This is a genomic window from Brevibacillus sp. M2.1A (assembly GCF_013284355.2).
Taxonomy (GTDB): Bacteria; Bacillota; Bacilli; order Brevibacillales; family Brevibacillaceae; genus Brevibacillus.
The window spans coordinates 5,600,687-5,657,804 of sequence record NZ_JABSUY020000001.1 but is presented as its reverse complement, the minus strand read 5'-3'; the positions used below and the strand labels follow the sequence as shown (position 1 = coordinate 5,657,804).

Here is a 57,118-nt window from a genome sequence, read left to right as displayed (position 1 = left end):
GGTTGGGATAGAATCTGCCTTGTTGGTAATGGTATCGGCAGGAAGCTTCTACAAAAATAGGGACCAAGGAAGCAAAAATAAAAACCCCCGCAATGGAGCGGAGGTTATGGTCGACGATCCCGGATGACATACGTTTTGGCGATCAGATCATGCCAGCCTTGCTTACGTGGGTGCCATGCAACCCATAGATAGCCCAGTCCGAATACGAGCGAAGCGAGGAATTTGCCGATGACTTCTCGTAATAATACTTGTCCGCCTGTCAGATTGCCTCGCGTCTGCTTGGCACTGATGACACGGATGCCTGTGATCAGCTTTCCCAAGGTTTGTCCGGTCCACCAGGTCAGCATGATCATATAGAGGAGATCAAACAAAATCTCCAACAAATCTATGAACGGAAAAGAGGCGTAAGGAACCGCAAAAACACGACGCAACGGATTGAAAATGAGGTAGCTAACCCCAATCAAGAACATCGAATCAAGGAGCGAGGCCACCACACGAATCCAGAAGCCAGCATACAAATGTTGTGGATGGGCTTCTGAATATGGCTCAAAGGAATCAGGCTCACGTGCTTTTTCTTCGTCGGGAAGCTGGTTCATGATAACCACTCCTTTCCGTAATAACAGGCTAAGGCATGAATTGATACAGGAGGCGAGGGGAGCTTTGGCGGTCCCATATTCGATTGAGACCAAGCGGATCAGGATTCGACCAGTACTGCTTCATACTGAATAACAGCTTGCTGATGGAGAGCTGGTCTGCATAGCGGATGACCATGGCTTCTTTTTCTCCAGACAAAGAAAGCGCGTAGCGTGTCGCTTCCTCCAAGTCACCGAATTCATCGATGAGTCCCAGGCGTTTTGCTTGCTCACCGGAATAAACGCGGCCGTCAGCGATTTCCAGTACGCGTTGACGGGAGAGGTTGCGGCCCTTGACGATGACGTCGACGAAATTGTTGTAGCTTTCGTTGACGAGTGTTTGGAAAATTTGCCGTTCTGGGTCCGTCAGCGGCCGGGATGGACTGCCGATGTCTTTGAAGCGTCCGCTTTTGATTGCGTATTGATGCACACCAAGCTTGTTCGCGGCTTCACTATAGTTAAACAGATTGAAAATCACGCCGAGACTGCCGGTCAGTGTGTTGGGATTGGCAAAAATCGCATCGCCTGTCGTGGCCAAGTAATAGCCGCCAGAGGCTGCCGTGGAACCCATGCTGACGACGATGGGAAGATTGCGGACCTGCTTGAGCCGCAACAAGCGTCTGTGTAATTCATCGGTAGCGACGACTTCTCCACCTGGACTATCAATGCGAAGGACCACGCCTTTCACCAGATCATCCTCTTCAATTCGGCGCAGCTGTTCAGTTAATAGCTCTGTCATCGAAGGTACCCCAGCACTATTCTGTTGCCCCGAAATAACGCCGTTCACAAACAGCTGCACAATTTTGCTGTTGCCATAGCCCGATACCACATTTTCTTCCCAAGCGAACCCCGGATGGTCGACGAGATCTGTATAAGTCCCGTAAATCCCTTCCACCAAAAGACCTAATAGAAAAACGGCCAGTACAATTACAAGAGCGATCCATTTTTTTCGATGCATGAAAACCACCTCACACTTAGAATGAGCCGCCGGGAGCATAGTTACGCATGCGACAAGCACTGGAAAAAATGGGATGGAGCTAATCGTACATAAGGCTGGCTTCCAACAACTGAACAGTAAATTCATGCAATTTTTAGACTATTGCGGTAAAATAGAGAGCAAGAATCACAATCAAGCTTGTTTTATCGCAATAGGGGGACAGACAAATGATTATACAGGTGTCGAATTTGACGAAGAACTACGGCGATCTGAAAGTATTAAAGGGCATTACGACTCAGGTAGCAGAAAAGGAAGTAGTCTGTGTCATTGGACCGTCAGGCTCGGGCAAAAGCACGTTTCTACGTTGCTTGAATCAGTTGGAGGACATGAGCAACGGAAAGATTGTCATCAACGGCCATGATTTGTCAGACCCCAAAACCGATATCAATAAAGTGAGAGAAGAGGTCGGGATGGTTTTTCAGCGCTTTAATCTCTTTCCGCATAAAACGGTGCTGGAAAACGTCATGCTGGCCCCTGTAAAAGTAAAGAAGATGTCTCAGGAAGAAGCCCGCAAGCAAGGGTTGGCTCTTTTGCAGAAGGTAGGGCTTCAGGACAAGGCCGATGTGTATCCCGAGCGGCTTTCTGGGGGGCAGATGCAACGAGTGGCAATCGCAAGGGCGCTCGCCATGAATCCAAAGGTGATGCTGTTTGATGAGCCGACATCCGCCCTGGACCCAGAACTGGTGGGAGAGGTGCTTGCCGTCATCAAAAATTTAGCCAAAGAAGGCATGACAATGGTGATTGTGACGCACGAAATGAATTTTGCCAAGGAAGTGGGCGACCGAATCATTTTTATGGATCAAGGTATCATCATGGCAGAAGGTCATCCCAGTGAGGTATTTGGCAATAACGTCAACGATCGCTTGCGTTCGTTCTTGGGCAAGGTATTGGCGTAAAAAAGAAGGGCACCAGTTGCTTCGTTTCGTATCATGAAAAACGAGGCACTGGTGCCGTATTATTTTGCAGCATCCAACAATTGACTAACCGTGACAAATCGATAGCCCTGCGAACGCAAATCCGTGATGAGCTCCCGGAGTGCAGCGACTGTTTGCCGTTGGTTTAAGCCCCCATCATGGAACAGGATGATATCGCCGGAGGAGACATTACTCTTGACGCTTTTGGCAATGACGTTAGCCGTGCGTGCCAAAGACCAATCACGAGGATCAATCGACCAGTGAATGATGTCGTAGCCACTGGATTGAACCGCATTCATGACGTCATGTGTCAGGATGCCGTAGGGAGGACGGTAGTATTGCGCCAAAATGCCGGTCGTCTTCAAAATGGAGCGTTCTGCATGCTTGATTTCTTCGTACACTTCATGCTCGGTCAGCTTGTTCAGATCAAAATGGTGGTAGCCGTGGTTGCCGATTTCATGCCCAGCCTTGTAAATCCACTGCATGACCTTTGGATGCTTGTCCACTTGGGAGCCAAGGACAAAAAACGTAGCGCGAACGTTGTACTGATGCAGCACCTCAAGAATTTTGGGCGTATAGATAGCATCTGGCCCATCATCAAAAGTGAGAGCGACGACCTTTTTCTCTGTGTCGATTCTGTGGATCGGCTCATATGAAGGCAGTGTTTGCTGGGCAAAAGCAGGTAGGGTGCCGTAGCCAAGAAGGCAGGCGAGTAGCAAGGCGTACCGTATGCATTTGCGCATGAACAATCGCCTCCTTCTTCTGGGATGTGATTAGGTTCACCTCCTGCCAGGGAAAACATGCTACCAAAAGAAAACAGCGGTCAGAGTAGGTGGCGATTATGTTAAAATGGAAGAACCGTACATAGGAGAGGAGAGAGTTTGGTGGAACTCCGCGGTATTTTGCAAGGACTAACACACGAGTACCATGGAGGGGACAAGCCGGTAGACTACTATTTGAATATCGGTGACGATCGCCTTCCGCTTAACGAATGGCTGGGCAGTGAATTGACGATTTCGTTTTTAGGCGAAAAAAACTGCATTGCCTGTGGCCGCAAAACAAACAAGACGTTTAACAGCGGGTATTGCTATCCCTGTTTTACCAAACTGCCGGAAAATGACCTGTGCATCGTCAAGCCGCATGAATGTCATTTTGACTTGGGGACTTGCCGGGACGAGAGCTTTGGCGAGAGATATTGCATGATTCCTCATTTTGTCTATCTGGCAGTGTCGAGTGATATAAAGGTAGGATTGACTCGCAAGCATAATGAATTGAGACGCTGGGTAGATCAAGGCGCAATTCGCGCGATTCCGATTGCGGAGGTTCCGACTCGTCGAATGGCTGGGGAGCTTGAATTTCACTTGAGTCAGTTTTTGCCGGACAAGACCAACTGGCGCAAAATGCTCAAGGGAGATGTGAAGGAAATCGACTTGCTCGCCATGCGGGACGAAGTGTACGGTCATTTTCCTGAACAGTTTAAAGCATTCCAATATCGCGAAGACGAATGGGTAGACATTGCTTATCCGATCTTGGAGTCACTGGATAAAATTAATTCCAAAACGCTCGATAAAGAAGAACAGCTCGGCGGACGATTGATCGGTGTGAAAGCACAGTATTTGATTTTTGAAAATGGAGTATTTCAGGTGAGAAAGCACGCTGGATACCAAGTCGAGATTAAAGCTAAAACGTCTGCATAATGACCTGCAAACTCCTCACACTAGGACAAGTGAAGGAGGATGGCAGATGGATGAGAACATTGAGTACACCATGCCTTTAACCGGGACACTGGCTGAGGCTGTGGAAGACCAGAATGCCAAGCAACTAGGGGTGCCCTTCTCGCCGCTTTCGCAAATGTGGCAGGTAAATCCGGATGCTCGGACGAATGAAGAAGAGACTGTGAAAAGCAGGCACAATGAAAGCAACTTGCCGCAATAGCAGCACGTATGAACGACAGCCAGAAGACAGTCATGGCTGTCTTTTTTGTTTAGCACGGTGAATACGTGAGGAGGCAGAGGTATGCAAGTCTGGTTGCATTCTTTTTGGGTAGCGATGGTGCTAATCGGTTGCATGTGGGGGATGTACGAAATCGGGGCAAAGCAGATTGGTAATATGAATACGAAAAAAGCAGCACTTGAAACGCCGGTTACTTCCACACAAGCGAGTCAGAAGTTGGTGGACCGTGACGCTGTTGTTGAAGCGTTTGATTGGACAGACGACAAGGGTGTAGGCCTCGAGTATAACGAAGCTGAGCTGTTACAAATGCAAAAAGATCCGGACAACCATAACTACAAAAAAATTCTCCGCCGTTTTGTGCAGAGTGAGTTGAAAACGGAAATCGAGAGCTTTCAAACGATAGGCAGTCAATTAAATCCCAGAAGAATTCTTGTAGCGACGACAGACGGCATGCTGTACGAGGTGACGATGAAAAAAAGGAGTAATCATCGGCAAATGTGGACGGTAGAAGGGTACAACATGACGGCTGGATATAGAACGGATGTGGAGCAAGAGCAAGACCTGCCGGAAGATATGTATCCAACCTATCGTGTGATGGAGCTAGCCGAAGCAGATTTGCAAATCCAAGCGTGGGCGAAGCAGCTTATTCAAAACAGTCAGGGTCATACATTTAACACCGCTCTAAACGGCAAAACCTATCTCTTGATCAAAACATCGCAGAGTGAAACAGATTCGGTGGAGATTGAGAGAATTAGAATCTGGGTGGAAGAAATGCTCGTCTATTATCAAACATATGAATTTGGAGAAGGGGCAGATCGTTCCATACTTAATAACTACTTGCTGATTGAAGTACCGGAAACTGCAGAATCTGGTGTGACGTTTTACAATACGGTAACCGTTGTCCGCTAGGTCTACTTCTTTTACAATGAAAGAAACGACGACATAAACCAAAAGTGAGGAAATACATATGACGATGAAAGCTTACCTATACAACAAGTGTGATACATGCCGCAAAGCAAAAAAATGGCTCACGGATCAAAATATTGGCTTCGAAGAAATTCCGATTGTCGATGCACCGCCGTCCAAAGAAGAGCTGCGCCAAATTTGGCAGACAAGTGGCCTCGATTTGCGCAAGTTTTTCAATGTGAGTGGTGTCCAATACCGCGAGCTGGGCTTGAAGGACAAGCTGCCTACGATGTCCGAGGATGAAATGCTTGAGTTGTTGGCTTCCAATGGCAAGCTGATCAAACGGCCTCTTATCGCAAGTGATCGTACCGTAACTCTTGGTTTTAAAGAAGAAGAACTGGAGAAGGCTTGGGGAGGGAAGGCATGATGCGCCAACCATCCAAGAGACTGAACCATCTTTCCGCCGATATTTTTTCAGAGATGGAGGCTCGCAAAAGGGAAGTTGCCAAAACAAAAACGGTATACGACTTGAGCATCGGCAGTCCTGATCAGCAGCCTGACGAGAAGCTTCTGCAAACGTTAATCCATGCCATCCAGCAACCAAGCGCTTTTCGCTACCCATTGAGCGATGGAACGGCGGCCTTCCGAGAAGAGGTCGCCCGCTGGTATCAATATCGTTTTGGAGTGGAGCTGGCGCCAGATGGGGAGGTTCATTCCTTGATGGGGTCACAGGATGGTTTGGCTCACTTTGCTTTGGCATGGACCGATCCTGGAGATATCGTACTTGTACCCGATCCTGGGTATCCGATCTACGAAGGCAGTGTTTATTTGGCGGGAGCGGTACCTTACCGGATGCCTCTGCGGGCAGAAAATGAATTTTTGCCAAAGCTGACAGACATTCCAGAGGAGATTGCGTCTCGTGCAACGTTTATGATTCTGAACTATCCGAATAATCCGGTTTCCGCGGTCGCTACCCTTGCCTTTTTTGAAGAGGTTGTGGCTTTTGCCAAGCGTTTTGACATTATCGTGGTTCATGATTTGGCCTATTCGGAAATGGTGTTTGACGGCTATCAAGCGCCGAGCTTTTTGCAAGTGCCAGGGGCGAAGGAAGTGGGAATTGAATTTAATTCGTTCTCCAAGAGCTTCAACATGGCAGGCTGCCGGATCGCTTACGTTGTAGGGAACGCAGACATCATTAAGCCGCTTGCGATTGTAAAATCGAATATCGATTACGGCGTCTTTTTGCCTGTGCAGCAAATGGCCATTGAGGCTTTGCGAAATGATCGGGAATCGGGTAGGACAAATACAGTCGCCTCCGTTTACCAGGAACGACGTGATGTGCTGCTGGGGGCATTGGCAAAGGCGGGATGGAGCATTCCATCTCCAAAGGCGACTATGTTCGTCTGGGCAGCTGTACCGGACGGCTGGACGTCACGAGAGTTTGCCTTCGCATTACTGGAGAAAGCCGGTGTCGTGGTCGTTCCGGGAAGTGCCTTCGGCGAAGAAGGAGAAGGGTATGTACGAATTGCTCTCGTCCAACCTCCTGATATTCTGTTAGAGGCGGTGGCTGCCATCGATCAATCTGGGATTCTCCGCATGAACACAAGTGTGTAACAGTTGAAGTCAAAAAAGAGGGGATGAGCTTTCATGCGTTTGCGCGAAGAAATGCCTGACTTTTCCGGGATTACGGAGTGGATCAACGGGCAAACAACCAAAGCTGATTTGGCTGGAAGTCCTGTTTTGGTGCATATCTGGTCCGTCAGTTGTTACATGTGCAAGGAATCGATGCCAAGCATAAATGAATGGCGAGACCAATACGCTGCTAACGGTTTGAAGGTCATAGGAATTCATACGCCTCATTCGGAAAAAGATACTGATATCGAGCTGATCAAAAAAGCGATTGCAGAACAACATTTGACACACCCTATTGCAATCGATAATGATAGAAAGACAGTCGATGCATTCCAGAATGAATACGTCCCCGCTTTTTATTTGTTTGACGAGGCTCTTCAGTTACGTCATTTTCAGGCAGGAGAGAAGGGTCTCCAACTGGTAAAAAAACGCTTGTTCAGAATTTTGGGGATCGAAGAGGAATCCTAGAATGTTCGTCTAATTATGTATGTGTAATGGATTGTACCCGATAGGAGGATATGTAAACGATGGAATTCCCGAAAAATCTACGTTACAGTGAAGAGCATGAGTGGGTGCGAGTAGAAGGAAACAAGGCGTACATCGGAATCACTTCTTTTGCTCAATCAGAGCTGGGTGACATCGTGTTTGTCGAATTGCCTGAAGTAGGCGCGACAATCCAACAGGATGAGCCGTTTGGCAGCGTGGAATCGGTAAAAACCGTTTCTGAACTGTACGCTCCTGTAACTGGTAAAGTAGTAGAAGTAAATGGCGAACTGGAAGATGCACCTGAACTGGTTAACTCTTCGCCATACGAGCAAGCATGGATGATCGTCGTCGAATTGTCTGATACAGCTGAGCTGGACAAGCTGATGGATGCAGACAAATACGAAGCGATGGTAAAAGAATAGGAAACAAAAAAGCCGGGGCTTTTGTGCTCCGGCTTTTCTTATTTTTATGGGCGGGCTACTCCAACTTGAATGTTCGTACTGCATCATTAAGCTCTTCTGCCATTTTCGCCAGCATCGTTGCAGCCGAAGAGATTTCCTCCATGGAAGCGGTTTGTTCTTCCGCTGCTGCTGCAACCGTTTGAGAGTTGCCAGCTGATTGCTCTGCGATTTGTGTAATATGTGTAATGGCGGATACAATCGTTTGCATTTGCTGACTGATCTTGCTCATTTCCGTTGTCACTTCATTCATGCGAACGAGCAACCCGGACGTGGAGTCGGTAATTTGTTCAAACGCATTGCCTGTTGAGCGAACGAGAGTCATGCCTTCTCCCAAAATCGAAGCGCCATGATTCATTGCCGCAATTGCTGAGCCTGTGTCCTGCTGAATCACTGTGACGATGTGACTGACCTGCTCGGCGGCGGAGCTGGACTGTTCAGCGAGCTTGCGCACCTCGTCAGCTACAACGGCAAAGCCTCGTCCTTGTTCTCCGGCGCGAGCTGCTTCGATAGCGGCGTTCAGAGCGAGCAGGTTGGTTTGATTGGCGATCGTCGTGATGAGTGAGATCATTTCTCCAATTTCTTGGGAGCGTTGGCCTAGCGTATTGACAATGGTAGAGGTCTTGGCCATTTGGCTATGGATCACATCCATGTGCTCGACCGTTTTGGCTGCCATCTGATTGCCATCTGTGGCTTGGCGGTTCGCTTCTTGTGTAGAGTGATTGACATCCTCAATGCCTTTTTCCATTGCTTCGATGTGTACGGCAATCTCGTTGATGACCTCATAGCCTTGAACAGTTGCATCCACTTGCTGCTCCGTACCGTAGGCAATTTCTTGAACGGATTGAGCGATCTGCTCTGTTGCTTTGCTTGTCTGTTCCGCACTGGCCATCAATTGCTCTGACGTAGCAGCAACCTGTTGAGCGTTGAAGCTGACTTGCCCAAGCGTTTCGCGCAAGGTTGCCGTCATGGAGTTGAAGCGATTTGCCATAACCCCCATCTCATCTGCTGTCTGAATATCCATGGAAGCGGTAAAATCGCCACTGGAGAGGGCATGCGCCAGCTGGTTCGCGCGATCGATTTGTTTGGTCAAGTATTTACTGAAGTAATAAATGACAGCAATCATGATCAACAGACCGATCAGACTCACCGTACAAAGCTCAAAGAACAAGTCATAGAGTGGATCAGCAATTTCTTTTTCTGGCATCACGAGAGCGATTGTCCAGTTTGTATCTCCGAGCTCTTGAAAATAAACACGATTGGCGCCATTTTCATCGGTAAACGTCTTCATCCCTGATTTCTCTTCCAGAAGAGAAGGACCGATTGCTGCCAAGGAAGCATTCTCGTCAGATTGAACGGAATGATTCATCAGTTTGTCCGCTTGAGGATGAGCGAGGTATCTCCCTTTTTGATCCACCAAAAAGGCCCAGCCTGTTTCGCCTACTTTTGTACTGGAGACGAGCTTTTCCACGTCAGTGAGTGTAATATCGTCTGTGGCCACACCCAGAAGCTTTTTATCCGGAGTGTAAAAAGGGGCGACTACCGTCACCATGGAGACCTTGGAAACCTCGTCAAAGTACGGCTCGGAATAATCGGTTTCCTTCTTGGTTGAAATACCGACCTTGTACCAGTCTTGATTGGGATAGTTGTAAGAATCGCTGCTGTATTCACCTGTAATGTTAACCTTGCCGTCGTTCTTAGCCCCGTAGGTAGCAACGAGTTTCTTGTTTGGGTCAAAAGCGTAAGGTTCCATGAAAATTCCCATTCCAACCGTCGTATCATTAATGAGAACGGTTTTGGACAGCAGGGAATCTAACTGCTCCAGCGAATTTGTAATAGGACCCATTTCAATAAAGCGAGCCATACTCAACGTTACTTTGCTATGGGCTTCCAGTTGCTTTTCCACATTACTGGCGACCATATCTAGTTGATAGTTCATTTTGTCTTCAATTTCCCGATTCAGTTGGTCGACAGAGAACCAGAAACCGATGCCCACGACGAGCAAAAGAGTCAAGATAATGACAGGCAGAGTAATGGTTAGTGTTCGAGCACGAAGACTTTTAAAACGAAGCATGAAACCGCTCTCCTTTTTGAATTTTTGCTAAAATGATTATTATTCCTTATTATCGGATAGATTCAGACTACCTTTTATGATGGATTTAGGCAAATGAGGTAAAGTATTCATACTAGTCAGAAAATGTTGCAGGAATCTAAACAAATCGAGTAAAATGGATAAACCAAATCTTACTTCGATTCCTTTATTGGTAGCATTTGCGGGTGGAGAGTTAGTGGGCATATACGCTACAATGCGGATACAGACAAAGTTTCGACCAAAAAACGGACATGGACGTTTCATTTGGCGAATAGGGAGGGAGACTATATGAGTTTTTGTTGTGGTGCTGGAATGGTAGGTTCCGTAGGCTCAGTCCGTCATTATAAAACGCTTGTACACAATGTCCCGATCATGTTTTGTCCTGTATGTGACAGAATTGAGGTTCATCCTGGTATTGAGGGAGAATACGAAATTTTAGTAGAATATGCTCAGGGAGATCAGGCTCCAGAAGTGGATTTTGCTGACTTTGTGAGTGTTGACAATACATCCGAGTTGTTTGAGAATTGTACCATGACGGATGAAGCAGCCAGCTTCGCCGAAGTGTTAAAGCAGCAGATTGATATATCACTTGATCTGCTCGGGATCGCCAAGGAGTTACAGGATGACGATTGGCGGGAAGCATTGATGATTCGTTTAAGACGGTTAAGCGAGCGATTGAAGCAGTACAATAAAAGAAAAGCTAATGTCGCACAAGAGCGCATGACCTGAGTTGACGTGGGAGGCAGTGTGAATGTTTCATTTGAAAGCCGTTCACCACATCGCATTGAATTGTAGTGATGTTGTGAAGGTAGCTCGTTTTTTTAAGGACATTTTGGAAGTCCCTATCCCGGAAGAGAATATGACGGAAGGAGCACCTGTCTACTTTCAAATTGGCACATACACACGGATCGGTCTTCATCCTCATGGCGGGGAAGCTGGGAAAGGCGGCGTAGGGCAAGTCGATCATCTCGCCTTCTCTGTGCAGAGCCGTGCTGAGCTGGACTATCTGGTTGATAAGCTGGAGGCAGAGAATATTTGCTATCGTGGCCCAATTACACAGCCTACCAGCTATAATTTGTATTTTGAGACACCTGATGGTCACCACCTTGAGGTGCGACTCGATAAAGACGAGTTCGATGAGTAGTGTTTCCGAAAAGCATCTGCGTAAAGCGGATGCTTTTTGTTTTTGCCATCTTACTGCTGTGGTGCGGGACGAACACACAAAACCTGATGAGAAGAAAAAGCACAGGGCTCGTAGACCTTGACAACGCCTACCCAGTCGGAACTTAAAAAAGGGAACCCGGTTGTCGAACACTTCTTCCCTGAGAAACGTCCGCCCGTAGGGTGGCTTTGGCTCGACGGTTCCCTTTTTTATGTGGAGACGAGCAGTCAATCCTCCTTGCGGGCGTGTCAGAGTCGAAGAGAACTGTGCTTTTTCTTCTCCTCCACTATGTTGGCTCAAACGGCCTTTCTAACGATGTCGAGAAAAAGATGCTCCCCCTGACAACAGCCGACAGTGACTCTCATTCCTCGCCAAAGGATTCGACTTCACAGGCCACGAACCCAATTGGGAAGAGAGGGGTGGCGTGCAGATGATCGGAATGGGCAGACTGCTTTTTGAACTGGGCGAGCGACTGCAAGGAAAAGCACACTTGCGATTCATAACGGCAGGATGGGAGCGCAGGATCGGAATTGTAGTGGATGATTCACCGTCACAGTGGCAATTGACGATAGCAAAAGGCGTTGCATCCTGGGATGTATGGACAGAAGAGCAGCCTGCCGATCTGATCATCAGAGGAGGGGAGAAACAAATGCACATGCTCTTTGGTGGCGATGAGCTCGTCTATGTTTTAGCCAAAGAAAAGGTGCAAATAGCAGGGACATTGCGCGATCAATTGAAGCTCGATGCCATTTTGCGACTAACCTGTCGGTGAACTGTCCAATGGGGCGGTGTGATATAATAGGAAGAAACGGTTTTGGAGGAGGCGCTTTGATGTCTACTGTTATGTCGTTGCAACAGACGGTTGCTGCACGTAAAGATGCTATTGCCGAAACATTCCGTCATCTGCATGAGAATCCGGAGATAAGCTGGAAGGAAGTAGAAACGACTCGTTATTTGGCGGAGCGCATGCGTGCCTTGGGACTGCGTGTTACGACTTTTGACGATTGTACAGGATTAGTGGCTGAATGGGGCGAAGGAAAGCCAGTTGTCGGCTTGCGCACAGATATCGATGCTCTCTGGCAAGAAGTGAACGGTGAGTGGCGCGCGAATCATTCCTGTGGTCATGACGCCCACATGACATTGATCGTGGAAACGGTAGAAGCATTGGTTGCCGCTGGATATCAACCGCCGGGAACGTTAAAAATTTTGTTCCAACCAGCAGAAGAAAAAGGAACGGGAGCATTGAAGCTAGTGGAGAAGGGTGTCGTCGATGACATCGATTATTTGTACGGTGTTCATTTAAGACCGATTCAGGAGATGGCAAATGGCACGGCAGGACCCGCCATCTACAACGGAGCAGCTATGTTCCTTTATGGAGAAATAACAGGAGTAGCGGCGCACGGTGCGAGACCACATCTCGGGATCAATGCGATTGAAGTAGCGGGAGCGATTATTTCGGGTCTCGGGCAAGTACATATCAACCCGATGGTGCCAGCCACTGTCAAAATGACTATGCTGCAGGCCGGGGGAGAGAGCTACAACATTATTCCGGACAAGGCGCGTTTTGCTCTTGATCTACGAGCGCAGACGAATGAGGCGATGGAGACCCTCGAGAATCGCGTTCGTCAAATGATTAACGGAGTCGCGGAGTCTTTCCAGGCACGCATAGAGGTAGAGTCCGGTTCTCGCATGGTAGCGGCAGAGGTCGATGAGAAAGCGAAGGCATTTATGGAGCAGGCGATCGTAGATGTGCTCGGTCAAGAGAATTTGCGAGCGGCGCCTGTCAGTCCGGGAGCGGAAGATTTCCACTACTATACGGTGGAGCGCCCTCATATCAAGGCGACGATGCTGGCTCTTGGATGCGATTTGGTACCGGGGCTGCATCATCCGCAGATGCATTTTGACCGCTCTGCATTGGAAAAAGGTGTGGCGATTTTGTGTCAGACAGTCGTAAAAACGTTTGAAAATACGTAAATCTTTATGCCTTGTGAGAGCAACACTAAGGGAGTAAACTCTTGGTGTTGCTCTTTTTGTGGGGAAAATGTCTCTGCGTACTCCACGAATAGTCGATAGACTGATTGGTTTGTGGACAAAATACTGCTGTTGGGGAATAATACGCATGAGGAGGGTTATTCACACATTCTCCATAAGAGATTATAAAATTATGTAGCTTATTTAGCTAAATGTGATATACTAATTACAAATCGAGCGACAATTAGAAAGTCACAATAAATGATACACATTTTGGGAAGGAGATCGTTCACACATGGAAACCAATACGGTTCAAAAGCTTACTGACATTCTTGGAGCTACGAAAGTGTATCATAACTTGCCTGTAGCTAATCTTGTTGAGATGGCAGTGAAGCGTGGCGAAGGGATTTTGACCGACAAGGGGGCGCTCAATGCGCTAACAGGGAAGTTTACCGGCCGTTCGCCAAAGGACAAATTTGTGGTGGACGAAGCTTCCGTACACGATAAAATCAACTGGGGTCCGGTTAACCAACCAATCAGTACTGAAAAATTCCAAGCACTTCAACAAGACGTGCTCCAATACTTACAATCAAAAGATGAACTGTTTGTCTTCGATGGCTTTGCGGGTGCAGATACAACCTATCGCCTGCCAATCCGCGTAGTGAACGAATTCGCTTGGCATAACCTGTTTGCACGTCAGTTGTTCATCCGTCCGTCTGAAGAAGAACTGGCTGCGCACGAATCAGAATTTACGGTGATCTATGCGCCTAATTTCAAGGCCAATCCTGCGGTGCACGGAACGAACTCCGAGACCTTCATCGTATTGAGCTTTGAGCAAAAGACAGTGTTGATCGGTGGCACCGAGTATGCTGGCGAAATGAAAAAGTCGATCTTCAGCGTAATGAACATGCTGCTTCCAGAGCGCAACGTACTCTCCATGCACTGCTCTGCGAACGTAGGCAAAGAAGGAGACGTTGCCCTGTTCTTCGGATTGTCCGGTACAGGAAAAACAACGCTGTCAGCTGACCCGGACCGTTTCTTGATCGGTGACGATGAGCACGGCTGGTCTGACAATGGCGTTTTCAATATCGAAGGCGGATGCTATGCAAAATGCGTCAAGCTGTCTGAAGAAGGCGAACCGCAAATCTGGAAAGCAATCCAGTTCGGTACCGTACTTGAAAATGTAGACGTAAATGAAGCGACTCGTGTAGCAGACTACGACAGCACCAAATATACAGAGAATACACGCGCTGCGTACCCAGTAGAAGCAATTCCGGGTGCTGTGATTCCAGGCGTGGGCGGGCAACCAAATGTCATCGTCTTTTTGACAGCCGATTCGTTCGGTGTATTGCCGCCAATCTCCAAGCTGAATAAAGAGCAAGCGATGTACCACTTCCTGTCTGGCTACACCAGCAAAATGGCAGGTACAGAGCGTGGCGTAACTGCTCCGCAAACAGAGTTTTCTACTTGCTTCGGTTCTCCATTCTTGCCACTGCATCCAGTAGTATATGCAGAAATGCTCGGTAAGAAGATTGACGAGCGCAAGGTTCAAGTATACCTGGTGAACACTGGTTGGACTGGTGGCCCGGTAGGTGTTGGGCAACGTATGAAGCTGTCCTACACACGTGCGATGGTAACAGCAGCATTGAACGGTGAGCTGGAAAAAGTAGACTATGTAGCTGATGAGATTTTCGGGGTACAAGTGCCGACTGCTTGCCCGAACGTTCCTGCTGAAGTTCTGCAACCACGCAATACATGGGCAAACAAGGAAGAATACGACAAGCAAGCGGCTGATCTGGCTGCACGCTTCATTGAGAATTTCGAGAAGAAATTCCCGAATGCAACAGATATCGCGAATGCGGGTCCAAAAGTAAAGTAATCGAACAGGAAAGAAACGGGTAGACGATAAGGTCTATCCGTTTTTTCTTCGTGAAAACAGAAAAAACCGTCAACGTATGACCGACGGTTTTGAGCTTATCCGTTACTTGTTGCCATCGAATACTTTCGAAGTATGGATTGGTACAACTTTTCCATTTGACTGACGGAATAGAGTCAGGTAAGCTTCCGAAGGGAACCCTTCAAAAATAGAGTGATAGCGATACATAAGTTTCTTGTTACTCTTTTTCAAAATGATCCTTCCATTTCGAGTTATCCATTGGTGTTTTTTACAAAAAGCACCTGCAATTTGGACGGAAATGTATGTCCAAAAGTTACAAAGGGAAAAATGCTGCGGAGGCAAGAATATTTAGGAAGGGATTCATGCGCAAAATCGGACTTTCTAAATATAATGATATAAAAAATACAGATATGTTTCATTCCTTGATTTATAATTATTCTTATTATAAGATAGTTATTGAGAATGGATTGAGAATTTACCAACTCACTTTTGACGTGTATGGAGGGAATTCAGATGACAGCAGTACCGCATTTGCAAATAAAAAACCTTCGCGCCAAGATCGAGGACAAAGAGATCCTCAAAGGCCTGAATTTGGAGATCAAGGGCGGCGAAGTGCACGCGATCATGGGACCAAATGGTACCGGTAAATCGACATTGGCATCCACGCTGATGGGTCACCCAAAATATGAGGTAACCGATGGCGAAGTGCTGATCAATGACGAAGACTTGTTGGAAATGGCAGTAGACGAGCGCGCACGTGCAGGTCTGTTCCTGGCGATGCAATACCCGTCCGAAATCAGCGGTGTAACCAACTCTGACTTCCTGCGTTCCGCAATCAACGCGCGCCGTGGCGAAGGAAACGAAATCTCCCTGATGAAATTCATCCGTGAGATGGACAAAAAGATGAACACGCTGGAAATGGATGAATCTTTCTCCCACCGTTACCTGAACGAAGGCTTCTCTGGCGGTGAGAAAAAGCGTAACGAGATTCTGCAAATGATGCTCTTGGAGCCAAGCATCTGTATTTTGGATGAAATCGACTCCGGTTTGGACATCGACGCATTGAAAATCGTTGCAGCTGGTGTAAACGAAATGCGCTCCGCAGACCGCGGATTCTTGATTATTACGCACTACCAGCGTTTGCTGAACTATGTAAAGCCTGACTTCGTACACGTCATGATGCAAGGTCGTATCGTGAAGTCCGGTGGTCCTGAGCTGGCTGAACGCCTGGAGGCAGAAGGCTACGACTGGATCAAGGAAGAGCTCGGCATCGAGGACGAAACCGTAAACGCCAACGTGTAGGATGAAGGAGGCAGCAGTGAAATGAGTGTGGATGTACAGCTACGCTTCGATTCCGAGGCGATCACCCAGTACTCCAAAGCTAATCAGGAGCCTGCCTGGTTCCTGGAAAAGCGCCTCGCTGGACTGAAGGCGGCGGGAGAGCTGGCGCTCCCTGCCTTGGAGAAAACGAAGATTGATAAATGGAATACCGTTGATTTCGATCCGTTCCAAACCACTGCGAAGGTGGCAGCGGCGAATGAACTCAGCGATTTGGTAAAAGCACAAATCGATGTCGACAGCGTGAAAAACCTGTTGGTACAAAAAAATGCTTCTACCGTTTTTCAAGCAGTATCCGATGAGTTGAAGGCACAAGGCGTGATATTCACGACTTTTGCTGATGCTCTGCAATCACATGGCGATCTCGTGCAAAAATATTTGCTGGACGTTATCGCACTTGATGAGCACAAGCTGACTGCTTTGCATACGGCAGTTGTAAATGGTGGCGTATTCCTCTACGTTCCGAAAAACGTGGAAGTAGATGTTCCCCTGCAAGCTGTGTATGAAATCGCAGGCGACAACGCTCTGTTGGCTCCACATGTATTGATCGTGGCAGAAGCGAACAGTAAAGTAACCTACGTGGACACATATGTATCTGGCGAGGGCAAAAGCATGGTTGCGAACAGCCTAGTTGAAGTATATGTAGGCGCGGGCGCATCTGTGCAAGTAGCTTCTGTACGTTCTTTGTCTGTAGACGTTCACGACTACAGCTTCCGTCGTGCAACGGTTGAGCGCGATGGAAAAATGGAATGGATTTTGGGTGAGATGAACGATGGCAATACCGTTGCCAACAACACCACCATCCTCAAGGGAACTGCTTCGATTGCAGAGACCAAATCCATTTCTGTAGGTACGGGTTCCCAACGCCAAAACCTCACTTCCCAAGTTCAGCATATCGGCACGCACACTGAGTCTGACATGGTGAGCAAGGCTGTTATGACGGATGAAGCAGTGAGTATCTTGAACGGTATCACGAAAATCGAAAAAGGCGCTGAAAAGGCAAACGGCGTACAGGCGGAAAACATCCTGATGCTGAGCGATAAATCTCGCGGTGATGCCAACCCGATCCTGTTGATCGATGAGGATGACGTTAAAGCGGGTCACGCAGCTTCGGTAGGACGTTTTAGTGAAGAGTCTATCTTCTACTTGATGTCTCGTGGTATTTCCCGTCAAGGCGCAGAACGTCTGATCATTCTCGGCTTCCTGGAGCCAGTTGTCGCTGAGATTCCAGTAGAAGAAGTGAAGAACAGACTCCGTCAGGCGCTTGAAAGGAAGTTAGGCTAATGAACGCCAAGGAGCTTCGGAAATATTTTCCCATCCTACACCAGGAAGTAAACGGACATCCGCTCGTTTATTTGGATAATGGTGCAACCTCTCAAAAACCGATTCAGGTTATTGAGGCGATGGATAAATACTACAGGGAGTATAACTCCAACGTGCACCGTGGCGTGCACACCTTGGGTAACATAGCGACAGATGGGTACGAAGGCGCGCGTGAGAAAGTTCGCGCCTTCATCAACGCCCGTGAAGCCGCAGAAATCGTCTTTACGCGTGGTACGACCTCTGCTTGTAATACGGTAGCGTACGGCTATGCTCGCAAGTACCTGGGGCCTGGTGATGAAATCGTGACCACATTGGTGGAGCATCACGCCAATTTCATTCCATGGCAGCAGGCAGCCAAGGCGACCGGAGCGACCTTTAAGTTCATTCCGCTGGCAGAGGACGGTACCGTTACTCTGGAGGCGGTCAAGGAAACGATTACGGACAATACCAAGATCGTTGCCATTCACCATGTTTCCAACGTATTGGGGGATACTACTCTAATCAAGGAAATTGCCCAAATCGCTCATCAGCATGGCGCACTTTTGTTTGTTGATGGAGCGCAGGGTGCTCCACACAAGAAAATCGACGTCCAGGATTTGGATTGCGATTTTTATACGTTTTCAGCCCACAAGATGGCAGGACCGACAGGCGTAGGCGTCCTGTACGGCAAGCGTGAGGTGCTGGAGCGTGTGGAGCCGATGGAGTTCGGCGGAGAAATGATCGACTACGTGGATATGTACGATTCCACGTGGAAGGAGCTCCCTTGGAAGTTTGAAGGAGGAACTCCGATCATCGCAGGTGCTATCGGATTGGGAGCAGCAATCGACTTTTTGGAAGAGATCGGTATGGACAATATCGAGCGTCATGAAAAACATCTCGTCAAGTACGCGATGGAACAAATGCGCGAGATAGAAGGACTGAAGATTTACGGCCCACAGCAGGACCGCAGCTGTTTAATTACATTCAACCTGGATACAGTACATCCGCATGACCTGGCGACGGTGCTGGACAGTTACGGAATCGCAGTTCGTGCCGGGCATCACTGCGCACAACCGCTGATGCGTTGGCTGAATGTGACAGCTACCGCTCGGGCGAGCTTCTATCTGTACAATACAGAAGAAGAAGTAGATGTGCTGATCGCGGGCTTGAAGAAGACGAAGGAGTATTTCGGCAATGTCTTCTCTTGATGATTTATACCGCCGCGTCATTATGGATCACTACCAGAAACCGCGCAACCGCGGCAAGCTGGAGGAATCCGACGGACTCATTGTGAATTTGAATAACCCGACCTGTGGCGACAGCATCTCGCTCTCCTTGAAAGTGGAGGACGGCAAAGTGGTGGACGCGAAGTTCCTCGGCGAAGGCTGCTCGATCAGCATGTCGTCTGCATCCATGATGACAGATGCTGTCAAAGGCAAGCCAGTAGCAGAAGCAATGGAGCTGTCGCAAAAATTCTCCGATATGATGCAAGGCAAAGAAATCGATGATTCGATTGACCTTGGTGATATCGAAGCCTTGTCTGGCGTAGCCAAGTTCCCGGCGCGTATCAAGTGCGCGACACTGGCTTGGAAAGCATTGGAGCAAGGTGTCAAACAGGCGGAGCAGGATTAGTGATGGGTAAGGGAAATGAACACGAAGGAGTGAGCAACGATGGCTGTTAAAGGCCCAGAAATACAGGAATATCAGTACGGCTTTCACGACAAGGACGTTTCTGTATTCCGTACGAAAAAGGGTTTGACCCGCGAGATCGTCGAAGAAATTTCGAAGATCAAGGATGAGCCAGCATGGATGCTGGAATTCCGTCTAAAAGCATTGGACATCTTCAACAGCATGCCGATGCCAAAATGGGGCGGCGATCTGGACGACCTCGATTTTGACAGCATCACCTACTACGTAAAGCCTTCTGAAAAGCAAGGCCGTAGCTGGGATGAGGTGCCGGAAGAAATCAAGGCAACCTTTGACAAGCTGGGTATTCCAGAAGCAGAGCAAAAGTTCCTCGCAGGTGTATCTGCCCAGTATGAATCTGAGGTAGTTTATCACAACATGCAGGAAGACCTGGAAAAACTGGGCGTTCTCTTCTGTGACATGGATTCTGCGGTGAAGCTTCACCCAGAAATCGTGAAAGAATACTTCGCGACAGTGATTCCGCCAGCAGACAACAAGTTTGCTGCGTTGAACTCGGCAGTATGGTCCGGTGGCTCCTTCATTTACGTACCAAAAGGTGTAAAAGTGGAAACTCCGCTGCAAGCATACTTCCGCATCAACTCCGAGAACATGGGTCAATTCGAGCGTACGCTGATCATCGCCGATGAAGATTCCTTCGTTCACTATGTAGAGGGCTGTACAGCTCCAATCTACAGCACGGATTCCTTGCACTCCGCTGTTGTAGAAATCATCGTAAAAGAACGCGCGCGTTGCCGTTACACCACGATCCAAAACTGGTCCAACAACGTATACAACCTCGTTACCAAACGTGCGGTTGCATACGCGGATGCGAACATGGAATGGATTGATGGTAACATCGGTTCCAAGCTGACGATGAAATACCCAGCAGTAATCATGAAAGGACCTCGCGCGAAAGGTACCGTTCTTTCCATTGCAGTAGCAGGAAAAGGACAACACCAAGACGCAGGTGCGAAAATGATTCACTTGGCGCCAGATTGCACATCGACGATCATTTCCAAGTCGATCTCCCGTGATGGCGGAAAAGTAACGTACCGTGGTCTGTCGCAGTTTGGACGCAAGTCGGAAGGCTCCAAGTCCAACATCAAATGCGATACGCTGATTCTGGATAAACTGTCCACGTCTGACACGATCCCGTACAACGAGATCATGAACGACAGCATCACGCTTGAGCATGAGGCGACTGTATCCAAGGTATCCGAGGATCAACTCTTCTACCTGATGAGCCGCGGCTTGTCAGAAGCAGAAGCAACTGAGATGATCGTAATGGGCTTCATCGAGCCATTCACAAAAGAATTGCCGATGGAGTACGCGGTAGAGATGAATCGTCTCATTAAATTCGAGATGGAAGGCTCTATCGGATAAGCGTTTCGATAACGTTACAATACGTGTCTGATTCGTTCAGACACGTATTTTTTGTGCCCTGCTTGATGAAGGAAAACGCAACAGCCCTCTGACGGTAATTCGCCAGAGGGCTGTTTTTATGAGGACTTACTAAATTTCCATAATAAGATCATAAATAACGCCATCGGAATGACCCAAAGTAAAGGAATGGCGTTGAGTGCGTAGCTCGTTTTGAATTTCAACTTGTGATAGTAGTACCAACTGCCCAACGTTGAGGCAAGTAGTACAAGCGGATACGATAGGATCGTATAGAACACCCCTGGTGCTCCAGTATCATATTTATCTTCAGGTAGAAGCACAATGGTAAAAATAACAGAAATGGCCCAAGCCAATAAGAAAATGGCATATATGCTTTGAGTAATAGAAAGGATGAGACAAGCTGTCTTGTTTTTCATAAGTGCCTGATTCCTCCCAAAAAGTGGAATTGCTAACAAACAAGACGAGAGCAGATTGAAAAAGGTAACCATTTTATACGATTCTGTTAGCCCAACTTGCAAAGTATCTTACCAATTAAGTAAATTAGGTTAATACCAATTGTTATGAAAACACCGATTATAATTACTAAAATGGGAAGATAAGAGTTGCTGATTGCGATTTATGGTAGTAGAGGGAGGATGAACCATGAAGGTTTTAATAGTGGAAGATGACAAGACCATTGCAGATGGTTTGCACTATTCGCTTTCCAGTGAGGGCTATGAAGTAGTTCTTTGCGAAGGAAAACAAACTGCACTCGAAACAATCAAACAGCACAGTTTTGATCTATATTTACTCGATCTGACTCTCCCAGATGGTAATGGCTATGAGATTTGCGAATATGTAAAAGAAAATCAGGATGCACCTGTCATCTTCTTGACGGCGTGTGATGATGAAATCAATGTGGTTCGAGGGTTAGATATGGGGGCAGACGACTATATCACAAAGCCGTTTCGTATCAGGGAGCTAATTAGCCGAATGAAGTCATCCCTTAGACATTACCAAAAAGAACCCAACTTGTCTGACAAAGTCAAGATTGGAGATATTGTCGTAAATACAAAACTGGCTAAAGTGTACAAAGGAACCGAGGAAGTGATGCTGACTGCCTTAGAATACCGTTTGCTGTTAGCATTCCTAAATAATAGAGGACAAGTTCTGTCCAGGAATCAGTTGTTGGAGGGCATTTGGGATATAGATGGTAACTTTATCAATGACAATACCCTTTCTGTTTACATTAAACGGCTTCGAGAAAAGTTGGAGGATGATAGCCAGAATCCTAAAGTGATTGAAACCGTACGCGGACTGGGCTATCGAATGAGTGGCAGCCATGCTTAAAAACAAAGAAATACGGAAGTTATGCATGTATAGCATGTTTATTTCTTTCATTGGGATCACTATTCTATGGATGATCGACTGGAAAGCGGGGATTGTCGGAGTTGCAATGGTATTTCTGCTCCTTTCAATTTTTTTCCTGTTTACCCGCAAACGTTATCAGGACATCAGGAAGCTCGCTTATTATTTGGCTTCTGTATATTCAGGCCAACCCACGATGGATATTAGGGATAACGTTGAAGGTGAATTGAGCATTCTGAAAAATGATATTTATAAAGTCACATTAACGTTGTCCGAGCAGTCTACTCTACTGAAAAAGGAAAAACAATACTTGGCAGATACTCTTTCGAACATCTCCCATCAATTAAAAACGCCACTTACCTCTATGTTTGTCATGGCTGATTTGTTAAACAACCCTAGTCTGCCCCCAGACAAGAGGGAGGAATTCTTGGGCAAAATTATCAATCAGTTGAAGCGTATTGAATGGCTCGTGACCTCATTGCTCAAGCTGTCCAAAATCGAAGTGCAAAGTGTTATTTTCAAGAAGGAACTCGTATCTGTCAAGAAAATGATAAACAAGGCAGTAGAACCACTCCTTGTCCCCATGGAATTAAAAAATCAGGAGCTCTCTTTTTCCTGTAAAGAAGACCTTTTCGTGTATGGAGATGAAAACTGGACGGTAGAAGCCATTTTGAACGTAATTAAAAACGGGATTGAGCATACGCCGGTCGGGGGACAGATTGCTATTTCGTGTGAGGAAACACCCTTGTATACACAAATTGTCATTGCCGACAGTGGAGAGGGGATTAGTCCGGAAGATGCCCCACACATTTTTGAACGATTTTATAAAGGGAAGAATGCGGGAGCGGATAGTATTGGAATAGGGCTAGCGATGTCTAAAACAATCTTGCAAAGTCAAAACGCCGATGTGTTTATGGAAAGTCAGATTGGTGCAGGTACAACATTCAGAATCAAATTTTACAAGCAAATCATTTAGATGACAAAATTGTAAGAATGAATGTCACCGAAGAGACATGTTTGGCAGCTATTCTCAACGTAATAACTTATCTGGGAGGATCATGATGGAGATTTTGCGAGTAGAGAACCTGTCAAAGACGTACGGTGATGGCGAAACAGCTGTTACTGCATTGAACGATATCTCATTTTCCGTACAAAAAGGGGAGTTTGTGGCGATTATTGGACCATCTGGTTCAGGTAAGTCTACCCTTTTGCATATTCTGGGGGGCGTTGATACGCCTACATCGGGTAAAGTGATCGTTGACCAGACTGATATGTACGCGATGGATGAAACGGCACTGGCCATCTTCAGGCGCAGACAGATTGGGCTTATCTATCAATTTTACAACCTGATCCCTGTCCTTACTGTGGAGGAAAATATCACCCTGCCATTGCTGTTGGACGGTAGAGAAGTAAATCAAGATATCTTTTCCGGTATCGTAGAGACTCTAGGCCTTCAACAGCGATTAAAGCATCTGCCAAACCAGCTTTCTGGAGGACAGCAGCAGCGTGCGTCTATTGGCCGTGCCTTGATTAGCAGTCCCGCCATTGTATTGGCTGACGAGCCAACAGGGAATTTAGACAGCCAAAATAGTGCTGAGATTGTGAAGCTCTTGAAAAAACTACACAAAGAACGGCATCAAACACTGATCGTTATTACACATGACGAAAACATTGCCTTGCAAGCGGACCGTATTATTGGCATTCAGGACGGCAGGATTTCCAGAGATGAGGTGATCAGGCGATGAATATCGTAAATCAGCTCACTTTACGTTATATGAAGAAGAATAAGAGCCGTACCCTTGTTACAATCATTGGGGTTGTCATTTCTGTCGCAATGCTTACAGCAGTATTTTCGATTAGCAGTTCTTTCATGGAAATGATGCAGAGAAACGCGATTGCCTACTCTGGTAAATGGCAGGCAGCTTTTCTCGATGTTGCAGGAGAAGATGTTGCGGTTATTACAAATGCAGAAGGAATTGAAAGGTACGACATTGAACAGAAACTCGGATTTGCACGACTTTCTAACTCTCCAAGCAGCGTGAAGCCTTATTTGTATATTACTGGACACAGTAAGCATGATGTAATTGGGGTGAGCCTAATTGATGGGCGCTTGCCTCAAAATGAAAATGAACTGGCACTTTCATCACAGTTTCTCCAAACCGCAGGGGTAAGCTGGAAGGTTGGAGATGTAGTCACCTTAGATTTTGGTAAACGTAGCTTGAATATAGATGGTAAGAGCGAGACATTAGACACCGATTATGTCTATCAATCAAAGGAAGTCTTTACGCCTACAAAGACAAGAACATACACAATTACCGGGATTGTTCAAGCGCCAGCTAGAGAGCGGGATGCACTGGCCGCATACCGTGCATTTAGTGGACTCTCCGAGGGTGATTTAGAGGAGGGTTTTCCCTATACGGTAAGTGTTGAATATAAGGATTTTAAAGGTTTAGGAAATAACATTTATGAAACGAGTGACACGATTGCTAGTAAAGTAAGCGGAGTAAAGGATCAAGTTAAATCGAATGGAGTAAAAATCAAGTACAATCGGGACCTTTTGCTTTATTCCGGGATTTCGAATGATTCCCACTTTCTTAACACCATGTATCTGGCAGTTCTTTCCGTGGGAATTATCATTCTGATTGGATCTGTCTCACTAATCTACAACGCGTTTGCGATCTCACTTTCAGAGCGTAGTCGCACTTTAGGGATGTTATCTAGCGTAGGGGCAACCAAACAACAAAAAAGGGCTTCTGTATTTTTTGAAGCTACGGTAATCGGGATCATAGCTATTCCAGCCGGGTTGTTTTTTGGGTCAATTGGCATTGGAGTTACTCTCCATTTGCTCAGCCCATTCATTCAAAAAATGTTTGTCGCTAGTGAACCGATGCGACTGGTGATAGAGCCGTACAGTATGATTGCTGTCGTTTTGTTTTCCGTTTTGACATTGCTCATTTCTGCATGGTTACCAGCAGTGAGGGCTTCGAGAATTACACCGATAACTGCAATCCGCCAGACAAAGGATATCGAAATAAAAGGAAAAGATGTTCGTACATCCAAAATGATCCGGAAGTTGTTTGGATTTGAAGCGGAATTAGGATTAAAAAATCTGAAAAGGAATAAACATCACTATCGCTCAACTGTCTTTTCTCTTGCGATCAGTGTAATCTTGTACCTAGCAGCTTCTTCCTTTTCGTTGTATATGGATAAGTCCTACAATATGGCACAAGCACCGCTACCATATGATCTGTCAGTAAACGCAAGGGGAGCCGATCTGGAAAGGGTAAGGTCATTAACAAATGAATTGATGTCTGTCCAAAACGCAACAACAAAGGTGCGGACCCAACTTATCGGTGCAGATCTATTACTCAACGAAAACGAGGTTACCACAGACATCTCCAGTCGCCATACTCTTAATCCAGAAGGGAAATACTTCATGTCTGCAAACATTGTTTCTCTGGATGAGGCCTCTTTTGCAGCGTACCTGCAATCCGCTGGGATTGATGCAAAGAAATTGGAAGGTGACGAGATTTCTGCAATACTTGTCAATCGGTTCACCTTGAAAGAAGAACATAATTTTACAGATATCTCTCAATTAACAGTCCAAGAAGGATCAGAACTGCCTCTCACTTTGATTGAAGGAGCTAAAGTCCGAATTGCTTCTATCACGGATAAACGTCCACCTTTTATGCTACGCTACCAGGAAGATGCTTTTATGGTTACACTTGTTGTTTCTGAACGAGGCTTTGACAAGTTAAGAGAACGTGGGAACAATATGCTGTCTGAGCAAGTTACTAGCGAGGTTCAATTTACAACTGAGCAGTCTGCGGCATTGGAAAATGAAATAAACCCGATTATTAACAGATATCCAGATGTACATGTCTATACGACCAATCTGATTGAGGAGCGTCAGGATGCAATGAATCGCGCCACAGTCACATCCGTATTCCTTTATGGGTTTGTGGTTCTCATCGGACTCATTTGTATGGCAAATATTATCAACACAATATCGACAGGGATGGCCTTGAGAAAACGTGAGTTTGCGATGTTGGCTTCCATCGGCATGACGCCAAAGGGCGTGAAGAAAATGCTACGGTTCGAAGGGGTTTTTTATGGAATGAAGTCGCTTATTTACGGACTACCGATTAGTTTATGCGTGATGTTTTTCATCTACAAGATCCTTGACCGTAATTTTGAATTTGCTTTTACGTTGCCTTGGGCGGATCTTATCATTGCTGGGATAGGTGTGTTTTTTATTGTGGGGTTGACGATCTTTTATGCGAATAGAAAATACAAAGAATACAGTATCGTTAATTCGTTGAAGAACGAAAACATTTGAACGAGGGAGTAATGATCTTAAGGAACCTTGCACCTTGCAGAGACAAAAGCTCATAAAGACAAGTAGTGAACAGTTCTTGACGAAGGAATAACGCCTTAGAAAAATACGTGTCTGATTCGTTCAGATACGTATTTTTTATTGCACCTGAGCTGTAAATAGTGGATCAAGCACAGCGAGGAAAAAATGAAAACCCGACCATGAGATCGGGCAAAAGAAATCCTTTTATGAAGCTATCCAATCGAGTTTAAACACGGGAACACCACCAAAAGCGTTTCCTAAATCGTACCATGTCAAAGTCGTAATGGTCGAGCAGTTTTCACTTATCACGCTGTTTAACTATTGAGTCGGTTACTCATAGTGAGGGGATGGAGGGTCAAAGTAACATTCTAATCCGACAATCCCCCAAAAAAGGATAAATGTGAACAGTACATACAGCCATCTTTTACGAAGTGACTGGGAATTCACGATAAAACCCCAACTAAGTAGGGGGAGTGTTATCAATATGATGGATACGAAGTCGGTCATGCGGAATTCACTCCTTCACGTTTTATTACGCAAATGGATAATAATGGTTACTTTTTCGATACGCTCAATGGGAACGGAGAAATCATCGGGCTTGCGCCAGGTGTAACCGTTATTTCAGCCAAATATGCCGGAAAAACATCCAAGCTGACAGTCTATGTCGGTGGGGCTGAGCTGATCTGTCACGATTGCAGAAGGTGAAGAGGAAGAGATCACAAAAGGAACAACGAAACTCAAGGTGAAGTACCAAGGAAAAAGCATGACGATTTCGGTAAAAGTCACGAAATAAACTAGAACAGTTCCCTCGGGATAACGGTGGCTTTTTTGTGCGTGTTCAAACATGTACATTCACTCCGCACAATGATAAAATGTTCGTATATACAAGATTACGCTACCCAGCATCAACGAAGTATGCCTACGTATCCAGGCATGCTTTTTTTCGGGCGAGCACAAACCTTTTCACAAATGCGCAGTTGCTCTTCTATGAGCAGGCAGCCGTAGAGGTTTTCATACTTTTTGGAGCGGGGTTGCACATATGATAGTGGTGAAGGAATTAATGGATCATTGCCACCGCTTTTTTGGGAGCCAAGGCGTTCTGTATCAATCGGAAGATGCGGATATCCTGATTGCCGTCTATCCGGCTACGCGCAAGCGAGGATGGTGGACGTATGCCACGCTTGAGCTGCACAAGATGGGGGCCACAGAGTACCTCGTCTATTCCTATCAGTTTGAGCAGAGAATGATTACGCATTTGGCAAGAGTAGCAGCCCAGGTAATTCGTCAGTGGGAGAGTCAATATACCCGTATGGAGTCTGGGAGCATCTTTTCGCTCGGGGATACAATCGTGGAAAAATCGGTTTTGAATCATATGGTACTGACCCCTGCCTATTATGAAGAGGCTGGACTTGAATATTATACAAACGGCAAGGACGTAATCAGGTTCATGATGCTTCATGCAATCGCGGATTCTGAAGCAAAGTTTTTGGAACAATATGGACTTATGGCATTACAGGAATGGTTAGCGCACTCCGGTGTCGATTCCCTGAATGTTACGCGTACGCCTGCCATCTGAGAAGGGAGCGAGCGAAATGTCAGCGATTCGCTTGAGAGTCACCGTAGTAGTGGAACACGAAGGGAAGGTCCTCCTCATCCGTGAGCAGACACAACGAGGCATCTTTTACAATCTGCCAGGGGGAATCGTAGAATATTTGGAAGCGATTCCAGACGCGGCGAAAAGAGAAGTGATGGAAGAGACTGGACTCCTCGTGGAAATGGAGCGATTGATCTGGATAGACGATCGGATCGATCAGGAAGGGAATGGAAAGCATACAGTCGGAGTAGGAGTTCTGGCGAAGCTCGTCGGAGAAGAGACAAACCCTACGCCAGGTGGTATCGTCGATGAAGAAATCGAATGGGCGGGCTGGGTCACGCTAGACGAGTGGAAGCAACTGCCGAATGACCACAAAACACGACCGGATCAAGTCAAGCAAGTCTTGTCTGATCCCACTTATCAACCGATGTACTTGGGAAATATGCTGAAACAAGCAGAATAAAAACAAGAGACACCGCCCTTTTCCTAGTGAAGAGGAGCGGTGTTTTTTCCTTACGCTTTTTGCTGTACGGAAGCTTTTCTTCCTTTTGCGACAGCAAACACGACAATGACAGCGGAAAGAACAGCACCGAGTGTCAATGTCTCTGACAGGAGGAGCCAGGCGGCGATGATCGATAAAAAGGGTTGAAGGTATTGGATTTGACTTACCTTGGAGACGCCACCGAGTGCCAGGCCGTGATACCAGGCGAAAAAACCGAGAAACATACTGATTACGCTAATGTAACCAAAACCGATCCAGACAGTCCAAGTGGCTTGTTTTAACTCAGCAAGCAGAGGCCCTGCGAGCGGAATGACGAGAAAAGGAAAGGCAAAGATCAACGACCAACTGATGACCTGCCAACCACCCATCGTCTTGGAGAGCTCACCGCCGACCGCGTATCCGATCGCCGCGCTGATGACCGCCCCGAGCAAGGCGAGATCCGCCCATTGGAGGGCACCAAAGCCAGAACTGATTGCGTAGGCGATAATCGTCACACAGGCGATCCCACTTGAAATCCAATACTTCCGGGTGGGGCGTTCGCCTGAAAAAAATATCGCTGCGCCTGCCGTGGCCAATGGCAATAGTGCGATGATGACTGCACCATGCGTAGCGGGCACTCTCTCCATCGCCCACGACGAGAAAAGCGGGAAGCCTGCTACTACTCCGGCAGATACGAGTAACAGTTTCTTGGTCTCTTGCCAGGTAGGAAACGGTACACGTTTCATTAGGAGCACCAAAGCAGCCAGTACAGCCGCGATCAACGCTCGTCCCAACCCTGCCGAGAGGGGAGAGAGCACGGTAACAACCACCTTCGTTGCTGGCAAGGTCAAGCTGAAGCTAAGCACCCCGATGAAGCCATACAGCAAGCCCATTTTCTCTGTATGCAGCTGCTCAGGAGTGATTGGTTGCTCTTTTTGTAAGGCTTGCTTCTCGATAGGAAGCTGTGCACTCATCCGAATCCCATCCTTTATCGAATAAAAGTTTCTGTTGTTTTATCTTAGAGGCGACCGAGCATAAACGGTAGAGCCAATTGGCAGCAGGAGCAGTAAGCCAATTTGTCGAAAGTGAGGAAAACGAAAACAGGAAATTTGGGGGACGGATCAGGATGGAATGGAAGCCGGACAAAGATGCGGGAGTTCCGATCTATTTGCAAATCGCCAAAGAGCTGGAACGACAGATTGTGCTAGGAGTGCTGTCCCCCGGTACATCTCTGCCGCCGGAAAGAGTGTTGGCACGTCGCTTTGGCGTCAATCGTGGGACGGTATCGGCAGCGTACGAAGAATTGCGGGCAAAAGGGATTTTACAATCGTGGCAAGGGAGCGGTACTTGGGTCAGTCGGGATCTGTGGGGCGTCAAACAAATGCCAAACTGGTATACCTACACGAATGGCGGGGCATTCTTGCCAGCTTATCCACTCGCGAAACGAATTCAGGATGCGTGCTTCGATTCTTCAATCATCAATCTGGCAAAGGCAGAATTGGCAACGACGATGATCCCGTCATGGATACCAACGACGCCGAGGGAAGAAAACGAGATCAAACTTGAGCTGGGCTACGCGCACCCAAAGGGGGAGCCGCGTCTGCGTGAGGCACTGTCTGTGCATTTGCAAGAAAACTACGGCATTCACGCTTCTCCCGACGAAATTTTGGTGACGTCAGGAGCGCAGCAGGCATTGCATCTCATTACACTGTGTCTCTTGAATCCAGGAGATGCAATCGCAATGGAGGGACCCTCTTATTCGTATTCCTTGCCCTTATTCAGTTCAGCCGGGCTGCGTTTATTTCGCTTGCCGATGGATGAGGACGGAATTATACCCGAGGCTGTCTACGACTTGCAGCGGGAGCATCGCATTCGCATGGTTTTCGCCAACCCGACCTATCATAATCCAACCGGGACGATTTTAAGTGAGGCACGGCGATCTCAGTTGCTCGATATTTGTCAGGAACTGCGCCTGCCACTTGTGGAGGACGACGCTTACGGCGCATTGACACTGGCTGGAAGCCCTAGACCACCCAAGCCGATCAAAGCCATCGACAAGACAGGGGCTGTTCTGTATGTCGGGAGTCTTTCGAAAACGATTGCGCCAGGCTTGCGGATTGGCTGGCTGGTGGGACCTAGATCTGTTGTAGAAAGACTAGCCGATGCCAAGCAGCAAATGGACTTTGGCACGAGCAGCGTCTCCCAGCAATTCGCCCGGCGGTTTGTTGAGCGAGAGAGCTGGAACAATCAGCAGGAGCGGATGTCTCGTTACTTGTTGGAGCAGCAACAAACAATGGTACGCGCTATGCACAATCATCTCTCCGATTTCGCCGTATGGAAGGAGCCGGGTGGCAGCTATCATATTTGGTGTCGGTTGCTGGCTCCCAGGGACGAAAGGGAATTGCTTGATGATGCGATCAGAGAGGGCGTTGTCTTTACACCCGGTAGCGTCTATGGAGCGGAAGCGGGCTGGCTGCGCCTGACCTATTCGTGGGAGTGCCCGACGAATATCGAGGAAGGCATTCGACGCATCCAAAGAGTCCTACAGCAGAAAAAACGATAAGAAAAGGGATTAATTCCTTATTTATGAAACTAATTTCCACCTCACTCGTATGCACTATAGAGGCAATTTTAGAAAGGGGGGACAGTCGTGGGCGTACTTGAAACCGTCTACATGGTCTGCCTTGTACTTGGTCTACTCTACACGGTCATCTCACTGTTGTTCGGCGATACGCTCTCGGATTGGCTGGGACATCTGCATCTGCCTTTTGCTCAGCCCATTTTGTTGGTCAGCGGCATGACTGCTTTTGGCGGAGCGGGGTATCTGTTGTCCAGGTACACTTCTCTTGGTGCGCTTGTCGGATTGATGCTGGCTACTGTCATTGGTTTCGCTTTGGCTCTTGTCTCTTACTTCCTGTGGGTAAAGCCGATGAGTCATGCGGAAAATTCCACGAGCTATTCCATGAGTCAACTAGGAGGAAAGCTGGGAGAAGTCGGGACGACAATTCCGGCAGAAGGACTGGGAGAGGTGCTGCTGCCGATGATTAGTGGAACCACTTACCATATGGCAGCGAGTCTGGAGGGCCAGATTATCCCGCAAGGAACCCGTGTCGTCGTAGTCGAGGTCCGTGACCATGTCTTGTATGTGATCCCCTTTTACACTGAATCTGGCGAAGGAGATGGGAAATGATGGTAGATCCTGGCATTTTGACGATAGTAGGTGTTGTCGTCGCAGTCTTTCTCGTTTTGGGTATTGCTTTTTGGGCCCGTTACAAAACAGTGGGTGCAGATGAAGCCATGATCGTGACGGGTAGCTATCTCGGCTCGAAAAACGTACTCAGTGACGAATCCGGGCGCAAGATGAAGATCGTCCGCGGAGGCGGCGCATTTATCCTCCCTATTTTTCAACAAGCAAACTTTCTGAGTCTTCTGTCTCATAAGTTGGACGTATCGACTCCTGAGGTGTACACCGAGCAGGGCGTTCCTGTCATGGCAGATGGCGTTGCAATCATCAAGGTAGGCGGCTCGATTGAAGATATCGCGACTGCATCCGAGCAATTTATGGGCAAGAGTGACGAGGCGCTGCGCGGAGAAGCACAGGAGGTTCTCGAAGGCTATTTGCGGGCAATCCTCGGCAGTATGACGGTAGAGGAAATTTACAAGAACCGTGAGCGATTCGCACAAGAGGTGCAAGCGGTAGCGACAAAGGATTTGAAGAAAATGGGGCTGTCCGTTGTCAGCTTCACGATCAAGGATGTCCGGGACAAAAACGGTTATTTAGCTGCGCTTGGAATACCGCAAATCGCTGCGGTGAAGCGCGATGCGACCATCTCACAGGCTGATGCGGACAAAGAAGCGCGGATCAAGCAGGCACAGGCAGAGGAAGAGGCACGCAAGGCAGAGCTGCTGAAGGAAACGAACATTGCCGAAGCTGAAAAGGAAAAAGAACTGAAGGTAGCGGCGTTTAAGCAAGAGCAGGACAAAGCGAAGGCGAGCGCGGACCAAGCCTACAAGCTGCAAGAAGCTGTCGCCAAGCAGCAGGTGACAGAAGAAGAGATGAAGATCGATCTCGTCCGCAAGCAGAAGGAAATCGAGCTGGAGGAAAAAGAAATTCTTCGCCGCGAAAAGCAATATGATGCGGAAGTGAAGAAAAAGGCCGACGCCGACCGCTACTCAGTGGAACAGGCGGCAGAAGCGGAAAAAGCGAAGAAGCTGAGAGAAGCAGACGCGATCAAGTACCGCATTGAAGCTGAGGCAAAAGCAAATGCCGAGCAGAAGCGTCTGGAAGGCTTGGCGATTGCCGAGGCTGAAAAAGCCCGTGGTAGCGCTGAGGCAGAAGTCACGCGACTCAAGCTCGAAGCCGAAGCAGAAGGGAAAGAGAAGCTGGCTGAAGCATTTGAAAAATTCGGTCATGCGGCTGTCCTCGATATTATTGCGAAAATGCTCCCTGAGCTGGCTGAGAAAGTTGCCGAGCCAATGAAAGCGATTGACAAAGTAACAATCGTGGATGCAGGAGGCGGTCAGGGAGATGGCGTCAATCGTCTGAGCGGGAATGTTACGAAGCTGATGGCCCAACTGCCGGAGATGTTAAAAGACGTGTCTGGTTTGGATATGAATAAAATGATCTCGGACTTTATGCAAAAGGGTGGTAACGTGCCCGCGCAGCAACCGCCTGTACCTGTAAAAGTTCAGGTTGAGACCGATTCTATTTCGGAGGACGAAAAGAAATAATCAAATCCATCAGAGGAGAAGTGCCCCTTTTTAGCGAGGGGCACTTTTTTATGCAGAAAATCAAGGGTAGTCTACCTGTTTCGCGCGTCCGTATCCTCTCAACAATTCGCTGACCGTGACGAATTTATACCCTCTATTTTTCAGTTCAGGCAATATTTGCTCGAGAGCTTGTACAGTCTGTTTTCGATTGCCTCCGTAATCGTGAAATAGCACGATGTCTCCATTCCGAGCGTTGTTCAAAACCTTGTTGACGATCTTTTTTACACCGGGGTCGCTCCAATCACGTGTGTCTTGATGCCATGACCACATGATCACGAGAAAACCGGCTTGCTTGGCTGTATCGACTACGGTCTCGTCATAATATCCCCCCGGAGGACGAAAGAGGGTGGGACGAACCCCTGTTGCCGAATAAATCGTCTCCTGTGTTTTTTGCACCTCTTCTAACAGTCGTTTCGCTGACAGCTTTCGTATATCAGGATGACTGTAAGTGTGATTGGCAATCTCATGTTGATCATTCGCGAGAGATTTGACAATTTCCGGGTACTCGCTCACACGATTGCCGACGACAAAAAAGGTAGATTTCGCTTGATACTGCTTCAGCAGCGCTGCGATCTGAGGAGTGTATACCTGATCAGGACCATCGTCAAAGGTAAGGGCAATCACCTTGCTCTCTGTCGGCACTTCCCAAACGATATCTCCTCTTGTTTCGTAATACTCGCGATTTTTTCCCCGAATGGCATTGGCTGTCTCGCTGAAGGAAGGAGCAAGAATGACAGCGAGCAAAAGGGGGAAAAAGAGGATAAGCTTTTTCATTCGTTCACCTCGTTGCAGAGACTATGGTGCTAGGTAGCTGTACGTGATGATGTACTCACCGTTACTATGCGACAAATCTTGATGAATATTCCTGTGTGTCTCTGTGGAAAAGACACTTGTTCTTTTTGTGTGGATAAATTAAGCTAGTAAAAGCATAAGACGTGAGAGTTGGGTGGAGGAATCAATCATGAAGGTAGCAAAATTTGGGGGAACATCTCTGGCGAATGCCGAGCAAATAAAAAAAGTATGCCAAATTGTTATGGCGGATCGGGACAGACGATTGATTGTTGTATCGGCACCTGGGAAACGGAACAAGGAAGATACGAAGGTTACTGATTTGTTAATTGCCTATGCTGAGCGATCTTTGGCTGGGGAGCCTACAGAGGAAGCAAAACAAGCCATTTTCCTGCGCTACCGGGAGATTGTGGCCGAACTCGGTCTTTCTGCCGAGATCGGCCAAGCGATCGAAGCGGAGCTCGAGGAGGTTCTCGCAAACAAGGCGGGCTTGTCCGCAGACAGATTCATGGATGCGGTCAAAGCTGCCGGAGAGGATACATGCGCCAAAGTTGTCGCTCGTTATTTGCAGAGCCTGGGTGAGGTCGCGACCTACATCAATCCAAAGGACGCAGGAATGCTGGTTACAGATGAAGCAAGTAATGCTCATATCCTCCCTGAAGAGTATACCAAATTGGCGACATTGCGAGAGCGGGAGGGAATCGTCATTTTCCCAGGATTTTTCGGCTATTCGCGTGCCGGTGATCTGGTTACTTTTTCACGAGGTGGCTCGGATATTACGGGATCGATTTTGGCTGCGGCAGTTCAGGCAGAGGTCTACGAGAATTTTACAGATGTCGACTCGGTGTATGTGGTCAACCCAAACCTGATTGCCGATCCAAAAAAAGTGACAGAGATTACGTACCGAGAGATGAGGGAGCTGTCCTATTCCGGTTTTAGTGTGTTCCACGAGGAAGCGTTGATTCCCGCATATCAAGCAGATATACCAGTATGCATCAAGAATACAAACAATCCGTCTGCGCCTGGTACGATGATTGTGGCGGAGAGAGGATCTGCTACAAACAGAGTGTCGGGGATTGCAAGTGACGGCGGCTTTTGCAGCATTTACGTCAGCAAGTATTTGATGAACCGCGAAATTGGCTTTGGTCGCAAGCTGCTGCAAATTCTGGAGGAGGAAGGGCTTTCGTATGAGCACACGCCATCTGGAATTGATAACATTTCTGTCATTCTCCGAGAGCGAGATCTCACGGAAGAGAAGGAACAGCGGATTGTAGAGCGCATCCGCCGAGAGCTGCTCGCTGATGATGTCGCTGTTCAGCATAGTCTGGCACTCGTCATGATTGTCGGGGAGGGCATGCGTCAATCTGTGGGGACAACTGCGCGAGCCACTACGGCGTTGGCTGCTGCGAAAATCAATTTGGAAATGATCAATCAGGGGTCATCGGAAGTAAGCATGATGTTCGGTGTAAAAGCCGAAGAGGCAGACCGTGCTGTGATTGCTTTGTATCAAGAGTTTTTTGGAGGAGAGGAACCAGTGGTTTCCCCATCGTCACAAGCCGCTTCTGTCAGTGTATAGCTGCGTGCTTCAAATGATCCGCTATTGCCATTCTGTACCCATTGATAGACATGCCATGCTGGCTGTGCGGATGCGAGTCCCACAATCCAATAGCTGAGCGTGGGATAATGCCAGCCTGCTATGTCGCGTGCAGAAGGGATTGGCAGTGTATGTGGGTGTGTATGCAAGACACCTAGCCATTGAAGATTGTTCTTGCGGATGTGTTGCAAGGCTTGAAGAAACGTTGTCCCATCCCAAGCGAACACGTGCCTGTCAGGGGAGATGGGCATTGGTACACAGGTCGTAATCGTTGCTCCATGACCTGCGAGCAAAGCAGAATACTCATAAGGAAACGCCTCTTGTGCTTCGGCCAGGAGGCGTTTCGCTACTTTTTTCGTCAGGAATATTTTGTTATCCTTAATCGCAAAGGGGTCACCCAACCAAGCGGGATTTTTCATTCGGCTTACGTCCTTCTTCTCTATTCGGCTATGATTTGGAGGTTAGCATTTGATGACTACAATACAAGTGGGAGTTTGCGGCTGGGGAGATCAGCACGAATTGTACGTACAAGGTGTGCGCAATCGAGACAAGCTGTCCGTATATGCCAGCCACTTTCCAATTGTAGAGGTGGATAGTTCTTTTTACGCTATTTTACCACAGCGAAATTACGAATCGTGGGTGAAGGATACGCCTGAACGATTTGGCTTTATCGTCAAGCCTCATCAAGGGATGACGGGACATCAACGAGGGGACGCTTCGGCAAGCAAACGGGAATTGTTTCGTCTGTTTGAGGAGAGTATTCAGCCTGTCGTGGAGGCAGGCAAGCTCAAAGCATTGCTGTTTCAGTTTCCGCCGTGGTTCGATTGTACCCGGGAGCATGTCCAGTATGTGACTGCTTGCCGCCAAGCCATGCAGGCGTATCCGTTTGCGGTGGAGTTTCGCCATCAAAGCTGGTTTGAACCACGGTATTCAGAGCGAACGCTTGATTTCTTGCACAAGATCGAAGCGACACATGTGGTATGTGATGAACCGCAGGTCGGAAAAGGCTCCGTCCCGATTGTTCCTGCCGTAACGAAGCCATCCTTGGCGTTGGTACGCTTTCATGGGCGCAACAAAGCGGGCTGGCGAGATCCCGGAGAGGGACAAAATTGGCGAGATGTCCGTTATTTATATCGATACAGTGAGACAGAGCTTGCAGAGTGGGTTGAACACATCAGACTACTCGAAAGGGAAGCGGATGAAGTCTGCATTTTGTTCAACAATAACTCTGGAGGAGATGCAGCAGCGAATGCGAAGCAGTTTTCGGAGATGCTTGGCCTTGCACCAACTGGTCTGAATCCTCGTCAGATGGACCTGTTCTCCACGTAGCAAGAAAGAAGGGGAGTATCATGCTTGCAGTAATTGCCATCTTGTTTGTCATCATTGGAGTCGTGGCTGGCGTCATTGGCAGTATCGCGGGTCTGGGTGGTGGGATTTTTTTCGTGCCTGCTCTGCTGTATTTTGGGAATTGGTACATGCCTGGATCGATGAACCCGCAAGTAGCAGCGGCGACTTCGCTAATCGTGATTGCGGTAACGGCCCTGTCTTCCTCCCTTTCTTATTTCAAACAAAAAAAAGTAGATAAAGAGAGTGCTATGCTCTTTTTCATCGGGAGTGCCCCAGGTGCTATTGTGGGCGTGTATCTTAATACATTACTAGCAGTGGAGGGCTTTTCGCTGCTGTTTGGCTTGTTTCAGCTCTGTATGTTTGTCGTATTGATGGTCAAAGACAAGATCAAACCACGCAGCATCAAGTGGGAAGTCCAACGCCACTTCGTCGACAACGAAGGAAATGAATATGTGTACGGGTATAGCAAATGGTCCGTGATTACGATTGCCTTCTTTGTAGGGATTACCTCGTCGCTATTTGGTGTGGGGGGCGGCATCCTGATGGTTCCAGCCATGATGATTTTGTTTCGTTTCCCGCCACACATTGCCACGGCTACTTCTATGGTGGTCATCTTTTTATCAGCGGTGGTTGGATCAATCACGAATATCTTCCACGACAACGTACACTGGCTGTATGCAGCGATGCTCGCGCCGGGGGCATGGGCGGGCGGAAAGCTCGGAGCGATTATTGCCAGTAAAATGAAAGGTCGCACCATCGTGCTGTTTTTGCGTGTTCTGATATTGGGAATTGCCATACAAATGATCGGAGAAGCGATTTTTGGATAATGAGACGAGAGGGAGGGGAAAGTCGTGGCTGACACCTGTACCTTACACATTTTGCACACGAATGACTTGCACAGCCATTTTGATACGATGCCGCGAATTGCAACCTGCCTGAGCATACACCGAGAAGAGTGGGAGGGCAGGGGAGAGCATGTGCTGACGGTCGATATTGGGGACCATATGGATCGAATGGATATCCGATCTGAAGCGAGCTTTGGGAAAACAAACGTCGAGATCATGAACCGCAGCGGGATTCAATACGCGACGATCGGAAACAACGAAGGCATCACACTCCCAAAAGACAAGCTGAATGAACTGTACACAGATGCACGCTTCCCGATCATTACGGGCAATCTGTTTGAACCGACAACCAATTCTGTCCCGTCTTGGGCTGTACCATACGCAATTCATACCATAGGCGAGCTGCGGCTGGCGATCTTGGGAATGACGATTCCCTTTGGACCCTCTTATCAGAGTATGGGATGGGAAATCAAGGAACCGATTCCGATATTGCGTGAGCAGATTGCGGCACTGCGCTCGTCAGTGGATGTTGTCATTTTGCTATCGCATCTCGGCTATCAGACAGATTGTGTGCTGGCTAGTGAAGTCGATGGGCTGGATATCATTTTGGGCGGACACTCTCACCGGGCACTGCTTCATGGAGAACACCTGGGAGGCACCTTGATCACACAAGCTGGGCGGTTTGGCGAGTATGTCGGTCATGTAGAGCTCGTCTGGGACAGGACTCATAATGGCATCAAAGACGTGCGTGCAGAGCTTTTTCACACAGAACAGTATCAGGTAGACGAATCATTGAGCCAATTCATCGAGAGTGAAAAAGTATGGGCAGAAACTCGTTTGTTTCAGCCAATTGCTCAACTGGAGCAAGACATGCACATAGGCTGGACGGAGGAGACCCCCTATGGCTCCTTCATCGCAGCGAGTATTCGCAAATGGACGGGTGCTGAGATCGGCATGGCAAATGGCGGGCTGTTGCTTGCCGATTTGCCACGGGGCAGCTTGTCTTTTGCCGATTTGCTGCACAGTATTCCCCACCCGATCAATGCCTGCGCTGTCACGATTACAGGGGCGCAGCTCACCACTGTTCTGGAGCAAGCCATTCAACCGGAAATGGTTCATCGGGAGCTGCGAGGGTACGGTTTTCGCGGCAAAATAGAAGGCTGGATGTGTGTGGACGGATTGCACATCCGCTACAGTGAGAATGACCAACCGCAAATTATCCAGATTGAAGTCAACGGGCAACCGCTTGATCGCGAACGTCTGTATCGAGTCGGGACGATCGACATGTTTATGTACAATCGCATGTTTCCTGAATTGCTGCTCGGCAGTGAGGTTACGTTTTTCTTACCCGAGATGCTGCGTGAAGTGCTCGCCACCACGATACAGGACCAGCAGATGCTGCAAAATGCGTTTCTTCCTCGGTGGGAAAAGATATCGCCCACGTCAAAAAACCAATCGTAGAGACCGTTTTTTCGGGAATGCTATCGAAAAACGGGAGGAGACGAGTGATGCGCTTCATTGATGAAGTTTACGAGCTGTACAGAGGACATTTTAATGGCGATGAAGAGGACATTACAGCAGTTGTCGTTGGCATTCTCGCTGAGCAGTCTCGAGATGATTTGTTGGACTTGGTCGAGGAAATGGACGAGGAAGAGCTGTTTCACATGCTTGCAACGTATATGATTGAAGTCATGAAACGGAAAGTCGCGATGGAGGATGAGCACTTTCCGACAGGCATCATGCATTAAAATTCGATCAGGGAGCTCTCATTGAAACCTCACCTTTCTCTGCTAAATGTCATAGGATGGTAACGCTAACAGACAGGAGAGAAAAGGGAGGAATCTTGATGGTCGAGGTAGTGCCAATCCACTTTCCAGAGGGGACGGCTATTGCTGTCACCGTTCGTTTGCCCAAGACGACGCTATTGGCTGTAACGACCGATCATGGATACATCATGTGTGGAGCGCTGGATGTGGGGCTATTAAACGAAAGGTTAGCAGCGAGAGAAATTCTTGCCGGTCGTGCGGTGGGGGTCAAGACCATACAGGAATTGCTGGATGCACCGCTGGAGTCCGTGACGACGACGGCGGAGAAGAAGGGGATTACTGCTGGGATGATTGGGCGGGATGCTGTCGTGAAAATGCTGTAAAACAACAAACGGTTTGCCTATAGAAAAAACCTTTGTCCCGGGACAAAGGTTTTTCAGTTTTTTCGCGCCTTGTCTACCAACGGGCATTTTGTTCTTCACAGATTCCGATCTTGCTTTGCACCGCAATCGTTTTTCCATCAGGTGTTGAGAGTGTCCCGTCATATCGGCCGATTACTTGATGCAGAGTGGTCCGCACCACCGCAAAATTTTTATGCTCGGTTCGGGCAAAGAGCGGCGTAAAGGTGAGGCGTACCGCAGAAGATTCTTCACTCGCAAGCGTCCAAGGGAGCATCCGGTTGTCAGGATTGTAAGAAAAACGAATTTGTTCACTCAGCTTGTAGAGGACACCATCAATCATCAAGCCATTTTCCGTCATACCGGTTCCGTCCGTCCAGCCTTTGCCAAAGTTAAAGCCTGCGACACCCTCCGCGTGACGGAAAGAGCAGGTCGTCCAGTTCCAGCGAGTGTGATACGGCCAAACGCCACGTCCAAAATCCAGACTGGCAAAAGCATTCTGCCGATCGAGCACATAGGTTTTCCCGTTATAGGCAATGGTGCCGTGCACGGGTCGGGCCGTTTGCTTCGATGTAAACTGAAAGCGCTCTGCACTCCACGGGATCACGACATTTAAGGACTCGGCTGGCGGATCAATCACGATGTCGAGCGAGAGAGGCTTATTGCCGGGGCAAATGGCAGTCGCTTCTACACTCGTTCCGCTGGCTCCTGGTTGAAAGGAGACGGAGAGCTTGCGGCTCGCAAAATGGCAAGGCTCATCTACGGTGGCACCAAGCCGAATCCCTGCACCAAAAGGAACCGTAACAGCACTGTCCGCGGTTTCCCCTGTCGTCAGATCAATAAAATGGACAAAGACAATGCCAGCGTAATCCAGATTGACCATCGCAATCGACATCGCACATTCAGGCGCGGTGATAAACCAAAAATTCCATTTTTTCCGGCGAAGCCAATGCCCGCTAAATTGGCAGTCGTGCAACGGATAGCGGGACCAGCCAATCGCTTCGGGAAGCAAGCGGCCATCCTGGTCACATAATGAAAGAGGCTGTGTTAATTCTGTTTCGATAAGCGGCATACGATCATCTCCCTTGCAAACAAGGATTCTTCCGAAAAGAATATCTAGAAAAAATTTCATGTAGAATCAAGTCGAATCACGCTATAATAGGGATACCCTGAGGAAAGGGAAGGAAAGGAAATGCGACTGAAATCCATTCAAAAATGCCAGCCGGGTGATAAACTGGCTCGTTCCATCTATACAGAGAATGGAACGATTCTCGTTGGAGCTGGAGTAGAACTGACCCAACGAATGATAGCTCGACTCAAAAATAAAAACGTGAACAGTCTCTACATCCAAGACAAGCGCACCGATGATATTATCGTGGAGACAGTCATTTCCGAAAATACTCGCAGACAAGCAATGTCCATGATTCACGATGCATTCCGAACCGTTCATCAAGTCCCGGACAAATGGCAGCAGCTTTTTTCGGACAAGGGTTTGGGACGTAAGCTCCGGGATGTCATGCAAATCGTTGCGGATGAATTGAACAACAGTGATTCAGCCATGAATTTATTGGCAGATGCTTGTGCCTTCGACAATTACATATTCACGCACTCATTTAACGTTGCCTTGTACAGCACAGCTCTCGCCATAAATACCGGCTGCTCGGAAAAAGATGTGTTGGAGATAAGTATTGGCGGTATGCTCCACGATATCGGAAAAGTGCATATCCCAGACGACATTTTGAAAAAGCCGGGCCGCCTTACGCAAGAAGAATTTGAAATCATGAAAAGACATACGGAGATCGGTTTTGAGATGCTTCGTCGGCAAGACGACATTCCGTTGCTTGCAGCCCACTGCGCTTTTCAGCATCACGAGCGCTGGGATGGCTCCGGTTATCCACGGCACCTGAAAAAAGAAGAGATTCACCCGTTTGGTCGCTTGATGGCAGTGGCTGATGTTTTCGATGCCCTGACGTCGCATCGGGTGTACCGTCGCGGAATGCTTCCTCATGAAGCGATGGAGGTGCTCTACTCCGGTTCAGGCAAACTGTTCGACCAGGCGTATGTAGAGGCTTTGCGAAATACGATTGCACTCTACCCTGTTGGTCTGACCGTCACGCTGAACAATGGTTTGTCTGGTGTCGTTGTCGATTCGAACAAAGGAATGCCGAGCCGCCCGATCGTCAGAGTTCTGGTAGATGAGGAAGGGCGGGATATCGAGCATCCCTATGAGTGTGACTTGTCCAAAATGCTGACGCTCATGATCATCGCCTGTGGCGATTTGGTCTAATCAGAGCCAGTCCTTCTTTTTAAAAATGATATACATCGTCGTGCCTATCGCCGCCATACATCCCAGAACGATGTAATAGCCGTAGGGTGAACGCAGCTCAGGCATCACATCAAAGTTCATCCCGTATATACCGGTCACAATTGTCAATGGCATAAAAATCGTTGTCAAGGCGGTAAAAACACGCATAATATCGTTGGCTCTACCAGCAAGCGCTGCTTGATATGCTTCGCGCAAGTTCCCGATGAGTTCGCGAAAAGCTTCAAAGCTCTCTACAATTTTGCTGGCATCCTCTACAATATCGCCAAAGTACTTCCGCAGATAAGGTTGAATCAGCGGGAGTTCTTTTTTATGTAGGGCATCAATCAAATCCCGCTGGGGAACAAGCATTTTACGGGCGTACAAGATTTCACTGCGCAGCCCGATAATTTGATCCAGATGGGATTTTTTCGTGTGCATCAAAATTTGTTCTTCCAGATCTTCGAGCAGGTCTTCAATTTTTTCAGTCACATCAAAATAACGATCGACAATTTGATCGACCAAGTAATACAGAAACGCATCGGGGCGATTGACTTCTTTTTCCCGGATGATCGAAAACATGGTAGTAAATTCGGGGGCCTCCTGCTTCGTTACGGTGATGATGGTGCTGCTGCCCAAAAAAATATTGATTTCACGCAAGAAGATATCATGATTGTGGAAGGTAATGCCATTGATGACTATAAAGTAATGATCATCGTAGTTTTGCAGCTTGGGCCGCTGTTCTTCCTCGTCGATGCAGTCCTCGACAGCCAGATGATGCAGTCCGAACAGCGGCTGTAAAATATCCAAATCGAATGGAGCAGCATGAATCCAGTAAAACCCGTTTACAGGTGGAGTAGCAGTCTCTTCGATGTCTTCTATCTCAGTGATGATTCCGTTTTGTACAAGTCTGATCTTCATGTTTGATTCTCCTGCAAGTGGATTCGGTTGCGGCGGGTAGGCGGGGCCAGATTTGTGTGAGAATCAGTTCATAAGCGGAGCGAAGTGCTCGACGGCTAGGCGGAGCCTTTGATGCGCGCTGTTGTTTTGGAGTCGTCATGCGAGTTCGCCTCCTCGATGAAAGCCTTCATCCTATATGTATGAACGTCAACTCGTCCTTTTTCCCGCTGCGGCTAGCTATGGTAAGTCTTTTGATTCGTACTCATGCGCACCTGCCAGTCCAAGAGAGGCCAAGGTCGACGAGTCCGGTCACTCCAAATAATACCGCTCGTTTCATTGCCTTAGTGTTCCTCACTTTCTTCGATCCCTCTCTCTTATTTTACCGTTTCGGACGGTATGACCAAAGCCATTTTTTGCATACTACAGATAAGCTGAACAGATGAAAAGGTGGATGTAGCGACATGTGGACAAGCAAGAGGGCAGGTATGATTGGCTGTATCGTATGGATGTTGGCAGGAGCCGGGTGGGGACAAGCAGCTCTTGCCTTGGAGGCGAGAGATGTACAGCCTCCTCCGACAGTGTTTGAGGAAATCCAGGTCAAACGGCAGGATGTGACAGGCGATGGTCGACCGGATCTCGTCACGTTGCTAGGAAAGAGGTTTGCGGCAGACAGCCCTTACTTTGAACACTTAAAAATCATGGTTCAAGACCCCGTTGCGAAAAAAACAACCTTTTTTACAACACCGTACGGCGCTTATCAGCCGGAGATGTCCTTTTGTGATTTTACCGGAGGGGGTGTGCAACAAATTTTGCTTCAGGCGCCGACTGGGGGCAGTGCAGGGACGTCTGAGTTTTATTTGTTCGCAGACAAGGACAATAAGCCGGCGATTTTGCCTGTCCCGCAGCCCTTGACGATTTCGGGCTCCTATCAGGACCAATACAAAGTGCCGTTGACGATCAAGGAGACGGGGGAGACTGTCGTTCTCGATTTGTCTGATCGCAAAAAAATCTATGAAGAAAATGGTGTCTACAAGAACGGGAAGCTGGTTTCTCCAGTAGAGGTCTTGCCAAATACGTTTAGCGTACTCAAGCCCATCAATGAGAACCGCGATGGCATCTGTGAATTAAAAGGGGAGCAGAGAGTCAGCGGTGTTGCCAACGCTGATACGATCGCGCATGTGGAGTCGTACTGGAAATGGGACAAGACAAGCTGGAAGCTGCAACGAGTCGTTGTGAGAAAAGCGGAAATGTAGCTGTTAGTTAGCTAGGCATATTCAACCGCCCATGGTCAAGGTGGGCGGTTTACACCCGTTTGTAAAGGAGTATATAATTGAAAGGATATTCCAGAGATATATGTACTCGGATAAAAGGAGTTCAGGCTATGAGCACATGTCCGTTTTCCACCTTTTTTGGTTTGAAAGGGAAAGGAAAAAGTGAATCTTTTTTTCAGGGGGTGAAGGAAAAGGGGGAAGTGAACGTTGTAGGGAAAAGCACTCTCGCGAAGCAACTAGCAATGATCAACCTGACCGAAGAAGAATTGAGCATTGTGAAAGCACTTCAGCCACTTATCATTCAAAATATTGACGCTATTGTAGATTATTTTTATGCCAGTATTGAAAATGAACCGCTTTTAATGAAGATTGTAAACCAAAACAGCACGATTGAACGGTTGAAATTAACGCTAAACCGCCATATCTGTGAAATGTTTAGCGGACGCATCGACAGCGCCTACATTGAACAGCGTAGTAGAATTGCGGTTATTCATATGCGAATTGGCTTAGAACCAAAATGGTACTTGAGCGCATTCCAAAACATCCTGGTTACCTTGATTGATCTCTTGCATAAAAACATCGCGGACAAGGACGAGTTCGTACAAGCCGTCACGGCCGTCACGAAGATTCTCAACATCGAACAGCAAATTGTGCTGGAGGAATATGAAAACGAGCATGAAAAGGCGCGGCAATTGGATCAAGACAAAAAGGACGAGCTGCGAATCCTCCTGACCAATTCTGCGCATGAACTGGCAGCGGTCTCAGAAGAAAACAGCGCGTCTGTTGTGCAATTGACAGAACAGTCGAGAGAAGTGCTTCGTTTTGCTGAAAATGGCACGGGCTTTTCCACGAAAGCACAAGAGCTGTCCCGGGAAGGCAAAGAAAAGCTGGAAAAACAACAGGAACAAATGCGCTTGATTCAGAGTAGCGTCAAGCAAATCTCGGAAGAAATGAACGCGATGGAGGAAAACGCCGAAAAAATCCAAGGGATTGTAGAGGTCGTGACGGCGATTGCTGAGCAGACAAATCTCTTGGCTTTAAATGCCGCGATTGAAGCAGCACGTGCTGGCGAACAGGGACGCGGATTTGCCGTCGTAGCCGATGAGGTACGCAAGCTGGCAGAACAGACCAAAAAGTCCGTATTCGGTGTGCGTGAGCTGATTGAGAAGACGAACCAACAGACAGTAGTCCTCTCATCTGTCGTGGTAGAAATTCAGGCGCTAGTCCAATCGAGCACGGCGGTAGTAAACGAGACGAATGCCTTTTTTGAAGGAATCATGAGCGCTGTCTCAGACAGTAAAGAACAGAGCTCACGGATTCAGCGGGAGCTGGAAAACTTCTTCAAAGTCATGGAAGATATGAACCAAGCGGTGGCACAGGTAGCCAGCTCTGCGGATGAGCTGTCGGAAATAACAGAAAACCTGTAAATCAGTATTGCGATGGTGGTTCAAAGGGACAATATTGGCGGCAATTACGCAATGGTGGACTGTAAACGTTCACGGAAATAACCGGACTTTGTCCATTGTTGCGAATGGCATGAATTTCCCCAGGCTCTACAAAATAGTATTCACCTGTGCTGACATGAGTTGTTTGTGCTCGTTGAACTTCATTTTCATTATTCGTCTGGACATAAAGCATATTCGTTAGCGTACCTGAGACTACCAATTCCCAACCAAAAGAATCACCGTGATTATGCGGGATGGATTCCTGATTTGTCGGCAGATGGATCAAGACAACTTCTACATGTGGCGTGGAGAATAATACTTTGCGTCCATAGGGTAGGTTTAGCGGCTCCGGGATGTATGGACCAAGTTGTTCCATGCAAGGAGAGAGGGAGACGAGAGCGTGTCTAAGCTGGGCAGGAGTAGGAGAAACGAGGGAGCCAAATGCTTGTTCCAAACGTTCCAGATTCATAAATAACCTCCCAAACGAAAGTCATACTCCCTACACCATATGATCAAATTTCAAGAGTAGTGATAGCATGAGCTTGTCCAAAAGGAAATTATTTACCATTATTCTTACATTGTAAATCAACAGGATTACTTGAGTTTAGGGCGCTTTTGGAGAAAAAGCGTCCTTTTTTGTGCTATCGACAATCAGCGCACCCACCAACTATTATGAAGGTACGGCAACAAGTGCCGTACAGGACGATTTGGGGAAACGTCCCCCATCGAAATGTTTCGAGAACATGAGCTTTTTTCTGATTTTCATTTAAGAGGAGGCATGCGCATGTCAACTGCCATAATCAGTGTACGCACCCACTAGAGGGGGGCGTTGATTCAAACCACCTGTCATGATCGGGAGGTTTGGATGCAGATGAATATAAAATGGTATTTGTATGTCAATGCGTTGTCATCCTTGGGATCACGGATGAATTTGATCGCGTGTAGCGCGTTGATTTTTACATTTGAACATAGTGCTTATTGGATGACCGCTTTTTTCGTTGCAAGACAACTAGGGGGGATGCTGTTTAGTCCCCTGGCAGGCATGTTGGCTGATCGAATGGACAGAAGGCGCACTATGATCGCAAGCGACATGGGAGCCGGTCTTGCTATTTTGGCTATCGCCTTTTATCCGACACCGTATGTATTAATCGCTGCGGCCTTTCTCAACGGAATGCTGTATACGCTGTTTCATATTAGCTTTCAGGCATCCTTGCCACAAATATTTGGGAGTGAGCAACTGGTTCAGATCAATGGATTAAAGGTCAGGCTGGAGTCTTTGGTAGGCATCATGGGCTTCATGCTGGGAGGATGGCTGACAGATCACTATGGGTATACCATTGTGATCACTTTGGATGCCGCCAGCTTTCTTTTCTCAGCATGGATTCTGACGGGACTTCGGTGGGAGGAGAAGGGGGACAATGCGCTAGCTACGTCAAAAGCAGCAAGCAGCTTTCGTGTCACCCTTCGTTACTTGCGGGAAACGCCTGTGCTATTGACGATTAGCTTGTTAGCCTTTCTCGTATCGCTCAGTACGTCTGCGTATAATTACGGGTTGCCTTTTTTGGCGGATCAATTGCACGGTAGTGACGCTACCCTGCACGGATTGATGTGGACGGCGATGAGTATCGGAGGCTTGATTGGCTCATACGTGGCAGCTCGTTTGCGGGTAAAGCTCGTGAATGGGATGCTCATCGCTTATGCTGTTTTTTCCGTAGGGATTGTAGGGGCATTCGCGGCAAACCATGCTGTGTCTGTGCTTATGCTTCTGGTATTTGCTGGTCTTTTTTCCGGGGCAGCACAGGTATATGAGAGCACCCTTTTGCAACAAGCCCAAAACGAGCTGCGCGGCAAGGTGATGGGGGTGCAGGGGCTCTTGAGTCGAAGCGGGTATTTCGCTGGTTTTCTTATGGCTCCATTCTTGGCGGGTGCCTTCACTTTATTCGGAATGCTGGTCTTTGCCCAATTGATGCTTGTCGCAGGGTTGATCGGATTTGGCTTGTATCTTGTTTTTCTTTCAAAAAAATAGAAATCCGGGCTCTCGATACACGTAGTCTTTTTTCCACCTCCTAACCATAGGATGTACCAGTTGGGAGGTGTCGGGATTGGCCGTATTTCGACCCCGTCGGCGTTGGAGAAACCCGCTTTCACGTACGAAAGCGTTTTTGATCGCGTTGGTTATCTTTTTTGTTTTGACGATACAGACCCTTGTGTTTTTGCAAAATCGGTTGGAGCCTACTCTCTTGATCCTGGCGACGCAAAAAGCCGAGCAATTGGCGAAAGAAGCGATAACCGATGCCGTAACCAAGCGGATTTCGCAGCAGGGCGTCGACTTTAATCAGATTGTCAAAATCGAGAAGAACAACGAGGGACAGATTCAGGCGTATCAGTTCAACTTCAAGGAATATGCAAGAATCGTGGGTGAAACAACAGCGAGAGTCCAGAACAAGCTCCAAGAGTTCGAGCAAGAAAAAGTAGACCGCACGATTCCGCTTGGTTTGGCTACCGGGAACTCCTTTTTGGCATCAATGGGGCCGAATTTGCCGGTGACTTTCGTGCCCATCGGCTCGGTCAAAACCAAGCTGGAGACAGAGCTGAAGGAAGCAGGCATCAATATGGTGCTGGCGACAGTATATATTTTTGTGGAGGTCGATCTGCGCATCGTGATCCCTTTTGCAACTGAGGAGCAGACGGTCACGACGAAAATCCCGATCACCCACTCCTTGATCATTGGCGATGTACCGACGTATTTGTATAACAACCCGGAAGGCAAGCCGGATGTGCCGCGGATTCCTGGGGAAACACCGGACGGCACTCCGTAATCGCTGAATAGGAAAAAGCGGCAGCGCGTAGCTGTCGCTTTTTTTTATAAGGCTTAGGAAAGAAGGAATAGCGTAAGCATGGACTTGAAAAAACTGCGTTGACACAACAAATTCAAAGTCTTGGGGAAGAACTTGGCAAAGGGAAGCGTGGCAGGCTTCCCTGATGTGTTTGCGGGAAAGACCCCGATCATTTTTTCCGGTACCAGTCGGATGAAAAACCTTCGTGCACAACTCAATCCTTTCACGACGAATCCCCTTTAAAGTCTCACCCCAAATCGACTCTGCTCTCGACTCCGATATTCCATGAGGTCCTTCCTCCTTCCAAATGTAAGCTGATTTTAACAAGTATAATTAAATATGGAAAACATATATAACTATCACCGTTAATAGGAAAAACATATTATTTAGGGAAGTCCGTATTCATTGACCAAGGTTTGTTAAATATTCACATTCTCTGCCATCATTTGCCGCTATGATGAGAGTTGGATGTGATACCTATGAAAAAACAAAGGAAAATCCTCTTTCTCATCCTGTTAGTGGCAGGAACTTTGCTCGATTGGTCCAGTAGTCAGCAAAAACAGGACGTCGAGCTATATACGATAGGAATTGTGATTGCCAATGAGGATCGAAAAGATAAAGTAGTGGGATTGAAGGCGGGATTGCAATCGCTGGGTCTAGGTGAAGGAGTACGTGTTCAGTATGCACCTGTCTATTTGAATGCGGCTCAAACCCTTGAAGAGGAGCGCTCCCTTGTCCAGGACTTGATTTCCAAAAAGCCTGATGTAGTCGTCACGACAGGGGCGCACGAGACCTTTTTGATTCAACAGGAGACAACGACGGTTCCCATTGTTTTTATCGGTGTCGCCTCACTGGTCGAGCTACCGCTTGTTGAGACAGAGGGGACAGTTACGTGTGGAATCAGCAATGGCCAAATGGATGTGATTGGGAAAAGGTTGGAGCTGACAACTCGTTTGTTGCCTGATGCCAAGCGGATTCTGATCATTGCCGATTCTCATGCTCCTACGACAGAGCGGGCAATCGTAGAAGCAGGGTCAGCCGCTTCCTTGCTTGGTGTTCGCTTGCAGGTGGAGCAGGTTGCTTCCCCAAGAGATTTGGAGCAATTGCTCAGTAGGCTCTCACCAGGAGAATACGACGCCATGCTTCCTTTACCTAGCTATGTTCTGGAAGACGCGATTACTGATTGCTTGCCTCTTTTGATCGAGAAGCAATTGTTTGTCATGGGCGCATACCCCGAGCAGGTGAAGGCTGGCTTGTTTGCCGCTTACGGCGTTTCTTTTCATGCACAAGGCATGCAGGCTGCTCATATGGTGGCTCGGGTGTTGGATGGAGTCCCTCCAACCGATCTGTCAATCGAATGGCCGGATGACGTGCGGCTGGTTGTCAATGCTGCTTCCCTGTCCAAGCTGCCTATTACCGTAACCGATCAACAGTGGTCATTGGCACAAGAATGGTATGGAGTGAAGAACAAATGAGGAGGAGCAGACTACCGCGCATCAATCGACTAAAGACAAAGATGCTCCTGTTTGGGCTTTGCATGTCCATCATCCCTTTTCTGATTCTTGGTTATATCAATTTGCAAACGAGTAAAGATAAGGTTCGAGAAGAGGTAGACAGAGCCAATCAGATCTACGTGGAAAACACATTGGCGCAGTTGGATATGCTTTTTTTACATACGACCCAATCCATGCAGGTGGTTCAGCAGCGTTTTCTCAAAGAGCGCCCTAGCGATGATGATGCTTATTTTTTGTTGAATACGTTATTAAAAACCTCCCCTTACATGGAGGAGGTCGCGCTTTTTCATCAGGATGGAGGGCCGCAGTTTTTGCTGAATCGCTGGAAACACCAAAGAGTGGATACAGTCAGTGAGCAAGACAACCAGCTTCTTCCGACCATCCAGTCGGGAAAACCATACATCGGAAGCATTGTCCGATCAGCGGAAGGGAAGCTGCTGGTAACGGTCGCGATCCCTCACTTATCTGCCAACGGTGTAAAAGGCGGCATGTACGCAAAGCTCAATGTAAAACAGTTGCTCGAACAGGTCACACTGCGAGCTCGATATGAAAACGAGGCCTATTTGTTCGTCACGGATGGGAAAAGCGATAGGTTTGCAGATCCGTTTATGTTGGGCAAGCCTTCTGATGGCTCCTTGACCTATTATGAACAAGCGGTTCCTCCCTCCTGGACACTACCAGATCGAACTGACAAGCCTGTTATCCGTACGTATCAGGCTTCCAATGAAGATGTCATGGTCAACTATGCCATGCGTTCTTCCGTCACCCATTGGGTCATTATGCTGGAACAGTCAAGCCAAACGGCGTTTGCTGCCTTTTCAAAATTGGAACAATCTCTGCTCTTCACGACCTTATTCATCGCACTTATCGTGTTGGGGATTAGCATTGTGTTTTCTGTCTCATTTAGCCGATTAATGGAAAAGATCGAATCCGCTGTGCAAAAAATCGCAGGTGGCGATTTATCCGTACGAATACCAGTGACGACCTCAGATGAAATTGGCAGGCTGGCAGCGTCCTGCAATGAAATGGCACAGAGTCTGGAGACGAAGACCAATCAACTTCTGGAAGAAAAGAAACGGCTTGATCTCGTCGTCAGTGGCATGGGGATGGGACTGATTCTCGTAGATGAATGTTTTCGTATTCGCTGGATTAATCAAACAGCGTCGGCGTGGTTTCAGGATACGGCAAATCTCCTGGGGAAGGACTGCCATCAGACGATTGGTCAGCATTTCAGCTCATGCAGTGGCTGCATGCTCCGAACACGACAAATGGTAAACCAAAATCAGACTGACCTTATTTCCTCCAGAGTCGATCAGGATGGACGTGTCCGTTCTTATCGACATCAGGTTTTCCCTCTGCATCCGGAGAAAGAATCGTCGGCTTTTCTGGAGGTCATCGAAGACATCACGGAGAAACGAGAGCTGGAAGCCGCAATCGCACAAGCAGACAAGCTCGCTGCTATTGGACTCTTGGCATCGGGCATCGCCCATGAAATCAATAATCCATTAGGCATTCTGTCGTTGTATGGACAAGACTTGCGGGACCGTCTCGTGGAAGAGGATATTCGAGATTTACAGGACACAGGAGAGCTTACCCAATACTTGGACACGATGGACAAACAAATTAACCGCTGCAAGGAAATCACGACCCGGTTGCTGCACTTTTCGGGAAAATCACCCGTTACCGTAGAACAAGTAGATATTCATCAAGTCCTAACAGACATTCTCATTCTTTTATCCCATGAAATACGTGTCAAACAGGTAACGGTAAACCAGTCTCTGTCGGCCTCTGCTCCGTTTCTTCTCGCTACCCCTGGACAACTTCAGCAGATCTTGCTCAATCTGTTAACCAATGCACTGTACGCGACCCAGGAGCGGGGAAATATTGAGATAGCAACTGATTCTCCATCGAATGATCGGCTCCGTCTGTATATCAAAGATGATGGATGCGGTATACCTGCAGCAGATTTGCCGCATGTTTTGGAGCCTTTTTATACAACCAAGCCTCCTGGAAAAGGGACTGGTCTCGGGTTATCGGTCTGCTATGGGATTGTGACGAATTTAGGCGGAGAAATCGAGATCGAAAGTACGCCAAACATAGGCACGACTGTTACGGTCATCCTGCCGTCGGCAAAGGGGGAATGAACAAAAGATGCACACTGACACTCGGATACTCATTGTTGATGACGAAGCAGATTTCCGCCATCTATTAACCAGTCGATTAAAGAGAAAGGGATATACCACGCTGGAAGCACCTGACGGAATCAGCGCGCAGCAGCTAGTAACCAGCGAAACGATTCATGTGATTCTGCTTGATTTGAAAATGCCCGGGATGGACGGTCTCGCCTTTCTGCAATGGTGCAAGGAAGCCTCTCCTGCCATTCAAATTATTGTTGTAACGGGACACGGAACCATCGAAACAGCTATCGAAGCGATGAAACGCGGTGCTTATGATTATTTGACAAAACCTTACAACCTCAATGAATTGGAGGTATTGATTTCCAAGGCCATAGAAAAACAGCAGTTGACCGAGGAAAACCAACAGTTGAGAGAAGCGCTGTCGACAAATGGGAAAACGACGTTTCAAATCGTTGCGGAAAGCCCGAAGCTAAAAGAGGTCTTAGCAACTGCCAAGCGAGTAGCCAGTACGGATTTTCTCGTTCTCTTGAAAGGGGAAAGTGGGACAGGGAAGGATGTCATTGCGAGACTCATCTATGAATGTAGTGAGCGAGCAGCAGAGGCATTCGTACCGATCAATTTGGGGGCGATACCAGAAACGATGCTGGAAAGTGAACTGTTCGGACACGAAAAGGGAGCTTTTACAGGCGCAACTGCCCAAAAAAAGGGACTGGTAGAGATTGCTCACGTGGGGACGCTCTTTTTGGATGAAGTAGGGGATTTGCCTTTTCCTTTGCAGGTCAAGCTGCTCCGTTTTCTGGAAACGGGTGAATTTCGCCGAATAGGGAGCCCGATTTTGCACAAGGTGGATGTTCGGATCATTGCTGCTACCAATGCCGATCTGGAGAAGAAAGTGGAAGAAGGAACGTTTCGGTCCGATCTCTATTTCCGGCTGCATGTCATGGATTTAACGATTCCACCCCTCGCCCAGAGAAGAGAGGACATTTTGCCATTGTCGGCTTTCTTTTTGAATCGACTGAAGCGTAAGTATCCAGTCAAACCGCTTTCTGTGAAAGCCCAGGCAGCTCTTTTGGCCTACTCATTTCCGGGGAATGTTCGGGAGTTGGCTCATATGATCGAACGCGCTGTCGTTTTGGCAAAAGGAGAGGAGATTGACGACAAGGATCTCTTTCCTCATGAACAGCCAGTGCATCACAACCCGTCAGATCGAAAGCTCCTTTTCTCTGCAGAATCGGGGGAGGAAGAGGCGTTTTTACTGAAACACGTAGAGCGAGAACATATCAAGCATGTGCTGGACGTTCTGCAATGGAACAAGACCAAGACAGCTGAGAAGCTGGGGATCAGCGTGCGTAATCTGTACCGAAAAATCGAAGAGTACGAGCTGCGACCGTGACATTTTGTCGCGTACTGACCGTGACATTTTGTCGCGTACTGACCATGACATTTTGGCATGGTCTTTTCTTTTTCTTGCTGTTTGGAAGCGCCAAGTCGTTCGTTTTCCTGCTTCTATGGTTTGGCACGCCTCTTGCTACTCTCATGGTGTGAATGCACGATCAACATGGAGGAGTGAGACCTATGTTCAAAAAAGAGAAGACAGGCTGGAAGAAGCTGTCTATGGTTGTAGTGGCGATGCTGGTCTTTGCAGGCTGCGCTACACAGCAGTCCGCTCAACCCACCTCAACAGCGAATGAGGCCAAAGATAAAACAGCGAGTGGGGCAACGGGAGCAATCAATTTAGATTCTTACACCCCGCCTAGTATGGACAAGGTACCAGAAGGGCCATTGGGAGAATCGATTAAGTATGGACATAAGTTAATGAATGAAACGAGCACAGTGATCCCTGAATACACAGGAAATAAGCTTTCCTGCTCCAGCTGTCACGGTAATGCAGGAATGGATGCGACCTCCCCATTAACGGGTGTCACCGCAGTCTATCCCCAGTACATTCCAAGGTCTGGAAAAGTGATTACTATTGAAGATCGGATCAATGGTTGCTTTCAACGAAGCATGAACGGAAAGCCATTGCCTTACAACAGCGACGAAATGAGAGCGATGGTTGCCTATCTGACATATATCTCAACAGATGTACCAGTAGGAATTAAAGAGCGCCCGTGGATAGAGAAAAATGATATGAAGACCGTACCTCAACCGAATGTGGCAAATGGAGAAGCCCTCTTCCAAAAATCGTGTTTACAATGTCATGCTGCTGATGGTTCAGGTACAGGTCCAAACTCTGGCCCAGCACTATGGGGGGATAACTCCTTCAATATTGGTGCAGGCATGGCTCGAATTTCCAAAGCGGCTGGCTACATTCAGCGTAATATGCCTTTAGGGGAAATGGGTGGCATCAAGCAAGGCTCGTTAACCGATCAAGAAGCAGCGGACCTAGCTGCCTATATTTTGTCCAAGCCACGTCCGGACTTTGCCAAAAAGGCACAAGACTGGCCAGCCGGAGGAGTTCCAAAGGATGTGCCGTATGAAGTAGATAGCGCCAAGAAGAAGCAATAGGAACTCAATATCGAACCCCAAAAAGGGGGCTGTCCCAAAAGTTATAAAATGACGGAGGGATAGTCCTTTTTTTGATAAAATGGAAGGATCATTCACGACTATTGTCAAAAATGGAGGCACAAAATGAGCAGAACCTTTCAAAAAGGCATTATTTTCGATATGGACAACACCTTGTTGCAATCCAGGATCGATTTTACCGAGATGAAGCGGGCCATATTTCAGCTATGGGTGGACAATGGGATCGTTTCCCCAACATTTGAATGGGAAAAGCATACCGCATCACAGCTCATTGAGATCGGGCGAAAAGCGGAGCAGATGACGTCAGAGTTGGAGCAAGCGATGTGGGATGCAGTAACCACGATCGAGAAGGAAGGGATGCATGGTGCCGTTCTGGAGCAACACGCGGTAGAAGTGCTGGAGGAGTTGAAGAACCGCTACCAGTTGTATATCCTGACCAACAACGCGTATGCTGCTGCAATGGAGGCTTTGAACGAGACGGGAATCGCCTCCTACTTCGCTGAAATCGTCGCCCGCGAGCAGATGACGACATTGAAGCCATCTCCCTCTGGCGTTCACTATATTCGCAGCCGAAAGCCAGATTGGCCTGTTTCGGCCTGGACGATGATCGGGGATTCGTGGATCGATGGCAAGGCGGCCTGTGATGGACAAGTTGCTTTTATTGCCTATCAAGGGAATGAGTTGGACATGGAGCGAAATGGTGTTGTGCCAAGAGCGTACATCAATGATTTGAAAGAACTCCTGACGGTCCTCGAAATGTGCGAGCAAGAGTAAAAGTGCACTTCTCCAATAAATGATTACAGACAATAGCGAAAAATATGCTATACTTTGCCTAACTGAATACCAGCCTTCAGGGTAGGGTGCAATTCCCGACCGGCGGTAATGACGAACGCACGTCTGAGCCCGCGACTCGCTATCGAAGCAGTTGATAGCGACTGACTTGGTGCAAATCCAAGGCCGACGGTACAGTCCGGATGGGAGAAGGTATTTGGAACGGCCTGTTTCGCTGTTTTTTTCAAAAAACGGTAGAAGCGAGGCTTCTTTCTGAACGCCCTGAGCATAATATTCATGGGCGTTTTTATTTTTCATAAAACTTCATAGCGACAATCTTCAGGGCAAGGTGAAATTCCTGACCGGCGGTAATGGCGTACGTACGTCTGAGCCCGCGACTCGCTGACCACGCTTGCAGCGACTGATCTGGTGAAAGTCCAGAGCCGACGGTACAGTCCGGATGGAAGAAGATTTTTTGCTTTCTTCATTTGTTTTTTCAAAAAACAGATGAGGTAAGGCTTCTTTCCCTATGCCCTGAAACGCTGTGAGGTTTCAAGGGCTTTTTGCGTTGTGCTTGGCTGGAATGATGGAACAGAAAGGAGTGCGGTATGGAACAGGACAGCAAGTACATGGATCTGGCGCTGGAGCTGGCACGATCAGCACGAGGCCAAACCAGTCCGAATCCCATGGTCGGAGCTGTGATTGTGAAAGAGGGAACCATCGTCGGAATGGGAGCGCATCTGCGGGCAGGAGAGCCCCATGCTGAGGTGCACGCACTGCGGATGGCTGGGGAAAAAGCGCAAGGTGCGACCGTATATGTGACGCTGGAGCCTTGCAGTCACTATGGGAAAACACCGCCGTGTGCAGAAGCGTTGATCGCAGCTGATGTACGTCGTGTGGTTGTAGCTACGCTCGATCCGAATCCATTGGTGGCGGGACGAGGCATCGAGATGCTGCGGGCAGCAGGAGTAGAAGTGGCGGTGGGCGTGAGAGAAGAGGAAGCGAAGGCGCTCAATGAAGTCTTTTTCCATTACATCCAAACCAGACGTCCATTTGTGACGGTAAAGACGGCCAGTACATTGGACGGAAAAATTGCTTCGGTCACGGGACACAGTCAGTGGATTACTGGTGCAGAGGCTCGGGCAGAGGTGCATGAACTTCGCAGGCAGCATGATGCAATCCTGGTTGGAGTTGGGACGATTCTCGCTGATGACCCACTGTTGACGGCGCGCAAGGGAGAGCAGTGTTTTGGGAGCCAGCCAGTTCGCGTGATTTTGGACAGCCAATTACGTACGCCGC

At 47.9% G+C, this 57,118-nt stretch carries 56 protein-coding genes, 1 pseudogene and 2 riboswitches (1 of these 59 only partly in view); of the genes and pseudogenes, 45 read left to right on the top strand and 12 right to left on the bottom strand.

Annotated features, from left to right (window positions below):
- Nucleotides 1–104: 104 nt before the first annotated feature.
- Together HP567_RS26985 and sppA are read right to left on the bottom strand one after the other, a co-directional pair.
- Nucleotides 105–596: an RDD family protein gene (locus HP567_RS26985; protein WP_173609993.1), complete on the bottom strand. Its 492-nt coding sequence runs from the start codon at nt 594–596 to the stop codon at nt 105–107.
- 28 nt (nt 597–624) lie between these two features.
- Nucleotides 625–1,590, bottom strand: a complete 966-nt coding sequence (gene sppA, locus HP567_RS26980) for a signal peptide peptidase SppA (RefSeq protein WP_173609994.1) — start codon at nt 1,588–1,590, stop codon at nt 625–627.
- A gap of 206 nt (nt 1,591–1,796) precedes the next feature.
- On the opposite strand from sppA, the gene HP567_RS26975 reads away from it, so the two are divergent.
- A complete protein-coding gene (locus HP567_RS26975) occupies nt 1,797–2,525 on the top strand; it encodes an amino acid ABC transporter ATP-binding protein (RefSeq protein ID WP_217367100.1) in 729 nt (242 codons plus the stop codon).
- 59 nt (nt 2,526–2,584) lie between these two features.
- On the opposite strand, the gene HP567_RS26970 is transcribed toward HP567_RS26975, so the two are convergent.
- Complete coding sequence (locus tag HP567_RS26970) at nt 2,585–3,286, bottom strand: polysaccharide deacetylase family protein (RefSeq protein ID WP_106785280.1); 702 nt, start codon at nt 3,284–3,286, stop codon at nt 2,585–2,587.
- A gap of 141 nt (nt 3,287–3,427) precedes the next feature.
- Between HP567_RS26970 and HP567_RS26965 the strand changes: the two genes are divergently transcribed.
- From HP567_RS26965 to gcvH, 7 genes are all read left to right on the top strand, one after another.
- Entirely contained in the window at nt 3,428–4,240 is an 813-nt protein-coding gene (locus HP567_RS26965; protein ID WP_173609995.1) for a DUF2797 domain-containing protein, read from the top strand.
- A gap of 46 nt (nt 4,241–4,286) precedes the next feature.
- Nucleotides 4,287–4,478, top strand: coding sequence for a hypothetical protein (locus HP567_RS26960; protein ID WP_173609996.1), 192 nt, complete (start codon nt 4,287–4,289; stop codon nt 4,476–4,478).
- A gap of 81 nt (nt 4,479–4,559) precedes the next feature.
- Nucleotides 4,560–5,405 (top strand): hypothetical protein, encoded by an 846-nt coding sequence (locus HP567_RS26955; RefSeq protein WP_173609997.1) that lies wholly within the window; start codon nt 4,560–4,562, stop codon nt 5,403–5,405.
- 58 nt (nt 5,406–5,463) lie between these two features.
- Nucleotides 5,464–5,829 (top strand): arsenate reductase family protein, encoded by a 366-nt coding sequence (locus HP567_RS26950; protein ID WP_041749627.1) that lies wholly within the window; start codon nt 5,464–5,466, stop codon nt 5,827–5,829.
- The gene (locus tag HP567_RS26945; RefSeq protein WP_173609998.1) at nt 5,826–7,016 is read left to right on the top strand and encodes an aminotransferase class I/II-fold pyridoxal phosphate-dependent enzyme; all 1,191 of its coding nucleotides are present in this window, start codon (nt 5,826–5,828) and stop codon (nt 7,014–7,016) included. Before HP567_RS26950 ends, HP567_RS26945 begins: the two co-directional genes overlap by 4 nt.
- 33 nt (nt 7,017–7,049) lie before the next feature.
- Complete coding sequence (locus tag HP567_RS26940) at nt 7,050–7,502, top strand: redoxin domain-containing protein (protein WP_173609999.1); 453 nt, start codon at nt 7,050–7,052, stop codon at nt 7,500–7,502.
- A 59-nt stretch (nt 7,503–7,561) separates the two neighbouring features.
- Nucleotides 7,562–7,942, top strand: coding sequence for a glycine cleavage system protein GcvH (gene gcvH / locus HP567_RS26935; RefSeq protein WP_047073101.1), 381 nt, complete (start codon nt 7,562–7,564; stop codon nt 7,940–7,942).
- Between the two features lie 55 nt (nt 7,943–7,997).
- On the opposite strand, the gene HP567_RS26930 is transcribed toward gcvH, so the two are convergent.
- The gene (locus HP567_RS26930; RefSeq protein ID WP_173610000.1) at nt 7,998–10,052 is read right to left on the bottom strand and encodes a methyl-accepting chemotaxis protein; all 2,055 of its coding nucleotides are present in this window, start codon (nt 10,050–10,052) and stop codon (nt 7,998–8,000) included.
- Nucleotides 10,053–10,358: 306 nt separating this feature from the next.
- On the opposite strand from HP567_RS26930, the gene HP567_RS26925 reads away from it, so the two are divergent.
- From HP567_RS26925 to sufB, 10 genes are all read left to right on the top strand, one after another.
- Nucleotides 10,359–10,799: a hypothetical protein gene (locus tag HP567_RS26925; protein WP_007726368.1), complete on the top strand. Its 441-nt coding sequence runs from the start codon at nt 10,359–10,361 to the stop codon at nt 10,797–10,799.
- Nucleotides 10,800–10,821: 22 nt separating this feature from the next.
- Nucleotides 10,822–11,214, top strand: coding sequence for a VOC family protein (locus HP567_RS26920; protein ID WP_007726371.1), 393 nt, complete (start codon nt 10,822–10,824; stop codon nt 11,212–11,214).
- Nucleotides 11,215–11,662: 448 nt separating this feature from the next.
- Nucleotides 11,663–12,004 (top strand): SCP-2 sterol transfer family protein, encoded by a 342-nt coding sequence (locus HP567_RS26915; protein ID WP_173610245.1) that lies wholly within the window; start codon nt 11,663–11,665, stop codon nt 12,002–12,004.
- A gap of 59 nt (nt 12,005–12,063) precedes the next feature.
- Nucleotides 12,064–13,206, top strand: a complete 1,143-nt coding sequence (locus HP567_RS26910; protein ID WP_173610001.1) for a M20 peptidase aminoacylase family protein — start codon at nt 12,064–12,066, stop codon at nt 13,204–13,206.
- Between the two features lie 292 nt (nt 13,207–13,498).
- Nucleotides 13,499–15,082 (top strand): phosphoenolpyruvate carboxykinase (ATP), encoded by a 1,584-nt coding sequence (gene pckA, locus HP567_RS26905; RefSeq protein WP_173610002.1) that lies wholly within the window; start codon nt 13,499–13,501, stop codon nt 15,080–15,082.
- A gap of 531 nt (nt 15,083–15,613) precedes the next feature.
- On the top strand, nt 15,614–16,402 hold the full coding sequence (gene sufC, locus HP567_RS26900) for a Fe-S cluster assembly ATPase SufC (RefSeq protein WP_047073088.1): 789 nt from the start codon (nt 15,614–15,616) through the stop codon (nt 16,400–16,402).
- A gap of 21 nt (nt 16,403–16,423) precedes the next feature.
- Nucleotides 16,424–17,722, top strand: a complete 1,299-nt coding sequence (gene sufD, locus HP567_RS26895) for a Fe-S cluster assembly protein SufD (RefSeq protein WP_173610003.1) — start codon at nt 16,424–16,426, stop codon at nt 17,720–17,722.
- Entirely contained in the window at nt 17,722–18,948 is a 1,227-nt protein-coding gene (locus HP567_RS26890) for a cysteine desulfurase (protein WP_173610004.1), read from the top strand. The genes sufD and HP567_RS26890 overlap by 1 nt, the downstream gene beginning before the upstream one ends.
- Nucleotides 18,935–19,372, top strand: a complete 438-nt coding sequence (gene sufU, locus HP567_RS26885) for a Fe-S cluster assembly sulfur transfer protein SufU (protein WP_173610005.1) — start codon at nt 18,935–18,937, stop codon at nt 19,370–19,372. Before HP567_RS26890 ends, sufU begins: the two co-directional genes overlap by 14 nt.
- A gap of 39 nt (nt 19,373–19,411) precedes the next feature.
- Nucleotides 19,412–20,809, top strand: a complete 1,398-nt coding sequence (sufB, locus tag HP567_RS26880) for a Fe-S cluster assembly protein SufB (RefSeq protein ID WP_048034589.1) — start codon at nt 19,412–19,414, stop codon at nt 20,807–20,809.
- A 116-nt stretch (nt 20,810–20,925) separates the two neighbouring features.
- Here sufB and HP567_RS26875 read toward each other — a convergent pair whose 3' ends face one another.
- On the bottom strand, nt 20,926–21,243 hold the full coding sequence (locus HP567_RS26875; RefSeq protein ID WP_173610006.1) for a hypothetical protein: 318 nt from the start codon (nt 21,241–21,243) through the stop codon (nt 20,926–20,928).
- 226 nt (nt 21,244–21,469) lie between these two features.
- On the opposite strand from HP567_RS26875, the gene HP567_RS26870 reads away from it, so the two are divergent.
- The 7 genes from HP567_RS26870 to HP567_RS26840 all read left to right on the top strand — a co-directional run bounded on the left by HP567_RS26870 (nt 21,470) and on the right by HP567_RS26840 (nt 28,588).
- The gene (locus HP567_RS26870) at nt 21,470–22,156 is read left to right on the top strand and encodes a response regulator transcription factor (RefSeq protein WP_173610007.1); all 687 of its coding nucleotides are present in this window, start codon (nt 21,470–21,472) and stop codon (nt 22,154–22,156) included.
- Nucleotides 22,149–23,150 carry a sensor histidine kinase gene (locus tag HP567_RS26865; RefSeq protein WP_173610008.1) on the top strand — a complete coding sequence of 334 codons (1,002 nt, stop codon included), beginning with the start codon at nt 22,149–22,151 and terminating at the stop codon, nt 23,148–23,150. The genes HP567_RS26870 and HP567_RS26865 overlap by 8 nt, the downstream gene beginning before the upstream one ends.
- Before the next feature lie 85 nt (nt 23,151–23,235).
- Nucleotides 23,236–23,919, top strand: coding sequence for an ABC transporter ATP-binding protein (locus tag HP567_RS26860; protein WP_173610246.1), 684 nt, complete (start codon nt 23,236–23,238; stop codon nt 23,917–23,919).
- Nucleotides 23,916–26,513: an ABC transporter permease gene (locus HP567_RS26855; protein ID WP_173610009.1), complete on the top strand. Its 2,598-nt coding sequence runs from the start codon at nt 23,916–23,918 to the stop codon at nt 26,511–26,513. The genes HP567_RS26860 and HP567_RS26855 overlap by 4 nt, the downstream gene beginning before the upstream one ends.
- A gap of 558 nt (nt 26,514–27,071) precedes the next feature.
- Nucleotides 27,072–27,236, top strand: coding sequence for a hypothetical protein (locus HP567_RS26850; RefSeq protein ID WP_173610010.1), 165 nt, complete (start codon nt 27,072–27,074; stop codon nt 27,234–27,236).
- A gap of 334 nt (nt 27,237–27,570) precedes the next feature.
- On the top strand, nt 27,571–28,107 hold the full coding sequence (locus HP567_RS26845; RefSeq protein WP_173610011.1) for a suppressor of fused domain protein: 537 nt from the start codon (nt 27,571–27,573) through the stop codon (nt 28,105–28,107).
- A gap of 16 nt (nt 28,108–28,123) precedes the next feature.
- Nucleotides 28,124–28,588 carry an NUDIX domain-containing protein gene (locus HP567_RS26840; protein ID WP_229088160.1) on the top strand — a complete coding sequence of 155 codons (465 nt, stop codon included), beginning with the start codon at nt 28,124–28,126 and terminating at the stop codon, nt 28,586–28,588.
- Nucleotides 28,589–28,638: 50 nt separating this feature from the next.
- Here HP567_RS26840 and HP567_RS26835 read toward each other — a convergent pair whose 3' ends face one another.
- Nucleotides 28,639–29,580 carry a DMT family transporter gene (locus HP567_RS26835; protein WP_173610013.1) on the bottom strand — a complete coding sequence of 314 codons (942 nt, stop codon included), beginning with the start codon at nt 29,578–29,580 and terminating at the stop codon, nt 28,639–28,641.
- 152 nt (nt 29,581–29,732) lie between these two features.
- On the opposite strand from HP567_RS26835, the gene HP567_RS26830 reads away from it, so the two are divergent.
- From HP567_RS26830 to HP567_RS26820, 3 genes are all read left to right on the top strand, one after another.
- On the top strand, nt 29,733–31,169 hold the full coding sequence (locus HP567_RS26830) for an aminotransferase-like domain-containing protein (RefSeq protein ID WP_173610014.1): 1,437 nt from the start codon (nt 29,733–29,735) through the stop codon (nt 31,167–31,169).
- 87 nt (nt 31,170–31,256) lie between these two features.
- Nucleotides 31,257–31,796 (top strand): NfeD family protein, encoded by a 540-nt coding sequence (locus HP567_RS26825; RefSeq protein ID WP_173610015.1) that lies wholly within the window; start codon nt 31,257–31,259, stop codon nt 31,794–31,796.
- Complete coding sequence (locus HP567_RS26820; RefSeq protein WP_173610247.1) at nt 31,796–33,337, top strand: flotillin family protein; 1,542 nt, start codon at nt 31,796–31,798, stop codon at nt 33,335–33,337. Before HP567_RS26825 ends, HP567_RS26820 begins: the two co-directional genes overlap by 1 nt.
- Nucleotides 33,338–33,397: 60 nt before the next feature.
- On the opposite strand, the gene HP567_RS26815 is transcribed toward HP567_RS26820, so the two are convergent.
- Nucleotides 33,398–34,150, bottom strand: coding sequence for a polysaccharide deacetylase family protein (locus HP567_RS26815; protein ID WP_173610016.1), 753 nt, complete (start codon nt 34,148–34,150; stop codon nt 33,398–33,400).
- Between the two features lie 187 nt (nt 34,151–34,337).
- Here HP567_RS26815 and HP567_RS26810 point away from each other — a divergent pair, with 187 nt between their 5' ends.
- Nucleotides 34,338–35,741, top strand: coding sequence for an aspartate kinase (locus HP567_RS26810; protein WP_173610017.1), 1,404 nt, complete (start codon nt 34,338–34,340; stop codon nt 35,739–35,741).
- Here the strand turns inward: HP567_RS26810 and HP567_RS26805 are convergent.
- Nucleotides 35,672–36,178: a M67 family metallopeptidase gene (locus tag HP567_RS26805; RefSeq protein ID WP_173610018.1), complete on the bottom strand. Its 507-nt coding sequence runs from the start codon at nt 36,176–36,178 to the stop codon at nt 35,672–35,674. The genes HP567_RS26810 and HP567_RS26805 overlap by 70 nt on opposite strands.
- A 52-nt stretch (nt 36,179–36,230) precedes the next feature.
- On the opposite strand from HP567_RS26805, the gene HP567_RS26800 reads away from it, so the two are divergent.
- The 5 genes from HP567_RS26800 to HP567_RS26780 all read left to right on the top strand — a co-directional run bounded on the left by HP567_RS26800 (nt 36,231) and on the right by HP567_RS26780 (nt 40,100).
- On the top strand, nt 36,231–37,088 hold the full coding sequence (locus HP567_RS26800; protein WP_173610019.1) for a DUF72 domain-containing protein: 858 nt from the start codon (nt 36,231–36,233) through the stop codon (nt 37,086–37,088).
- Between the two features lie 20 nt (nt 37,089–37,108).
- A complete protein-coding gene (locus tag HP567_RS26795; RefSeq protein ID WP_173610020.1) occupies nt 37,109–37,933 on the top strand; it encodes a sulfite exporter TauE/SafE family protein in 825 nt (274 codons plus the stop codon).
- 24 nt (nt 37,934–37,957) lie between these two features.
- Nucleotides 37,958–39,412 carry a bifunctional metallophosphatase/5'-nucleotidase gene (locus HP567_RS26790; protein WP_173610021.1) on the top strand — a complete coding sequence of 485 codons (1,455 nt, stop codon included), beginning with the start codon at nt 37,958–37,960 and terminating at the stop codon, nt 39,410–39,412.
- 47 nt (nt 39,413–39,459) lie between these two features.
- Entirely contained in the window at nt 39,460–39,699 is a 240-nt protein-coding gene (locus HP567_RS26785) for a DUF6154 family protein (RefSeq protein ID WP_173610022.1), read from the top strand.
- A 98-nt stretch (nt 39,700–39,797) separates the two neighbouring features.
- On the top strand, nt 39,798–40,100 hold the full coding sequence (locus HP567_RS26780) for a YunC family protein (RefSeq protein ID WP_047073052.1): 303 nt from the start codon (nt 39,798–39,800) through the stop codon (nt 40,098–40,100).
- 73 nt (nt 40,101–40,173) lie between these two features.
- Here HP567_RS26780 and HP567_RS26775 read toward each other — a convergent pair whose 3' ends face one another.
- On the bottom strand, nt 40,174–41,187 hold the full coding sequence (locus HP567_RS26775) for a DUF2804 domain-containing protein (protein ID WP_173610023.1): 1,014 nt from the start codon (nt 41,185–41,187) through the stop codon (nt 40,174–40,176).
- A 120-nt stretch (nt 41,188–41,307) separates the two neighbouring features.
- Between HP567_RS26775 and HP567_RS26770 the strand changes: the two genes are divergently transcribed.
- Nucleotides 41,308–42,402, top strand: a complete 1,095-nt coding sequence (locus HP567_RS26770; protein WP_173610024.1) for an HD-GYP domain-containing protein — start codon at nt 41,308–41,310, stop codon at nt 42,400–42,402.
- On the opposite strand, the gene corA is transcribed toward HP567_RS26770, so the two are convergent.
- Nucleotides 42,403–43,338: a magnesium/cobalt transporter CorA gene (gene corA, locus HP567_RS26765; protein ID WP_173610025.1), complete on the bottom strand. Its 936-nt coding sequence runs from the start codon at nt 43,336–43,338 to the stop codon at nt 42,403–42,405. It lies immediately after the preceding gene.
- A 440-nt stretch (nt 43,339–43,778) separates the two neighbouring features.
- Here corA and HP567_RS26760 point away from each other — a divergent pair, with 440 nt between their 5' ends.
- Nucleotides 43,779–44,570: a hypothetical protein gene (locus HP567_RS26760; protein ID WP_173610026.1), complete on the top strand. Its 792-nt coding sequence runs from the start codon at nt 43,779–43,781 to the stop codon at nt 44,568–44,570.
- 128 nt (nt 44,571–44,698) lie between these two features.
- On the top strand, nt 44,699–46,015 hold the full coding sequence (locus HP567_RS26755) for a globin-coupled sensor protein (protein WP_173610027.1): 1,317 nt from the start codon (nt 44,699–44,701) through the stop codon (nt 46,013–46,015).
- 1 nt (nt 46,016) lies between these two features.
- Here HP567_RS26755 and HP567_RS26750 read toward each other — a convergent pair whose 3' ends face one another.
- Nucleotides 46,017–46,502: a cysteine dioxygenase gene (locus tag HP567_RS26750; protein WP_173610028.1), complete on the bottom strand. Its 486-nt coding sequence runs from the start codon at nt 46,500–46,502 to the stop codon at nt 46,017–46,019.
- 402 nt (nt 46,503–46,904) lie between these two features.
- On the opposite strand from HP567_RS26750, the gene HP567_RS26745 reads away from it, so the two are divergent.
- Together HP567_RS26745 and yunB are read left to right on the top strand one after the other, a co-directional pair.
- Nucleotides 46,905–48,059, top strand: coding sequence for an MFS transporter (locus tag HP567_RS26745; protein ID WP_173610029.1), 1,155 nt, complete (start codon nt 46,905–46,907; stop codon nt 48,057–48,059).
- Nucleotides 48,060–48,126: 67 nt separating this feature from the next.
- Entirely contained in the window at nt 48,127–48,852 is a 726-nt protein-coding gene (gene yunB, locus HP567_RS26740; RefSeq protein WP_173610030.1) for a sporulation protein YunB, read from the top strand.
- A gap of 138 nt (nt 48,853–48,990) precedes the next feature.
- Here yunB and HP567_RS26735 read toward each other — a convergent pair.
- A pseudogene (locus tag HP567_RS26735) lies at nt 48,991–49,122 on the bottom strand (aldo/keto reductase); the annotation flags it as partial.
- Nucleotides 49,123–49,349: 227 nt separating this feature from the next.
- Here HP567_RS26735 and HP567_RS26730 point away from each other — a divergent pair.
- The 6 genes from HP567_RS26730 to ribD form a co-directional block, all read left to right on the top strand.
- Nucleotides 49,350–50,345: an ABC transporter substrate-binding protein gene (locus tag HP567_RS26730; RefSeq protein WP_173610031.1), complete on the top strand. Its 996-nt coding sequence runs from the start codon at nt 49,350–49,352 to the stop codon at nt 50,343–50,345.
- Nucleotides 50,342–52,528 (top strand): ATP-binding protein, encoded by a 2,187-nt coding sequence (locus HP567_RS26725; RefSeq protein WP_173610032.1) that lies wholly within the window; start codon nt 50,342–50,344, stop codon nt 52,526–52,528. Before HP567_RS26730 ends, HP567_RS26725 begins: the two co-directional genes overlap by 4 nt.
- Nucleotides 52,529–52,535: 7 nt before the next feature.
- A complete protein-coding gene (locus tag HP567_RS26720; protein ID WP_173610033.1) occupies nt 52,536–53,915 on the top strand; it encodes a sigma-54-dependent transcriptional regulator in 1,380 nt (459 codons plus the stop codon).
- A 182-nt stretch (nt 53,916–54,097) separates the two neighbouring features.
- A complete protein-coding gene (locus HP567_RS26715; RefSeq protein ID WP_173610034.1) occupies nt 54,098–55,030 on the top strand; it encodes a c-type cytochrome in 933 nt (310 codons plus the stop codon).
- A 123-nt stretch (nt 55,031–55,153) separates the two neighbouring features.
- On the top strand, nt 55,154–55,822 hold the full coding sequence (locus HP567_RS26710) for an HAD family hydrolase (protein ID WP_173610035.1): 669 nt from the start codon (nt 55,154–55,156) through the stop codon (nt 55,820–55,822).
- A gap of 68 nt (nt 55,823–55,890) precedes the next feature.
- Nucleotides 55,891–56,038, top strand: a riboswitch (FMN riboswitch).
- Between the two features lie 112 nt (nt 56,039–56,150).
- A riboswitch (FMN riboswitch) is annotated at nt 56,151–56,295 on the top strand.
- A gap of 132 nt (nt 56,296–56,427) precedes the next feature.
- On the top strand, nt 56,428–57,118 hold the 5' portion of the coding sequence (gene ribD, locus HP567_RS26705) for a bifunctional diaminohydroxyphosphoribosylaminopyrimidine deaminase/5-amino-6-(5-phosphoribosylamino)uracil reductase RibD (protein ID WP_173610036.1). Its footprint extends 416 nt past the window's final position; 691 of the gene's 1,107 nt are visible here — the first part of the coding sequence; the start codon lies at nt 56,428–56,430; its stop codon lies off the right edge, out of view.

What these genes read in the sequence shown, in the direction of transcription:
- HP567_RS26725 (WP_173610032.1), top strand. Translation starts at nt 50,342, where the DNA reads ATGAGGAGGAGCAGACTACCGCGCATCAATCGACTAAAGACAAAGATG.
- HP567_RS26810 (WP_173610017.1), top strand. Translation starts at nt 34,338, where the DNA reads ATGAAGGTAGCAAAATTTGGGGGAACATCTCTGGCGAATGCCGAGCAA.
- HP567_RS26860 (WP_173610246.1), top strand. Translation starts at nt 23,236, where the DNA reads ATGGAGATTTTGCGAGTAGAGAACCTGTCAAAGACGTACGGTGATGGC.
- HP567_RS26985 (WP_173609993.1), bottom strand. Translation starts at nt 596, where the DNA reads ATGAACCAGCTTCCCGACGAAGAAAAAGCACGTGAGCCTGATTCCTTT.
- sufB (WP_048034589.1), top strand. Translation starts at nt 19,412, where the DNA reads ATGGCTGTTAAAGGCCCAGAAATACAGGAATATCAGTACGGCTTTCAC.
- HP567_RS26710 (WP_173610035.1), top strand. Translation starts at nt 55,154, where the DNA reads ATGAGCAGAACCTTTCAAAAAGGCATTATTTTCGATATGGACAACACC.
- HP567_RS26815 (WP_173610016.1), bottom strand. Translation starts at nt 34,150, where the DNA reads ATGAAAAAGCTTATCCTCTTTTTCCCCCTTTTGCTCGCTGTCATTCTT.
- HP567_RS26890 (WP_173610004.1), top strand. Translation starts at nt 17,722, where the DNA reads ATGAACGCCAAGGAGCTTCGGAAATATTTTCCCATCCTACACCAGGAA.
- HP567_RS26855 (WP_173610009.1), top strand. Translation starts at nt 23,916, where the DNA reads ATGAATATCGTAAATCAGCTCACTTTACGTTATATGAAGAAGAATAAG.
- HP567_RS26845 (WP_173610011.1), top strand. Translation starts at nt 27,571, where the DNA reads ATGATAGTGGTGAAGGAATTAATGGATCATTGCCACCGCTTTTTTGGG.
- gcvH (WP_047073101.1), top strand. Translation starts at nt 7,562, where the DNA reads ATGGAATTCCCGAAAAATCTACGTTACAGTGAAGAGCATGAGTGGGTG.
- HP567_RS26925 (WP_007726368.1), top strand. Translation starts at nt 10,359, where the DNA reads ATGAGTTTTTGTTGTGGTGCTGGAATGGTAGGTTCCGTAGGCTCAGTC.
- sppA (WP_173609994.1), bottom strand. Translation starts at nt 1,590, where the DNA reads ATGCATCGAAAAAAATGGATCGCTCTTGTAATTGTACTGGCCGTTTTT.
- HP567_RS26960 (WP_173609996.1), top strand. Translation starts at nt 4,287, where the DNA reads ATGGATGAGAACATTGAGTACACCATGCCTTTAACCGGGACACTGGCT.
- HP567_RS26760 (WP_173610026.1), top strand. Translation starts at nt 43,779, where the DNA reads ATGTGGACAAGCAAGAGGGCAGGTATGATTGGCTGTATCGTATGGATG.
- HP567_RS26795 (WP_173610020.1), top strand. Translation starts at nt 37,109, where the DNA reads ATGCTTGCAGTAATTGCCATCTTGTTTGTCATCATTGGAGTCGTGGCT.
- HP567_RS26775 (WP_173610023.1), bottom strand. Translation starts at nt 41,187, where the DNA reads ATGCCGCTTATCGAAACAGAATTAACACAGCCTCTTTCATTATGTGAC.
- HP567_RS26975 (WP_217367100.1), top strand. Translation starts at nt 1,797, where the DNA reads ATGATTATACAGGTGTCGAATTTGACGAAGAACTACGGCGATCTGAAA.
- HP567_RS26715 (WP_173610034.1), top strand. Translation starts at nt 54,098, where the DNA reads ATGTTCAAAAAAGAGAAGACAGGCTGGAAGAAGCTGTCTATGGTTGTA.
- HP567_RS26910 (WP_173610001.1), top strand. Translation starts at nt 12,064, where the DNA reads ATGTCTACTGTTATGTCGTTGCAACAGACGGTTGCTGCACGTAAAGAT.
- HP567_RS26915 (WP_173610245.1), top strand. Translation starts at nt 11,663, where the DNA reads ATGATCGGAATGGGCAGACTGCTTTTTGAACTGGGCGAGCGACTGCAA.
- HP567_RS26850 (WP_173610010.1), top strand. Translation starts at nt 27,072, where the DNA reads ATGGATAATAATGGTTACTTTTTCGATACGCTCAATGGGAACGGAGAA.
- HP567_RS26920 (WP_007726371.1), top strand. Translation starts at nt 10,822, where the DNA reads ATGTTTCATTTGAAAGCCGTTCACCACATCGCATTGAATTGTAGTGAT.
- HP567_RS26840 (WP_229088160.1), top strand. Translation starts at nt 28,124, where the DNA reads ATGTCAGCGATTCGCTTGAGAGTCACCGTAGTAGTGGAACACGAAGGG.
- HP567_RS26955 (WP_173609997.1), top strand. Translation starts at nt 4,560, where the DNA reads ATGCAAGTCTGGTTGCATTCTTTTTGGGTAGCGATGGTGCTAATCGGT.
- HP567_RS26950 (WP_041749627.1), top strand. Translation starts at nt 5,464, where the DNA reads ATGACGATGAAAGCTTACCTATACAACAAGTGTGATACATGCCGCAAA.
- HP567_RS26875 (WP_173610006.1), bottom strand. Translation starts at nt 21,243, where the DNA reads ATGAAAAACAAGACAGCTTGTCTCATCCTTTCTATTACTCAAAGCATA.
- HP567_RS26780 (WP_047073052.1), top strand. Translation starts at nt 39,798, where the DNA reads ATGGTCGAGGTAGTGCCAATCCACTTTCCAGAGGGGACGGCTATTGCT.
- HP567_RS26835 (WP_173610013.1), bottom strand. Translation starts at nt 29,580, where the DNA reads ATGAGTGCACAGCTTCCTATCGAGAAGCAAGCCTTACAAAAAGAGCAA.
- sufU (WP_173610005.1), top strand. Translation starts at nt 18,935, where the DNA reads ATGTCTTCTCTTGATGATTTATACCGCCGCGTCATTATGGATCACTAC.
- HP567_RS26940 (WP_173609999.1), top strand. Translation starts at nt 7,050, where the DNA reads ATGCGTTTGCGCGAAGAAATGCCTGACTTTTCCGGGATTACGGAGTGG.
- pckA (WP_173610002.1), top strand. Translation starts at nt 13,499, where the DNA reads ATGGAAACCAATACGGTTCAAAAGCTTACTGACATTCTTGGAGCTACG.
- HP567_RS26870 (WP_173610007.1), top strand. Translation starts at nt 21,470, where the DNA reads ATGAAGGTTTTAATAGTGGAAGATGACAAGACCATTGCAGATGGTTTG.
- HP567_RS26745 (WP_173610029.1), top strand. Translation starts at nt 46,905, where the DNA reads ATGAATATAAAATGGTATTTGTATGTCAATGCGTTGTCATCCTTGGGA.
- HP567_RS26770 (WP_173610024.1), top strand. Translation starts at nt 41,308, where the DNA reads ATGCGACTGAAATCCATTCAAAAATGCCAGCCGGGTGATAAACTGGCT.
- corA (WP_173610025.1), bottom strand. Translation starts at nt 43,338, where the DNA reads ATGAAGATCAGACTTGTACAAAACGGAATCATCACTGAGATAGAAGAC.
- sufC (WP_047073088.1), top strand. Translation starts at nt 15,614, where the DNA reads ATGACAGCAGTACCGCATTTGCAAATAAAAAACCTTCGCGCCAAGATC.
- HP567_RS26755 (WP_173610027.1), top strand. Translation starts at nt 44,699, where the DNA reads ATGAGCACATGTCCGTTTTCCACCTTTTTTGGTTTGAAAGGGAAAGGA.
- sufD (WP_173610003.1), top strand. Translation starts at nt 16,424, where the DNA reads ATGAGTGTGGATGTACAGCTACGCTTCGATTCCGAGGCGATCACCCAG.
- HP567_RS26750 (WP_173610028.1), bottom strand. Translation starts at nt 46,502, where the DNA reads ATGAATCTGGAACGTTTGGAACAAGCATTTGGCTCCCTCGTTTCTCCT.
- HP567_RS26945 (WP_173609998.1), top strand. Translation starts at nt 5,826, where the DNA reads ATGATGCGCCAACCATCCAAGAGACTGAACCATCTTTCCGCCGATATT.
- HP567_RS26820 (WP_173610247.1), top strand. Translation starts at nt 31,796, where the DNA reads ATGGTAGATCCTGGCATTTTGACGATAGTAGGTGTTGTCGTCGCAGTC.
- HP567_RS26930 (WP_173610000.1), bottom strand. Translation starts at nt 10,052, where the DNA reads ATGCTTCGTTTTAAAAGTCTTCGTGCTCGAACACTAACCATTACTCTG.
- HP567_RS26730 (WP_173610031.1), top strand. Translation starts at nt 49,350, where the DNA reads ATGAAAAAACAAAGGAAAATCCTCTTTCTCATCCTGTTAGTGGCAGGA.
- HP567_RS26800 (WP_173610019.1), top strand. Translation starts at nt 36,231, where the DNA reads ATGACTACAATACAAGTGGGAGTTTGCGGCTGGGGAGATCAGCACGAA.
- HP567_RS26865 (WP_173610008.1), top strand. Translation starts at nt 22,149, where the DNA reads ATGCTTAAAAACAAAGAAATACGGAAGTTATGCATGTATAGCATGTTT.
- HP567_RS26805 (WP_173610018.1), bottom strand. Translation starts at nt 36,178, where the DNA reads ATGAAAAATCCCGCTTGGTTGGGTGACCCCTTTGCGATTAAGGATAAC.
- HP567_RS26830 (WP_173610014.1), top strand. Translation starts at nt 29,733, where the DNA reads ATGGAATGGAAGCCGGACAAAGATGCGGGAGTTCCGATCTATTTGCAA.
- HP567_RS26785 (WP_173610022.1), top strand. Translation starts at nt 39,460, where the DNA reads ATGCGCTTCATTGATGAAGTTTACGAGCTGTACAGAGGACATTTTAAT.
- HP567_RS26720 (WP_173610033.1), top strand. Translation starts at nt 52,536, where the DNA reads ATGCACACTGACACTCGGATACTCATTGTTGATGACGAAGCAGATTTC.
- HP567_RS26970 (WP_106785280.1), bottom strand. Translation starts at nt 3,286, where the DNA reads ATGCGCAAATGCATACGGTACGCCTTGCTACTCGCCTGCCTTCTTGGC.